Genomic DNA, 57,671 nt, shown 5'->3' with positions numbered 1-57,671 from the left:
CTTCAGCTGCGAGGTGAAGGTGGCCTCGCCACCGGCCTCCAGGCCCTTGACGGCCTCGTCGATGCCGTCGAGGAGCTCGCCGGAACCGATGGTGTACGAGACACCGTCGGCGACACCGTCGGGCAGCACCTCGCCGTCGACCTTGGCCTCGAGGTCGATCGTGACGACGTCGCCGTCCTGGGCGGCGCGCTCGACCGGGGAGGTCGAGGCGAAGCGCTCGCGGAGCTGCTCCACGGACTTCTCGACGTCCTCGTCGGTGACCTCGACCGCGTCGACGGTGACCTCGATGCCGGAGTAGTCCGGGATCTCGATCGTCGGGCGGATGTCGACCTCGGCGGTGAAGGCCAGCAGCTCGCCGTCCTTCAGCTCGGTGATGTCGACCTCGGGCTGGCCCAGCGGGTTGACCTCGGCCTCGTTGACGGCCTCGGTGTAGAACTTCGGGAGCGCGTCGTTGACGGCCTCCTCCAGCACGGCGCCGCGGCCGAACCGCTGGTCGATCACGCGAGCCGGGATCTTGCCCTTGCGGAAGCCCTTGACCGTGACCTGCTGGTTGATCTTCTTGTACGCCGCGTCGAGGCTGTCCTTGAGCTCCTCGAAGGGCACCTCGACAGTGAGCCGAACCCGGGTCGGGTTCAGGGTCTCCACGGCGCTCTTCACGGTTCGGTCTCCTTGTGGCTGATTCCTGGATTCCGCCGGGTCCGCGTGTGGCGGCTCCGGCGGCTCGGCCCGGTCAGAAAGACACACGGGCACGCAGCTTGCATAGTAACCGCAAGCGGGATGACGCCCACAACGTGATCAAGCAGGTGCGAGGTGGGCGCATGATCGTCATGGTCGGGGTGGCGGGATTTGAACCCACGGCCTTCCGCTCCCAAAGCGGACGCGCTACCAAGCTGCGCCACACCCCGTCGGTGCGACACGTAGGGTACATGGACGGAGACTGTGCGGCGCCCCCACTTTTCAGGGTGTGCGGAGAACGGCCTCGACCGGCTACCATGCTCCTCGTGCCGCGGTCCCGTGACCTGCGGCGCGACGCTGTGCGGGTGTAGCTCAATGGTAGAGCACTAGTCTTCCAAACTAGCTACGCGGGTTCGATTCCCGTCACCCGCTCTCTGAGAAGAAAACCCCAGGCCACCTGGGGTTTTCTTCGTTTTCGGGCCTGCGCGCACGCCGGCCGCGCGCACGACGGGCCCCCGCCGGTGGAGGCGGGGGCCCGTCGTCGTCTCGGAAGCCCTCAGAACTTGATGGACGCGACCGTCTGCGTTATCGAGTCCAGGAAGCGCTGGATGTCGTCGGCCATGCCGGTCGAGGCGAGGAAGAAGCCGAAGAGGACGGCGACGACCGCCGGACCGGCCTTGAGGTTCCCCCCGCGGATCAGCACCACCAGGATGATTGCCAACAGCAACACCACAGACAGTGAAATGGCCACAACTGATCACACCCTCGGTCGGTCCCACGTTGCCCACCAGGGAGCCCGTGTCCCGGAACACCCCCCGCTGCCTCCATCGTGCCACCAACCCCCTTGCCCTCGCTGCCGGGTGACGAATCGTCGACGGGGCGGAGATCGGGAAGCGAGAGGATTGCCACACTGGTACAACCAAGGGGCGATTGCACCGTTCCAGGGCTTATGACCCCCACGTCGCCGCCCCGCTTGACGGTGGTTCGACAGCGGACGGGCGCTATGTCCCCCACCCTAGGGGGACGGTGGGCTCGCGGCTAGCGTCACCGCAATGTCGTCCCTCACCCAGCAAGGCGCCGACGCCCCGCCGAGGCGGATCGGTTCGTCCCCGGCCGCGGTCCCCGCGGCCACCACGACCCCCGTGGCGCCGGAGCGCCCCGGAGCCGGGCGCCGGCGGGACCCGTATCTCGACAACGCGAAGTACCTCGCCATCCTGCTCGTGGCCGTCGGGCACGTGCTGCCCGTGGTGGTCGAGGGCAGTCGGGCCACCAGGGCCCTGTACATGCTGGTGTACGCCTTCCACATGCCGACGTTCGTGCTGATCTCCGGCCACCTCTCGCGGAGTTACGTCGGGCGGCCCGACCAGCTGCGGCGGCTGCTGACCGGGGTCGCCCTGCCGTACCTCGTCTTCGAGGTCGCGTACACGCTGCTGATCCGGTGGGGGGCGCAGCCCGAGCGGCCGTACAGCCTGCTCCACCCCTCGTATCTGATGTGGTTCCTGATCGCGCTGTTCGTCTGGCGCACGACCGCCCCGTTCTGGTCGGTCGTGCGGTGGCCGGTGGCGCTGTCGCTCGCGATCGCCGCGGCGGCGGCGGTGACGCCCGACCTGGACGGGGTCGTGGGCATGCAACGGGTGCTGCAGTTCCTGCCGTTCTTCGTGATCGGGCTGCGCATGCGTCCGGAGCACTTCCGGTTACTGCGCCGGCGATCGGTGCGCGCGGTGGCGGTCCTCGTCCTGGCCGGCGCGCTGCCGTTCACCTACTGGGCCACGGCCAGCATCTACATCACCTGGTTCTACCGGACCGTGAGCGCCCAGGAGATGGGGGTGGCGTGGGGGCCGGGACTGGTGCGGGTCGGCGCCCTCTTCGTCTGCGCGACGATCCTCACGGCGGCCTTCCTCGCGCTGGTCCCGGGCCGCCGGGTCTGGTTCACGACCCTGGGTTCGGGGACCCTCTGCGGCTATCTGCTGCACGGGTTCCTCGTCCGGGGCGGGCAGTACTCGGGGTTCTTCGACCGATTTCCGTGGCTGAACACGCCCGGCGGCCGGGTGTTCCTCACCGTGGCGACGATCGCCGTGATGACGCTGCTCTGCACCCCGGTGGTGCGCAGGGTCCTGAGGCCGGTGACGGAGCCGGAGCTGCGGTGGGCGTTCAGGCCGGACGGCAGAGGAGGAGGAGGGCACGGTCGTCGTTGACGTCCTTGGCGACCGCTTCGATGAGGTGCCAGGCGACGCCCTCGAAGCCCTCGGCGACGCAGCGGTCGGCCTCGCCGGTGAGGCGGTCGATGCCCTCGGCGATGTCCCGGTCGGCGGCCTCGACGAGGCCGTCGGTGAAGAGCATGAGGACGTCGCCGGGGCGCAGGGATCCCTTGACGGGGTGGAACTCGGCGCCGTCGTAGACGCCGAGGAGCGGTCCCTCGGCGGCCTTCTCCTCCCAGCGTCCGGTGCCGGCGTGCAGCTGGAGGGCGGGGAGGTGACCGGCGGAGAAGAGCTCGTAGTCGCCGGACTCCAGGTCGAGGACGAGGTGGATGGAGGTGGCGAAGCCCTCGTCCCAGTTCTGCCGGAGCAGGTAGCCGTTGGCGGCGGGGAGGAAGCCGTGCGGCGGGAGGGAGCCGAGGAGACCGCCGAAGGCGCCGGAGAGCAGCAGGGAGCGGGAGGCCGCGTCCATGCCCTTGCCGGAGACGTCGGTGAGGACGACCTCCAGGGTCCGTCCGCCGTGGGTGCGGGCGGCGACGACGAAGTCGCCGGAGAAGGACTGGCCGCCGGCCGGGCGGAGCGCCATCTCGCGGTGCCAGCCCTGCGGGAGCCGCGGCAGGGCGCTCTGGACGCGGATGCGTTCGCGCAGGTCGAAGAGCATGGTGCCGCCGCGCCGCCAGGGCACGCCGACGCGGGCCCTGAACTGGGCGATGAGCAGCCCGAAGAGGCCGCAGGCGGCGACGACCAGGACGGTGCCCGGGGTGACCCTGGCGGGGCCCTGGGTGTAGGGGCCGAGGACGACGGACTCGACGATCAGGGCGCCGGCGGCGGTGGCGTACAGCCCGAGGAGGCTGGCGGGGCGGAGCAGCAGTCCGCCGGCCACGATCGGCAGGACGAGGGCGGCGGGGGCGCACCAGATCGGGTCGAGGACCGTGCCGAAGGCGATGACCGGGATCGTCAGGAGGAGTCCGGCGAGGGCGAGCCGGTCGGAACCGTCCCCGCGGAAGTAGTCGACACCCGTTCTGCGCAGCGCGACGCGGGCCCGGCGGGCGCGCCTGCGCATCCGGGCCGCGTACGTGTTCACTCCGGCGCGGTGTCCCATTGGCCTGGACCCTATCCACACGGTCCGACATCGCGCAGGGGTACCCCGGTGACAAGGTGCGTGAAATCGGGTCGCCCCGGGCGGACGCCGCTGATATCGATGGCATATGACGACTGAACTGCGGGTTCTCGAGCCGGATGAATGGGACAGCTGGTGGGAGGTCCTGGAGCTGGCGTTCGGGGGGGTACCCGAGGCGCCGGAGCAGCGGCGGCTGTGGCGCGACGTCACCGAGTTCGACCGCTTCCTGGGGGTCTGGGACGGCGATCGGTGCGTGGCGACGGCGGGGGCCTTCTCGTTCCGGCTCACGGTGCCGGGCGGGGCGTCGGTGCGCGCCGGCGGGGTGACGATGGTGAGCGTGGCCGGAACGCACCGGCGGCGCGGGATCCTGACCTCGATGATGCGGCGGCAGCTGGACGACCTGCGGGCGGCGGGCGAGCCGCTCGCGGTGCTGACGGCCTCGGAGCCGGAGATCTACGGCCGGTTCGGCTACGGCGTGGGCGCGTACGCGATGCGGGCGACGATCGAGACGACCCGGGTGCGGCTCTCGGTGCCGGAGGGCACCGACGGGGTCACGCTGCGGCTGGCCGGCCTCGAGGAGTCCTCGCCGGCGTGCGAGGCGGTGTACGCGCGTCTCGTGCCGTCGCGGCCGGGGATGATCGCGCGGCTGCCGCACTGGGAGCGGGAACCGCTGCTCGACCCGCCGGGGGACCGGGAGGGCGCCTCGCCCAAGCTGTGCGTGCTCGCGGAGCGGGGCGGCGAGGTCGTGGGGTTCGCCCAGTACGCGATCAAGCCGGACTGGTCCCCCGCGGGGGCCGACGGCACCGTGGTCGTGCACCGGCTGATGGCGCTCGACCCGGCGGCCGAGGCGGCGCTGTGGCGTTACCTCTGCTCGGTGGACCTGACCGCACGGGTCAAGGTCTACGGCAGGCCGGTGGACGACGGCTGGCAGCATCTGGTGAGCGACCTCCGGCGCTGTCAGCCGACGCTGCGGGACGCGCTGCACGTGCGGCTGGTGGAGGTGGGCGCGGCGCTGGAGGCGCGGACGTACCAGGCGCCGGTGGACGTGGTGTTCGAGGTCGAGGACGCGTTCTGTCCGTGGAACGAGGGGCGCTGGCGGCTGACGGGGGACGCCAAGGGCGCGGTGTGCGTCCGGACGTCCGATCCCGCGGATCTCGCGCTCTCGGTACGGGAGCTGGGCGCCGCCTATCTGGGCGGTACGTCCCTGGTGCCGCTGGCCGCGGCCGGCCGGGTGCGGGAGCTGCGCGAGGGGGCCCTGGCCGAGGCGGCGGTGGCCTTCGGGTCACCCGCGGCGCCGTGGCTGCCGCACGGGTTCTAGGTCGTCGGTCCGGGGGGGGTCAGCGCTGCTGGCAGGTGGGGCACCAGAAGAGGTTGCGGGCGGCGAGGTCGGCGGTGCGGATGCCGGTGGCGCAGATGAGGCAGGGTTGGTTCGCGCGGCGGTAGACGTAGACCTCGCCGCCGTGGTCGTCGACGCGGGGCGGGCGGCCCATCGCCTCGGGGGTGTGCTCGGGGCGGACGGTGTCGATGCGGTTGAGCCGGACGCCTTCGCGCATCAGCGCGGCGAGGTCGGTCCAGATCGCGTCCCACTCCCCCGGCGTGAGGTCCCGGCCGGCGCGGTAGGGGTCGATGCCGTGCCGGAAGAGGACCTCGGCCCGGTAGACGTTGCCGACGCCGGCGATGACCTTCTGGTCCATCAGGAGGGCGGCGATGGTCGTCCGGGACGTCGCGACGCGGCGCCAGGCCCGGTCGGGGTCGTCGCCCTCGCGCAGCGGGTCGGGGCCGAGGCGGTCGTGTATCGCCTGCTTCTCGGCGTCCGTGAGGGAGGCGCAGGTGGTGGGGCCGCGCAGGTCGACGTAGGCGTCGGCGTCGGCGAGCCGGAGCCGGACGGTGTCGGCGGGCGGCGGGGCGGGGGCGTCGCCGAAGCCCACCTTGCCGAAGAGGCCGAGGTGGATGTGGATCCAGCCGCGCTCCCCGAAGCCGAGGAAGAGGTGCTTGCCGTGGGCCTCGGCGGTCTCCAGGACGGCGCCGTCGAGCAGGGCCGCGGAGGCGGCGAACCTGCCCTGCGGGCTGGAGACGCGCACGGACCGGCCGCCGAACCGTTCCCGGTGGTCGGCGGCCAGCCGGTGGATGGTGTGCCCTTCGGGCATCAGGCGCTGGGCTCCTGCGGGTGGTGGGCCGGGATCGGGGGGAGCTCGCCGGTGGTCTCGTACGCGGTGAGCATGTCGATCCGGCGGGTGTGACGCTCGTCACCGGAGTACGGGGTGGAGAGGAAGATCTCGACGAACTTGGTCGCCTCTTCCCGCGTGTGCATCCGGCCGCCGACGGAGATCACGTTGGCGTTGTTGTGCTCACGGCCGAGGGCGGCGGTCTGCTCGCTCCAGGCGAGGGCGGCGCGCACCCCCTTCACCTTGTTCGCGGCGATCTGCTCGCCGTTGCCGGAGCCGCCGATGACGATGCCCAGGCTGTCCGCGTCCGCGGCCGTCTTCTCGGCGGCACGCAGGCAGAACGGCGGGTAGTCGTCGAGGGCGTCGTAGATGTGCGGACCGCAGTCGACGGGCTCGTGGCCGTGTGCGGTGAGCCACTCGACGAGGTGGTTCTTTAGTTCAAAGCCGGCGTGGTCGGAACCGATATAGACGCGCATGATGCCGAGTGTGGCACGTCAGGGCCCGGGTAGCAGGCATCGGGGTCGGGACCTTCGCCCGACCTGGTACGGACCTTCGACTCTCGCGAGGTCGCCCGTACAACGATCCGGAATGAGGGGTTCCGATCACCCCCGCCCACGGTGTTCAATGCTCGGGCTCGCGACCCGAGCAGCCCCCACACACAAGGAAGCGTCGATGAACACGCAACCGACCCTGACGCAGGACGGCCCGGAGACCGGTACCACCGGCTCCCCGCAGTCCTCCGACGGCCTCAAGGCCGGACTCAAGAACCGCCACCTGTCGATGATCGCCATCGGCGGGGTCATCGGCGCCGGCCTCTTCGTCGGCTCAGGCTCCGGCATCGCCGCGGCCGGCCCCGCGATCCTGCTGTCGTACGCACTCGTCGGCGCGATGGTCGTCTTCGTCATGCGGATGCTCGGCGAGATGGCTGCCGCCCGGCCGTCCTCCGGCTCCTTCTCCGCCTACGCGGACCAGGCGCTCGGCCGCTGGGCCGGCTTCAGCATCGGCTGGCTGTACTGGTTCTTCTGGGTCGTCGTCCTCGCCGTCGAGGCGACCGCGGGCGCCAAGATCCTGGAGAGCTGGATCCCGGCCGTCCCGCAGTGGGGCTGGGCGCTCATCGTGATGGTGGTCCTCACCGCCACCAACCTCGGCTCGGTCGCCTCCTACGGCGAGTTCGAGTTCTGGTTCGCCGGCATCAAGGTCGTCGCCATCGGCGCCTTCGTCGTCATCGGCATGCTCGCGGTCTTCGGCGTGCTGCCGGGCTCGGACAACCCGGGCGCGGGATTCGCGCACCTCACCGACAGCGGGGGCTTCTTCCCGATGGGCGCGGGCGCGATCCTCACCGGTGTGCTGATGGTCGTCTTCTCCTTCATGGGCAGCGAGATCGTCACGCTGGCCGCCGGTGAGTCCGAGAACCCGCAGAAGGCCGTCACCAAGGCCACCAACAGCGTGATCTGGCGGATCGGCGTCTTCTACCTGGGCTCGATCTTCGTCGTCCTCACCCTGCTGCCGTGGAACGACAAGTCGATCGTCGAGAAGGGCTCGTACGTCGCCGCCCTGGACTCCATCGGCATCGCGCACGCCGGCCAGATCATGAACGTGATCGTCCTGACGGCCGTCCTGTCCTGCCTGAACTCGGGCCTCTACACCGCCTCCCGCATGGCCTTCTCCCTCGGCCGGCGCGGTGACGCGCCGAAGGCTTTCGCCAAGGTCAACAAGCGGGGCGTGCCGACGGCGGCGATCCTCGGCTCGGTCGTCTTCGGCTTCGTCGCGGTCTTCTTCAACTACAAGTGGCCGGACACCGTCTTCGCCTTCCTGCTGAACTCCTCCGGCGCGGTGGCGCTCTTCGTCTGGCTGGTCATCTGCGTGACCCAGCTGCGCATGCGCGGCATCATCCTGCGCGAGTCGCCGGAGAAGCTCGTCGTGCGGATGTGGCTCTTCCCGTACCTGACCTGGGCGACGATCGGCATGATCGTCTTCGTCCTCGGCTACATGATCTACGACGGCGGCAGCGCCCGTGAGCAGGTCGTGCTCTCGCTGCTGGTGGCCGCGCTCGTGATCGCCGTGTCGCTGGTCAAGGAGCGCGTCGCGAAGTCCCGGGCGTCCCTGACCCCGTAGGACCGCGGAGGACCGCGTACGAGGAGGGCCCGCCGTTCCCCGGGGAACGGCGGGCCCTCCTCGTGTGCGCGCGGGGCTCAGCCCTTGCGGCCGACCAGCTTCCAGGCGGCCGGGAGGGCGCCCATGGCGAGCGCGGCCTTGAGGGCGTCGCCGAGGAGGAACGGGGTGAGGCCGGCGGCGACCGCCTGGCCGAGGGTCATGCCGGTGGCGAGGGCCAGGTAGGGCACGCCGACCGCGTAGATGACCGCGGAGCCGAGGACCATGGCGCCGGCCGTGCGGAGCACGGAGCGGTCGGCGCCGCGGCGGGCGAGCGCGCCGACGACGGTCGAGGCGAGGAGCATGCCGAGGATGTAGCCGAAGGACGGCATCCCGTAGCCCGAGGTGGCCTGCGCGAACCACGGCACGCCCGCCATGCCGGCCACGGCGTACAGCGCGAGGGCGAGGAAGCCCCGGCGGGCGCCGAGCGCGGTGCCGACGAGCAGGGCGGCGAAGGTCTGGCCGGAGACCGGGACCGGGGAGCCGGGGACCGGGACGGAGATCTGCGCGGCGAGGCCGGTGAGGGCGGCGCCGCCGACGACCAGGGCGATGTCACGGGCGCGGCTCGCCGGGACGAGGTCGGCGAGGACGATGCCCTGACGCGGGGAACGGGCGGGGGCGGCGGCGGTGCTCATCGGTACTCCGCGGGGTGAGGGTGGGAGGGACAGGTCGACCGTATGCCAGGAGTGAACGCCCGATCACCGTCAGCCGCCGACAAAGGCGGAGCGGACCGCTTCATCGAGTTCCGACAAAGGACGGCTTTCCCCTCGCGTGCCACGTGACCCTCGTCACTGGCGGATCAGGAGGAGACGCCCCTTTTGCGTCAAGGGGACGTCAGCAGAGAGACTGTGGGGTCTCCATAAAGTGTCACCTCTCCGAGAGCGCGAGCCCCCACCATGCGCGACGCCCCGCCGTCCCCCTCCCTCACCGAACCGGAGCCCCTCTCCCACGGTCTGAAGCAGCGTCATCTGACGATGCTGGGGCTGGGCGGGGTGATCGGCGCCGGGCTCTTCGTCGGTTCGGGCGCGGGCATCGCCGTCGCCGGTCCCGGCATCGTGGTCTCGTACCTGATCGCCGGCGCGCTGGCGATGCTCGTCATGCGGATGCTGGGCGAGATGTCCGCGGCGATGCCCGCCTCGGGCGCCTTCTCGGTGCACGCCGAGCGGGCGCTCGGCCGGTGGGCCGGCTTCTCGGTGGGCTGGCTGTACTGGTTCCTGCTCGTGGTGGTGCTCGCCGTGGAGGCGACCGGCGCGGCGCGGATCGCGCACGGCTGGGTGCCAGGGGTCCCGCAGTGGGGCTGGGTGCTGGTCTTCATGGTCGTGTTCACCCTCGCCAACCTGGCGGCGGTGAAGAACTTCGGCGAGTTCGAGTTCTGGTTCGCCGCGCTCAAGGTCGGCGCGATCGTCCTCTTCCTGGTGCTCGGCGTCCTCGCGATCGTCGGCTGGCTTCCCGACACCGACCCGGTCGGACTCGCCAACCTGACCGGCCAGGGCGGCTTCCTGCCGAACGGCTGGGCCGGGGTGGTCTCCGGGGTGCTGGCGGTCGTCTTCGCCTTCGGCGGTCTGGAGGTCGTGACGATCGCGGCGGCCGAGTCCGACGACCCGGCGAGGAACGTGGCGCGCGCGGTGCGCAGCGCGGTCTGGCGGATCCTGCTCTTCTACGTGGGCTCGATGCTGGTCATCGTGACGCTGCTGCCGTGGACCGCGATGAACCCCGGGGAGTCGCCGTACGTGGCGGTCCTGGACGCGATCGGGGTGCCGGGGGCCGGCCAGATCATGAACGTCGTGGTGTTCGTGGCGCTGCTCTCGGCGCTCAACGCGAACCTGTACGGCTCCTCGCGGATGGTGTTCTCGCTCGCGGAGCGCGGGGAGGCGCCGAAGGGGCTGCTGCGGATCTCCGGCGGCGGGGTGCCGCGCCGGGCGGTGCTGGCGTCGGTGGCGTTCGACTTCGTCTCGGTCCTCCTCAATCTGAAGTGGCCGGATTCCGTCTTCCTCTACATGCTGAACGCGGTCGGGGCGGTCCTGCTCTTCGTCTGGGCCCTGATCGCGGTCTCGCAGCTGCGGCTGCGCCGCCGGATCGAGCGGGAGGCGCCCGAGACCCTGACGCTGCGGATGTGGGGCTTCCCGTGGCTGACCTGGGTGGCGCTGGCCGCGATGGCGGCGGTGCTCGTCCTGATGCTGTGCGACGACGGGGCGCGGCCGCAGGTGCTGTGGTCGGCGGCGGCGACCGGCGCGGTCCTGCTGGTCGCGGGGGTGCGGGAGCTGCGCACGAAGCGGGCTTGATCCTTCACTTTGTGTGAAGGTGGTGCCCGTATAGCGGACGCGTGTTCCCTCTGAGCGGTGCACGCGCCCAGACTGTGGCGCGTTCCCCCGTCTCAGCCAGTGAACAGGGCGGCCCATGTCCCGGACCACCGCGCCCGCGTCCGTCGACCGCGAGGACGACGCCGCGACCCCCTCCGAGGGGCTCTCCCACGGCCTCAAGCAGCGCCACCTCTCGATGATCGCCCTCGGCGGCGTCATCGGCGCCGGACTCTTCGTGGGCTCCGGCGCCGGCATCGCCGCCGCCGGTCCGTCGATCGTGATCGCCTATGCCCTCTCCGGCGTCCTCGTGATGCTCGTGATGCGGATGCTCGGCGAGATGTCGGCGGCGAACCCGGCCTCCGGCTCCTTCTCCGTCCACGCCGAGCGCGCCTTCGGCTCGTGGGCCGGCTTCACCTCGGGGTGGGCCTTCTGGTTCCTGCTCTGCGTCGCCGTCGGCCTGGAGGGGATCGGCGCCGCGAAGATCATGACCGGCTGGTTCCCCGGCAGCCCGGAGTGGGCGTGGGTCGCGCTCTTCATGGTGGTGTTCTGCGCGACCAACCTGGCGGCGGTGAAGAACTTCGGCGAGTTCGAGTTCTGGTTCGCCGCACTCAAGGTCGGCGCGATCGTCCTCTTCCTCGGCATCGGCGTCCTGGCGATCGCCGGCGTCCTGCCGGGCACGGACGCCCCCGGCACCGCGAACCTCACCGGCGACGGCGGGTTCTTCCCGCACGGCTCCGAGGGGCTGATCGTCGGCCTGCTCGCGTCGGTCTTCGCCTACGGCGGTCTGGAGACGGTCACCATCGCGGCGGCCGAGTCCGAGCACCCGGTGCAGGGTGTCGCCAAGGCCGTCCGTACGGCGATGTGGCGGATCGCGCTCTTCTACGTCGGCTCGATGGCGGTCATCGTGACGCTCGTCCCGTGGGGCGACGCGGCGGTCGTCGAGAAGGGCCCGTACGTCGCCACCCTGGACCACCTGGGCATCCCGGCGGCCGGCCAGATCATGAACGTCGTCGTGCTGGTCGCCCTGCTCTCGGCGATGAACGCCAACATCTACGGCGCCTCCCGCATGGCCGGCTCGCTCGTCGCGCGGGGTCAGGGCCCGAAGGCGCTGGGCCGCCTGTCCGGCGGCGTGCCGCGCGCGGCCGTGCTGGTCTCCTCGGTCTTCGGCTTCGGCTGCGTGCTGCTCAGCTACTGGCGGCCGGACGACATCTTCATCTGGCTGCTCAACACGATCGGCGCGATCATCCTGGTCGTCTGGTTCTTCATCGCCGCCTCGCAGCTGGTGCTGCGGCGCCGCACCGAGCGCGAGGCCCCGGAGCGGCTGGTCGTGCGGATGTGGGCCTTCCCCGTGCTGACGTGGGTGGCGCTGGCCGGCATGGCGACGATCTTCGTCCTGATGGCCCGCGAGGAGGGCACGCGCGTGCAGCTGTACTGGACGGGCGCGCTGACCCTGCTGCTCGCCGCGGTCGGCCTCGTACGCCAGAAGGCGGCGGCGGGCCGGACGGACTGATTCGCCGCCCCACCTCCCGCACCGCCCGCGAAACCCCCGGACCACCGCTCGGTTCGGGGGTTTCGCCATGCCGGGAATACGGGACCTAGGACGAATGGCTGATCAACTCCGACACCACCTACTGTTAGCCTGCACCTGCATATAGGTTGCAATAAGCCATCGAAGGGCTCGGTCACATGGCGATCTACACGCTCCCGGAGCTGCCGTACGACTACGCGGCGCTGGAGCCGGTGATCAATCCGCAGATCATCGAGCTGCACCACGACAAGCACCACGCCGCTTACGTCAAGGGCGCGAACGACACGCTGGAGCAGCTGGAAGAGGCGCGCGACAAGGACCAGTGGGGTGCGATCAACGGCCTGGAGAAGAACCTCGCGTTCCACCTCTCCGGCCACATCCTCCACTCCATCTACTGGAACAACATGAACAGCCCGAAGGACGGCGGCGGCGGCGAGCCGCTGGCCGCCGACGGTGTCGGCGACCTCGCGGACGCCATCACCGAGTCCTTCGGCTCCTTCGCCAAGTTCAAGGCGCAGCTGACCAAGGCATCCGCGACCACCCAGGGCTCCGGCTGGGGCGTCCTCGCGTACGAGCCGATCAGCGGCCGCCTCATCGTCGAGCAGGTCTACGACCACCAGGGCAACGTCGGCCAGGGCTCGGTCCCGGTCCTGGTCTTCGACGCCTGGGAGCACGCCTTCTACCTGCAGTACAAGAACCAGAAGGTCGACTTCATCGAGGCCATGTGGCAGGTCGTCAACTGGCAGGACGTCAGCAGGCGCTACCACGCCGCCAAGGCGTCCGTGCCGCTGATCTCCTTCTGATCCGGAGCCCGGAAGGGCTCCCCCCGTCGTCCTGCTCGTGATCGTCTTCTCAGCCTTCGCGTGCGGACGGAATGACGGAGAACCCCCGCGATGACGTGAATCGCGGGGGTTCTCCCATGCCCTGCGACGGGCCTACTCGAAGCTGGGCGCCGCCGTCCGGGTGCGCTTGATCTCGTAGAAGCCGGGCGTCGACGCCACGAGCAGGGTGCCGTCCCACAGCCGGGCCGCCGCGTCGCCGCGCGGGGTCGGGGTGACGACCGGGCCGAAGAAGGCGACCTCGTCGCCCGTCGGGCCCGGCACCGCGATGACGGGGGTGCCGACGTCCTGGCCGACCTTGTCGATGCCCTCCTGGTGGGAGGCGCGCAGCTCGGTGTCGTAGGTGTCCTTGTCGGCGTACTCGACCAGGTCCTCGGGCAGGCCGACGTCCTTCAGCGCGCCGGCGATCGCCTCGCGGGTCGGGCCCTCGCCGTCGTTGTGGAAGCGGGTGCCGAGCGCCGTGTAGAGCTTGCCGACGACCTCGTCGCCGTGCAGCTGCTGGGCGGCTATCACGACCCGGACCGGCCCCCACGCCTTCGTCCGGAGCATCTCCTGGTACTCCTCCGGGAGCTCGTCGATGCGGTTCTCGTTGAGCACCGCGAGGCTCATGACCTTCCAGCGCACGTCGACCGGGCGGACCTGCTCGACCTCCAGCATCCAGCGGGAGGTCATCCACGCCCACGGGCACAGCGGGTCGAAGTAGAAGTCGGCGGTGGTCCTGCTCTCGGACATGTCACTCCTCGGTACGGCCACGGTTCGGAAGTAGGCGGTGCGCCGAAAGGAGGGAACCCGCCGAGGTCCGGGCGCATTCCCGTGTCCCGGGTGACAGCTGCACATGGGAGGATCGGTGCTGTTTCGAACGCGCCACGAAGGAGTGACCGTGCCCGGTGAGAATCTGTCCCGCGACGAGGCCCAGGAGCGGGCCGAGCTGCTGTCCGTCGACGGGTACGAGGTCGCGCTCGACCTCCGCTCGGCCGTCGGCGACACCACCGAGGCGGTGCGCACGTTCCGCTCGGAGACGACGATCCGCTTCCGCCGCACGGGAGTGGGCACGAGCACGTTCGTCGACCTGATCGCCCCCTCCGTGACCTCGGTCACCCTCAACGGCCGCTCCCTCGACCCGGCGGTCGTCTTCGACGGCGCGCGGATCGCGCTCGACGGCCTGGAGGACGAGAACACGCTCGTGGTGGACGCGCAGTGCGCCTACAGCCGCACCGGCGAGGGCATGCACCGCTTCGTCGACCCCGAGGACGGCGAGGTCTACCTCTACACGCAGTACGAGCCGGCCGACGCCCGCCGGGTCCACGCCGACTTCGAGCAGCCCGACCTCAAGGCCCCGTACCGCTTCTCGGTGACCGCCCCCGAGGGGTGGACGGTCTGGTCGAACGGCGCCGGGGAGCAGGACGCCGAGGGCATCTGGCGGTTCGCCGAGACCGCGCCGATCTCCACGTACATCACCTGTGTCGTGGCGGGCCCGTACCACTACGTGACCGACACCTACCGGCGCGGCGAGCTGGAGATCCCGCTCGGCGCGATGTGCCGGAAGTCGCTGGCCAGGCACTTCGACGCGGACGACGTCTTCCTGATCACCAAGCAGGGCTTCGACTTCTTCCACGACAACTTCGACTACCCGTACCCCTTCGGCAAGTACGACCAGGCGTTCGTCCCCGAGTACAACCTCGGCGCGATGGAGAACCCGGGCATGGTGACCTTCCGCGAGGAGTACATCTACCGGGGCAAGGTCACCCAGGCCGCGTACGAGAGCCGGGCCAACGTCATCCTGCACGAGATGGCGCACATGTGGTTCGGCGACCTCGTCACCATGGTGTGGTGGGACGACCTGTGGCTGAAGGAGTCCTTCGCCGACTTCATGGGCTCGTTCGTCAACGCCGAGGCCACCCGCTTCACCAACAGCTGGGTGACCTTCGCCAACAACCGCAAGTCCTGGGCGTACCGCGCCGACCAGCTGCCGTCCACGCACCCGATCACGGCCGACATCCGTGACCTGGAGGACGCCAAGCTCAATTTCGACGGCATCACCTACGCCAAGGGCGCGTCGGTGCTCAAGCAGCTCGTCGCGTACGCCGGCCGGGACGCGTTCCTGGAGGGCGCGCGCCGCTACTTCAAGCGCCACGCCTACGGGAACACGCGGCTCGCCGACCTCCTCACGATCCTGGAGGAGACCTCCGGCCGCGACATGAAGACGTGGGCGAAGTCCTGGCTGCAGACCTCCGGCGTCAACGCGCTGACGCCGGCCGTCACCTACGACGCCGAGGGCCGGATCACCGAGCTCGCCGTCCTCCAGGAGGGCGACGAGCTCCGTCCGCACCGGGCGGCCGTCGGCCTCTACCGGCTCTCCGGCGGGCAGCTCACCCGGTACGCGCGGGCCGAGGCCGACATCACCGGCGCGCGGACCGTCGTCTCCGAGCTCGCCGGCGAGGAGAAGCCCGACCTGGTCCTCGTCAACGACGACGACCTGACCTACTGCAAGATCCGCTTCGACGAGGGCTCGCTCGCCACCCTGCGCGCGCACCTCGGCGACATCACCGACCCCCTGGCCCGCGCCCTGTGCTGGTCGGCGCTGTGGAACCTGACCCGGGACGGGCTCATGCCCGCCCGGGACTTCGTCGCCGTCGCGCTCGCCTCCGCGGGCCGCGAGAGCGACATCGGCGTGCTGCAGATGGTGCACGCCTGGACGAAGTCGGCCGTCACCCACTACGCGGCGCCCGACTGGCGCGAGGAGGGCGGGCGGCTGCTCGCCGAGGGCGGGCTGCGCGAGCTGCGGGTGGCCGAGCCGGGCAGCGAGCACCAGCTGACCTGGGCGCGGTTCTTCGCGGCGACGGCCTCGTCCGACGCCGACTTCGGGCTCCTGGAGGGGCTGCTCGACGGCACGGCGAAGATCGACGGGCTCGACGTCGACCAGGAGCTGCGCTGGGCGCTGCTCTCCCCGCTGGCGGCGCACGGCCGCGCCGACGAGGCCCGGATCGGCGAGGAGCTGGCCCGGGACGACACGGCGACGGGCAAGCGCCACCAGGTCCGGCTGCTCGCCTCGCGGCCCTCGGCGGAGGTCAAGGCGCAGGCGTGGGCGCAGGTCGTCGAGTCGGACACCCTGTCGAACGCGCTGGTGGAGGCGACCATCGCGGGCTTCGTCCAGCCCTCGCAGCGCGCGCTGATCGCCCCGTACGCGGAGAAGTACTTCGCCGCGATCGAGCGGCTGTGGGCCGAGCGGTCGATCCAGATCGGCATGGACGTGGTCCGGGGCCTGTTCCCGGGCCTCCAGGACGACGCGTCGACGCTCGCCGCCACGGACGCCTGGCTGGCCGCGCACGCGTCGGCCGCGCCGGCCCTGCGCCGTCTGGTCCTGGAGTCGCGGGACGACCTGGCGCGGGCGTTGCGCGCGCAGGACTGCGACCGTCTGGCCCGGTAGCCGGGAGGTCCCGGGGAGCGGTGTCCGTCATCGGGCGCCGCTCCCCGGGCCCCGCCCTCATCGGCAGTCGAACGCGCGTACTTTAGGGCGGTCTTGTCCCTGATTGTCGACGAGCGTGTAACAGGGGTTAGGGGAGCCTTCGGGGGCGGAAGACCCCCGGCATGAACCACAACACCCCCATCACCCCCCGCCCCCTCCCCCTCTCCTCCCTCACCGGGCGGTCGCAGCGCGTCGCGTCCGCCGACCAGTTGAGGACCCAGGGGGTGCCGGCCGCCGAGGTGGCCGCGCACTGCCGCCCCGGCGGCTGGCAGCAGCTGCTGCCCGGCGTGTTCCTGCTCCACCCCGGCCCGCCCACCAGCGAGGACCGGCTGCACGCCGCGCTGCTCTACGCCCGCAGGACCGCGGCCCTCCCCACGCAGGGGCCGGACGCGATGATCACCGGCATGGCCGCCCTGACCCTGCACCGCTTCGCGGCCGCTCCCCCGCTCACCGCCCTGGACCGGATCGACGTGCTGGTGCCGCGCACCCGGCGGCTGCGCTCCACCGGCTGGGTGAGGGTGGTGCGCGCCCACGAGGCGCCGGCGCCGGTGGAGCTCACCGGCCTGCCGGTCGCGCCGGTCGCCCGGGCCGTCGTCGACGCGGTGTCGGGTCTCTCGGACACGGCGCTCGTGCGCCGGCTGCTCACCGAGGCGGTGCGCGGCGGCCACTGCGAACCGGGTGCGGTCGTCCGGGAGTTGAACCGGGCCCGGCTGCTGACCCGGCCGCACGTGGTGGACGCGGTGGACGCGCTGCTCGCCGAGGGGCGGGCGCTCTCCGAGGAGCGGCTGTACGAGATGGTGCGGGAGTTCGGCCTGCCGGACCCGCTGTGGAACGTGGACCTGCGGCTGCCGGGCGGCCCGCACCTGGGCGGGGTGGACGCCTACTGGCCGGACCAGGCGGTCGCCGTCGAGCTGGACACCCGGGCGCCGCGGCAGGACGACGACGCGCTGTGGTCCGAGTACACCCGCAAGCGGGAACACCTGGAGCGGCTCGGCATCACGGTCGTCCACGTCACCCCGCGCAAGCTGCGCGAGGCGATGGACCAGCAGGCCACCGTGGTCCGTACGGCCCTGATGGCCGCGCCGGACCGGAAGCCCGCCACGTACGTCGTCGTCCTGCCGCGGTGAGGGCTACTTCTTCGGGACGGCGCCGCAGAACTCGGCCTCGACGACCTGCTGGCTGTCCCCCGCCCAGTCGGCGTTGAAGTTGGCGGCCAGGGAGTGCTCGCCGTCGCGGGTCACCTGGGCCTGCGAGGAGGAGCCGTGGATGCCGCCGCCGTGGCCCCAGACCTCCTTGCCGCAGCTGAGTTTCTGCTTCATGAGCCCGAGGCCGTACTCCACGCCGGGGAGCTCGGGAGCGATCGGGACCGTGGTGGTCATCTCCTTCAGGGAGCCCTTCGTGAGGACCCGGCCCGAGAGCAGGGCCCGGTAGAAGGTCTGGAGGTCGCGGGAGTCGGAGATGATCTCGCCCGCCGCTCCGGCGATGCTCGGGTTGAGCGCGGAGACCTCGTGGACGGGGGCGTTCACGTCGGCGGAGAGCTTGGAGTACGCCGGGCTGCTGGGCCGCGGCATGGCCGACCGGGTCCCGGGCACGGTGGTGGCGCGCAGCTTGAGCGGCTTGATGATGCGGTTCTCGACGGCCTTGCCGTACGGGCGGCCGGTGACCTTCTCGATCACCATGCCGGCGAGGACGAAGTTGGTGTTGGAGTAGTTCCAGCCGGCGCCCGGGTCGAAGTCCGGCCGGTGCGCCATGGCGACGGAGACGAGCTGCCGCGGGGTCCACGTGTCGTAGCGGTGCCGCAGGAAGCCGGAGCCGAAGACCTTCTCCTGGAAGCCGGGGTCCTCCGTGTAGCTGTAGATGCCGCTGGTGTGGTTGAGCAGCTGACGGACGGTGATCTTCCGGCCGTCGTGGCCGTGGCCCCGGACGACGCCGGGCAGCCACTTCTCGACCGGGTCGTCGAGGTCGAGACGGCCCTCGGCCTGGAGCTGGAGGAGGACGGTGGCGGTGAAGGTCTTGGTGATGGAGCCGACGCGGTAGCGGTCGTCGCCGCCGCGCACGCCGGCGGTGCCGGTCCAGCGGTCGCGACCGTCGCGGGCCTGCGCGACGACGCCGGGCACGCCGTCGGCGACGGCCGCGTCCAGGGCCTGCTGGGTGGCCGCGTGGTCCTGCCGGTGCGCGGGCGCCGCCAGGGCGGGTGCGGCGAGTGCGGTGGCGGCGAGACCTGCCACGAGGGTGGCGGCGACGACGGTGCGTGCGGCTGACATGCGGGGCTCCCCTGATCGTTGTGCTGTGGTCGGGAGAGGGGACCGCGGCGGGGTGCGGGGGGTTGATCCCGCTCGTGACGGTTGAGTGGTTTTCGGCCGTGTCGCGCGGGGTCAGCCGTTGGTGGGATCGGTGAGGTGCGAGCGGCCCAGGGGCGGGCGGTCGCGCCAGAGCTGGAGGCCGATGTCGACGAGTTCGACGCGGGTGAGGGAGGGCACGGAGGCGAGCGGGTGCCAGGCGGCGAGGTCGGTGGAGCCGCCCTCCTCGTTGCGCAGGGCGCCGCCGGTGATCCGTGTCTCGTAGATGATCCGCAGGCCCTGCCAGTCGCCGGGGCCGGCGAGCCGGCGGAGCCAGGAGCGCCGGATGGAGTCGATGCCGAGGAGGGCGGCGGGCTCGGTCGTGTAGCCGGTCTCCTCCTCGACCTCGCGGACGACCGTGTGGACGGGGTCCTCGCCGTGGTCCATGCCGCCGCCGGGCAGGGTCCACCGCTTGACGCCGTCCTTCGCGACCCAGCGGGCGAGGAGCACCTCGTCGTCCCGCACGCACACGGCGTAGGCCGCCACCCTCAACTCCTGCTGCATGGCACGAGGTTAGAACCAGTACGCGGGATACGTCCGCCCCGTGACGCGGCCGGCCCCGAGCCCGACGGCGACCAGGAGGAGCGAGGCGAGGGCGAGAAGGCCGAGAAACGACCACGGCGAGGGGTCCTGGAGGGCGACGATGACGGCCGTCGCCGCCGCGGGCGAGTGTGGGGTACGGGCGAACATCATCACGCCGAGGGCGAGGCCACCCGCCACGGCGGCGCTCCACAGGCCCGGTCCGGCCACGGCGAGGACCGCGAAGCCGGTGAGGGCGGAGAGCAGCTGGCCGCCGACGACCGAGCGCGGCTGGGAGAGCGGCAGGTCGGGCGCGCCCGCCACCAGCGCCATGCTCGCGGCCAGCGGCGGGACGAGCAGCGGCTGGCGCAGGAGGCTGCCCACGGCCACCAGCAGCAGGAGCGCGGTCACGCTCGCGGCGGTGGAGGCCAGCACGGTCCGTACGCGGGGGCGGGCGGGGGGCCGGCGGCGGACGGGTGGCCGCGGGGAGGCGGGAGCCGGGGCCGCGGGCGGCGCTTCGGCGGCGGGTGCGGGAGCCGGAGTGGTGGTCACGGGCGGTCCTCGGGTGTCGGCGGGGGAACGGGGACGTGGGGACGGGGCCGGCCGTGCGGGGGCCGGGAATCGGGAGCCGTGCGGTCGGGCGCCCGCGGGGCCGGGCCCGCCGGTCAGGGTGTGGCCGGGTTGGCCGGGGAGAACTCCGGGGGCGACCAGCGCAGCGGGCTGCCGGCCGGGTCCTCGGCCACGCGCGCGACGCGGAAGCGGGTGACGCGCCCCTCGGGGCCGTACTCGGTGTGCGCGAGGCCGCTGAGCCGGAGGGTGGATCCCGTCTCCCAGTCGAGGAAGAGCAGGCCGGCCCGGCCGTCCGACTCCAGGTTGCCCAGGGTCAGGAACATCGCGTTGCCGGGGTAGTCGCGCCAGCTCAGCTCCCGTGGACCGGAGACGCGGACGAAGCCGGGGTTGCCGCCCCGGTGGCTGGTGTCGACGCCGTCGGGGGCGGCGGTGGAGACGAGGAAGGTGTCGGCGGCGCGGATCCGGCGCATCTGGCCGGGGGTGAGCGCCTCGCCGTGCCGGACGGCGCCGGCCTCGGGGCGGTGGGCGGGATCGGAGCCGTACAGCTCCCGCTTCTGGAGGTACTTGGGGCAGTTGGAGAAGACCTGCTCGGCCTCGATGGTGAAGCCGCGCGCGCCGACCCTCGCGATGCCGTTGAGGCGCAGCCGGCGGCGGGTGCGGGGGTCGAGGGCGAGGGTGCCGACGGGGGCGCCGTCGGGCGTGCCCTCGGGGAGGGCGGCGGCCACGAGGACGGTGTGCGGGCCGGTCGCCCGGACGAAGCCGGGGGCGCCGGTGAGCAGGGTCGACCAGACGCGGCCGGCGCCGTCCGCCGCGCCGATCGCCAGCATCGGCTGGGCCTCGAGGAACGCGGCGGCGACGGGCCGGATGCCGGGTGCGATGGAGCGGCCCACGTGGTCGGCGAGGTCGCGGACGCCTTCGCGCTCCTGAACGGCGAGGGAACCGGGGTGGTACGCGGTGTTCATGCGGGCCTCCGGACGTGCGGGTCGAACGGATGAGGGAGGGCGAGCCCTGGAGATCTAACCTTTCATCTTGACTTTAAAGGTTACAAAGGAGAGAGTCAACCGCTCACGTACTCTTGAGGGGTTAGTTCACCGAGGAGGGTGCCCGCCCATGACCGCCATCGACCCCCGGCCGCTCACCGGCGAGCCCGTCTCCCTGGACCTGCTCAACACCCGCTGGAACGACGAGGGCGTCCGACGCGACCTGCTCACCGACGTCGAGGGCCTCGCCGTCTGGCTCGGCGCCAACGGCCTGACGGAGCGGTTCACCGCCGACGCCACGACCCTGCGCCACACCCTCGCCGCCCGGGACGCGCTCGCCGCGCTCGTCGACCGCCCCGGCGACCCCGACGCCACGGCGCGGGTCGACGCGGTCCTCGGCCACGGCCGCATCCGGGCCACCCTCACCGCCGACGGCCCCGGCGAGGTGGCCGAGTTCGCCGACCCGGCCCGGGGGCCCGGCTGGACCGCCGCCCGCGACTACCTCGACCTGCTGCGCACCGCCCCGGACCGGATCCGCGCCTGCGCCCACGAGGCGTGCATCCTCCACTTCTTCGACACCTCCCGGAACGGCACCCGCCGCTGGTGCTCGATGGCGATCTGCGGCAACCGCGCCAAGGCGTCCCGGCACTACGCCCGGACGAAGGAGAACTGACGGCCGCGGGGCGCGAACTCGCCCCGCTTGGAGGGGTTTCGTCCGCCGTGGCGCATCGGACCCGCTGGCGGGTTTGCGCCGCGGCGGCAACCCGGCGCGGGGGAACTCTCCACAAACCCCTGTCACTTGCGAAAGGCTGAGCGGTCATCCGGCACCGAAATCCGGACCCTCTCCTTTCACAAACAGGGATGTAGATGACCACCCCCGAAACTCGGAGCTCCATACCCGGCAGCTCGACGCACGGGCGCAGACGTGCGGCGCGCATCGCCGCCGCCGCCGGTCTCGTCGCCGCGCTGGTCGCGACCGGCGCGGCCCCCGTGCTCGCCGCCGACGCCCCGGAGACCACTCCCCCGGTCAAGAGCTCGAACCCCGCCGACAAGCTCGGCGCCATCGACGCGCAGCGCCTCACCGAGGCCGAGGCCACGGGCGAGAAGAACGTCACCGTCCTCGTCGCCACCGCCCCCGGCGCCACCGAGCAGGTCGCCGGCCAGCTCGACGCGGTTCCGGGCGCCTCCGTCGGCAAGCAGCAGGACGCGCTCGGCTACGTCCGCGCCACCCTGCCGACCGCCAAGGCCGCGGCCGCGATCAAGGCCGCCACGGAGCTCTCCTCCGTCCAGTCAATCGACCTCCAGGCCGAGATCCCCCTGGACGACCCGACCCCGGACGCGGGCGCCGCCACGGGAGCCGTCGCCGGCACCACCGTCACCAGGACGTACCCGGCCCCCGGCAGGAACACCCCGGCGAAGAACCCCTACAACCCGTCGCACGAGACGGGCGCGGTCGACTTCGTCAAGGAGCACCCGAAGGCCGACGGCCGCGGGGTGACCATCGGCATCCTGGACTCCGGCGTGGACCTGGCCCACCCGGCCCTCCAGAAGACCACGACCGGCGAGCGCAAGATCGTCGACTGGGTCACCGCCACCGACCCGCTGACCGAGGGCGACGCCACCTGGCGCGCCCAGGTCACCCCGGTCACCGGCCCCGTCTTCACCGCCTCCGCGCAGAGCTGGACGGCCCCGGCGGGCTCGTACCAGTTCAGCCGCTTCACCGAGGCGGTCACCGCGGGCGGCGACCCGAAGGGCGACATCAACCGGGACGGCGACACCACCGACGTCTTCGGCATGCTGTACGACCCGGCCGCCGGCACCGTCCGGGTGGACACCGACCAGAACAACGACTTCACGGACAACGCGCCGATGAAGGCGTACAAGGACGGGTTCCAGGTCGGCTTCTTCGGCACCGACGACCCGGCCACCGAGGTCGTCGAGAAGACCCCGTTCGTCGTGGAGATCCGCAAGGACGTCCCGATGGACCCGCTCGGCGGGACCTGGGTCGGCCAGAAGCGGGACTTCGTCAACATCGGTCTCGTCGAGTCCTCGCACGGCACCCACGTCGCCGGCATCACCGCCGCGCACGGCCTCTTCGGCGGGAAGATGAACGGCGCCGCCCCCGGCGCGAAGATCGTCTCCGCGCGCGCGTGCACCTGGTCCGGCGGCTGCACCAACACCGCCCTCACCGAGGGCATGACGGACCTCGTCGTCAACCGCGGCGTCGACATCGTCAACATGTCGATCGGCGGCCTGCCGCAGCAGAACGACGGCGACAACGTCCGCTCGCGCCTCTACACCCGCCTGATCGACCAGTACGGCGTCCAGCTGGTCATCTCGGCCGGCAACGAGGGCCCCGGCATCAACACGATCGGCGACCCCGGCCTGGCCGACAAGGTCATCTCGGTCGGGGCCGCGGTCTCCAAGGAGACCTGGGCCGCCAACTACGGCTCCGCCGTCGAGAAGAAGTACGCCATGTTCCCCTTCTCCTCGCGCGGCCCGCGTGAGGACGGCGGCTTCACCCCGACCATCACCGCTCCCGGCTCCGCCGTGAACACCATCCCGACCTGGCTGCCGGGCGCCGGCGTCGCCGAGTCGGGCTACACCCTGCCCGCCGGCTACGGGATGCTCAACGGCACCTCGATGTCCTCGCCGCAGGCGGCGGGCGCGAGCGCGCTGCTGATCTCGGCCGCGAAGCAGAAGGGCATCGCGCTCTCCCCGCTCACCCTGCGGACCGCGCTCACCTCGACCGCGAAGCGCATCCCCGGTGTCGCGGCGCACGAGCAGGGCTCGGGCCTCATGGACATCGAGGACGCCTGGGAGTCGATCAAGGACGGCGCGACCGCGCACGACTACAAGGTCGAGGCCCCGGTCGACACCGTGATCTTCCCGGCCCCGCACACCGGCACCGGCGTGTACGACCGCGAGGGCGGCCTCAAGGTCGGCCAGAAGCGGACCTACGACGTCACCATCACGCGCACGAGCGGCCCGAACCGGCCGATCGAGCACGAGCTGGACCTCAAGTACAACGACGGCACCTTCCGCATCCTCGGCGACGACGAGATCGACCTGCCGCTGAACAAGCCGGTCACCGTCAAGCTCCAGGCCCGCGCCGCCACCCCCGGGGCGCACAGCGTCATCCTGGAGGCCGACGACGAGCGCACCGAGGGCGTCGACAAGCAGATCCTCGCCACCTCCATCGTCGCCACCGACCTGGTCGGCCCGGGCTACGGCCTCTCCGCCACCGGCTCGGTGCAGCGCAACAGCAGCACCTCCTACTTCGTCACCGTGCCCGAGGGCGCCAAGACGCTGGAGGTCGCGCTCGGCGGTCTGAAGGAGAAGAGCCAGACCCGCTTCATCTCGGTGCACCCGGTCGGCGTGGCCATCGAGGACAGCGCCACCACGCAGTGCTACCCGCACTACAACCCGGCCAACACCTGCCGCCCGGACCTGCGGTCCTACGCGGACCCGACGCCCGGCGTCTGGGAGGTCGAGGTCGAGGCCCGTCGCACGTCGCCGGACCTGGACAACCCGTACAAGCTGAACGTCACCGCCCTCGGCGTCGACTTCGACCCGGCCGTGCAGACGGTCCCGGAGGCGAAGATCGGCACCCCGGCCGCCGTCCAGTGGCAGGTCACCAACCGCTTCGCGGGCATCGCGGGCACGCTCAAGGGCGGCTCGCTCGGCTCGCAGAAGAGCGAGACGCCGACCATCCAGCACCACGAGCAGCAGACCAGGACCGTCACCATCGGTGAGGGCGTGGAGCGGCTCGACATCGCCATCGGCAACACCTCGGACAAGGCCGCCGACCTCGACCTCACCGTCCTCCTGAACGGCAAGCAGGTCGGCCAGGCCGCGGACGGCGACTCGGAGGAGGCCGTCTCCCTCGTGAACCCGGCCGCCGGCACGTACACCGTCGTCATCGACGGCTACTCGGTCCAGGCCGCGGGCGGCACCACGTACGACTACAAGGACGTGTACTACTCGTCCGCGCTCGGCACCGTGAAGGTGGACGGCTCCAAGCCGGTCACCCTGGCCAACGGCGCCTCCGCCCCGGTCACGGCCGAGGTCGTCGTCGCCGGTGCGGCTCCCGAGGGACGGCAGTTCTTCGGCGAGGTCCAGCTCCTGAACGCCCGCGGCACCGTCGCGGGCACCGGCAGCGTCCTGATCGGCGCGGTCACCCCGTAGCACCGTACGAGTGAGGGGGCGGGCGCCGAAACCGGTGCCCGCCCCCTTCGCGTCCCGGCCCTTGGACAATGGATTGGACAAGGCGCCCCGGGACATACGCATCATGGACCGGCAGCACCCTGCACATACGTACGGAGGAGTCCCCGTGAAGGTCGGAATCGTCGGAGCCACCGGTCAGGTCGGCACAGTCATGCGGAAGATCCTGGCCGAGCGGAACTTCCCGGTGGACGAGCTGCGGCTGTTCGCCTCCGCGCGCTCCGCCGGCTCCGTCGTCGACGGCGTGACCGTCGAGGACGCCTCCACCGCCGACTACACCGGCCTGGACATCGTCCTCTTCTCCGCCGGCGGCGCCACCTCCAAGGCCCTCGCCGAGAAGGTCGCCTCCCAGGGCGCCGTCGTGATCGACAACTCCTCCGCCTGGCGCCGCGACCCCGAGGTCCCGCTGGTGGTCTCCGAGGTCAACCCGCACGCGATCAAGGACCGCCCCAAGGGCATCATCGCGAACCCGAACTGCACCACGATGGCCGCCATGCCGGTCCTCAAGCCCCTCCACCAGGAGGCCGGCCTCACCGCGCTGATCGCCACCACCTACCAGGCCGTCTCCGGCTCGGGCGTGGCCGGCGTCGCCGAGCTGCGCACGCAGGCGTGCGCCGTGGCCGAGAACGCCGACCGGCTGGCGTTCGACGGCGAGGCCGTCGAGTTCCCCGAGCCCGCCGTCTACCAGCGCCCGATCGCCTTCAACGTGGTCCCGCTGGCCGGCTCGATCGTCGACGACGGCTCCTTCGAGACCGACGAGGAGCAGAAGCTCCGCAACGAGTCCCGCAAGATCCTGGAGATCCCGGAGCTCAAGGTCTCCGGCACCTGCGTCCGCGTCCCGGTCTTCTCCGGCCACTCGCTCCAGGTCAACGTCCGCTTCGAGCGCCCCCTCGGCGTCGAGCGCGCCTACGAGCTGCTGAAGGACGCCGAGGGCGTCGTGCTCTCCGAGATCCCGACCCCGCTCCAGGCCGCCGGCAAGGACGCCTCCTACGTGGGCCGCATCCGCGTCGACGAGACCGTCGAGAACGGCCTCGCGCTGTTCCTCTCCAACGACAACCTGCGCAAGGGCGCGGCGCTGAACGCCGTGCAGATCGCGGAGCTCGTCGCCGCCGAGCTCAAGGGCTGATCGCCGGCACCCCTCGGAGGGGCGGATTCCCCTTGCGGGGAGCCGCCCCTCCGTCGTGCCCGGGCGTGCCAGAGTGCCTCCATGACCCAGATACCCAAGGGTGCGCACGTCCCGGTGCCCCCGCAGGCCCTGCACGTCGCGGTGAGCTGGCGGACCGGGTACGGGGTGCCCGACGTGGACGTGTCGGCGCTGCTCCTGGGCGCCGGGGAGCGGGTGCGGGGGGATGCGGACCTGGTCTTCTACAACCACGCGGAACATCCGTCGGGCGCGGTGAGGCACCTGGGGAAGTCGGCCCCCGGCGAGGCGGGCAGCCCGGCGGCGGACTGGCTGTGGCTGGACCTCGCGCGCGTGGAGCCGGACGTCGGGCGGCTGGTGATCGCCGCCTCCGCCGACGGCGGCGCCTTCGGACAGGTGCCCGCGCTCGACGTGCGGGTCACGGACGCGGCCGGGAACCCGGTGGCGTACTGCGCGATCGGGGACGCGACGACGGAGACGGCGTTCGTCTTCGGCGAGTTCTACCGGCGCTCCGACGGCTGGCGGTTCCGCGCCGTCGGCCAGGGGTACGCCTCGGGGCTGGCCGGTCTCGCGACGGACTTCGGCATCGTGGTGGAGTCCCCGCCGCCCCCCATCCCGGGCCCCGGCTACGTACCGCCGCCCGCGCCGCCCGCGCCCGCGGCCCCGCCGGTCCCGGTCGCCGACCCGTACGGGGGCGCCTTCCGGCCGGCCGTGTACCAGGGGCGCGGCAAGGAGACCGTGCACTGCGACCCGGCCCTGCCGGCGGGGCACTGGGTGCTCCTGGAGATCGAGTCGTACCACTCGCTGTCGACCACGATCGAGGCGTGCGACGCGTACGGGCGGGCCGAGGAGTTCCTGCTCATGGCGTACGAGGACGACGTGCGCGCCCGGACGGTCGCGCTGGTGCCGCGCGCCCGCCCGCTGTCGCTGCGCGTGGAGGCCGACGCCCCCTGGACGCTGCGCGTGCTGCCGCTCTCCCACGCCCGCCGTTTCGACAGCCACATCGAGGGGCTCGCCCACGATCTGGTGATCTACGACGGGCCGGCCGGGGTGCTCGACTTCCAGCACCACGGGGAGTCGAACTTCACCGTCCACCAGCACACCCCGCCGCAGGACCCGCTCTACGACGACGAGGAGCAGGACCTGCTGGTGAACGAGATCGGGGAGGTCCGGGTCGGCGCTCCGGTGCCCGGTCCCGGACTGCTGCGGATCAGCGGCGACGGCCCTTGGAAATGCGCGGTGCGCCGCTGAGGCACCCCGTGGAAGGATGGGCCAAACGTCACGAAACCGAGGAGTTGACCGGGTGCCTGGCACGAACCTGACCCGTGAAGAGGCTCAGCAGCGGGCGGCGCTGCTGTCCGTGGACGCGTACGAGGTCGAACTCGACCTCTCCGGTGCGCAGGAGGGCGGCACCTACCGGTCCGTCACCACCGTCCGCTTCGATTCCGCCGAGGCCGGTGCCTCCACCTTCATCGACCTCGTCGCCCCCGCCGTCCACGAGGCCGTGCTGAACGGCCGCTCGCTGGACGTCGCCGCCGTCTTCCGCGACTCCCGGATCGCGCTGGCCCACCTGGTCGAGGGCCGCAACGAGCTCAAGGTCGTCGCCGACTGCGCGTACACCAACACCGGTGAGGGTCTGCACCGCTTCGTCGACCCGGTCGACGACCAGGCTTATCTGTACACCCAGTTCGAGGTGCCGGACGCGCGGCGGGTCTTCGCCTCGTTCGAGCAGCCCGACCTGAAGGCGACCTTCCAGTTCACCGTGAAGGCCCCGGCCGGCTGGAAGGTCATCTCCAACTCGCCGACGCCGGAGCCGAAGGACGACGTCTGGGTCTTCGAGCCGACGCCGCGCATCTCGTCGTACATCACCGCGCTGATCGTGGGCCCGTACCACTCGGTGCACTCGTCGTACGAGAAGGACGGCCAGACCGTCCCGCTGGGCATCTACTGCCGTCCGTCGCTGGCGGAGTTCCTGGACGCGGAGCACATCTTCGACGTGACCCGGCAGGGCTTCGACTGGTTCCAGGAGAAGTTCGCGTACGACTACCCGTTCGCCAAGTACGACCAGCTCTTCGTGCCGGAGTTCAACGCGGGCGCGATGGAGAACGCGGGCGCGGTCACCATCCGCGACCAGTACGTCTTCCGCTCGAAGGTGACGGACGCGGCGTACGAGCGGCGTGCCGAGACGATCCTGCACGAGCTCGCCCACATGTGGTTCGGCGACCTCGTGACCATGGAGTGGTGGAACGACCTCTGGCTGAACGAGTCGTTCGCCACCTACACCTCGGTCGCCTGCCAGGCGTCCGTGGCGGGCACCCGCTGGCCGCACGCCTGGACGACCTTCGCCAACGCGGAGAAGACCTGGGCCTACCGCCAGGACCAGCTGCCCTCCACGCACCCGATCATGGCCGAGATCAACGACCTGGAGGACGTGCTCGTCAACTTCGACGGGATCACGTACGCCAAGGGCGCGAGCGTCCTGAAGCAGCTCGTCGCCTACGTCGGCCAGGACGAGTTCTTCAAGGGCGTGCAGGCGTACTTCCAGGCGCACGCCTTCGGCAACACGCGCCTGTCCGACCTGCTCGGCGCGCTGGAGGAGACCTCCGGCCGTGACCTGAAGACCTGGTCGAAGGCGTGGCTGGAGACGGCCGGCATCAACATCCTGCGCCCCGAGATCGAGACCGACGAGAGCGGCGCCATCACCGCCTTCGCCGTCCGCCAGGAGGCCCCGGCGCTGCCCGCCGGCGCCAAGGGCGAGGCGGTCCTGCGCCCGCACCGCATCGCGATCGGCTTCTACGACCTGGACGCCGCCGGCAAGCTGGTCCGCACCGACCGCCTGGAGCTGGACATCGACGCGGCGGGGCTGACCGCCGTGCCGCAGCTGGTGGGCAAGGCCCGCCCGGCGGTCGTCCTGCTCAACGACGACGACCTGTCGTACGCGAAGGTCCGCCTCGACCCGGTGTCCCTCGCCCACGTCACCGCGCACCTCGGCGACTTCGCCGAGTCCCTGCCGCGCGCCCTGTGCTGGGCCTCGGCCTGGGACATGACCCGCGACGGCGAGATGGCCACCCGCGACTACCTGGACCTGGTGCTCTCGGGCATCACCAAGGAGACCGACATCGGCGTGGTCCAGTCGCTCCAGGGCCAGGTCAAGGCGGCGATCGAGCTGTACGCGGCGCCGGAGTGGCGGACCACGGGCCTGGCGCGCTGGGGCGCCTTCGCCCAGGAGCAGCTGCGTGCCGCCGCCGGCGGCAGCGACCACCAGCTGGCGTGGGCGCGGGCCTTCGCCGCGACCGCCCGCGAGGCCGCGGAGCTCGACGTGCTCGCCGGGCTGCTCGACGGCTCCGTGGTCGTCGAGGGCCTGGCCGTCGACACCGAGCTGCGCTGGGCGTTCGTGCAGCGCCTCGCGGCCACCGGCCGCTTCGACGAGGTGGAGATCGCCGCCGAGCTGGAGCGCGACCGCACCGCGGCGGGCGAGCGGCACGCGGCGACCGCGCGCGCGGCCCGTCCGACGGAGGCGGCGAAGGCGGAGGCGTGGGCCTCGGTCGTCGAGGACGACAAGCTGGCGAACGCCGTGCAGGAGGCCGTCATCGGCGGCTTCGTCCAGGCCGACCAGCGCGAGCTGCTCGCCCCGTACACGGCGCGGTACTTCGCGTCGATCAAGGCCGTCGCGGACTCCCGCAGCCACGAGATGATCCAGCAGATCGTGGTCGGCCTCTACCCGACGTTCCAGGTGTCCCAGGCGACCCTGGACGCCACGGACGCGTGGATCGCGGAGCACGACCCGGTCCCGGCGCTGCGGCGCATGGTGACCGAGTGCCGCGCGGGCGTCGAGCGCGCCCTCAAGGCGCAGGCGGCGGACGCGGCCGCCGCGTAGGGCCGACGACGGCGAAGGGGGCCCCGGACTCGTCCGGGGCCCCCTTTCCCGTACCCGGAGGGGTCAGCCTCCGAGGGCCGCGTACCGCGCGCGCAGGTCGGCCGCGCCCTGCTCCGTGAACGTGCCGTGCAGCCGCATCCGGGCGATGCCGCCGTCGGGGAAGGCGTCGAGGCGGACATGGGTGACGACGGCCCGGGCGGGGAGCGCGAAGCGGTGCAGCGTGTCGGGCTGGAGCCGGGTCCTGGGGATGATCTCCGACCACTCGCCGGTCTCGCCGTTGCGGCCGTGCAGGGCGATCCAGCCGGCCGAGTTGCCCTTGAGGCAGGCGGTGTCGATCTCGACGGCGCGGACGGCGCCCTGGGCGGCGAGTCGGAAGCGGACCCAGTCGTGGGTGTCGCGGACGCGGCGGCGGCGGTTCTCCCAGCCGTCGTCCATCTTGTGGGAGGTGCCGGGCAGGATGATCTGCGTCGGCGAGGAGTAGAAGCGGTCCGACGCGTCCTCGCAGGAGCCTCCGTTGAGCACGGAGACCAGGTCGAGGGTGCCGAGGAGCTCCAGCCACTCGGGGTCGGGCACGACCTCGCCGTGGACGCGGAGGCGGGCGACGCCGCCGTCGGGGTGCTGGCAGAGGCGGACGTGGGTGAAGCGGCGTTCGGCGGCGATCGCGAAGCCGTTGGCGGCGTGGCCCCGGACGGGGGTGGGCGGCACGAGCTCCTCCCACCGCGCGTCGAGCAGCTCGGCGGGGCCGGGCGAGCCTTCCACGGCGGTGGCCTGGAGGCTGATCCGCTGCGGGTAGTTGCCGCGGAAGTGGGCGGTGTCGACGACGATCCCGCGGATGACGCCGGGGGCGCCGAGGCGGACGATCGCCCAGTCGTGGTCGTCGGGGGCGGGGAAGACGTGGTCGGCGTCGGCGCCGCGGCGGCGTCGGGTCTCCCAGCCGTCCATGATCTTGCCCTTGTGGCCGAAGCGCTCCGGGTCGAAGACGGCGGGTTCGCGGACGAGCAGGTTCTCCCGCTCGGCGAAGAACTCGTCGTCGGCGGCCACCACCCCGCCGCCGAGACGGCGGTCGGCGAGGTCGACCAGCTCGGTGAAGGGGAAGTCGCCGGAGCGGTAGTCGGCGTACGGGTCGCCGCCGGTGTAGGGGGCGGCGTCGTTGGCGTGCGGGTCGGTGTGCGCGTCGGGGCTCATGGAACGAGCTTCCCGCTGCCCGGCGAGGCCGGTCCATCGAATGTTTTCGACGGGTCTGTTCAGTTCTTCCGAACGGTCTCGCGGGCCGTCGCCGCCTGCCGGAGCGCGGCGAGGACGCGGGCCACCGCCGGTCCCTCCTCCGCCCCCTGCCGCACGGCGGCGACGACGTGGCGGCGCGGCTGGTCGGCGGAGAGGACGCGCATGACGACCCCGGCGCCGCCGCGGCGGTCGGCCGAGGCCATCCGCGGCACGAGGGCGATCCCGAGACCGGCCTCGACCATGGCGAGGATCGCGGTCCAGCCGGAGGCGCTGTGCGCCTGCTCGGGGACGAAGCCGGCGGCCTCGCAGGCGGCGGTGGTGATCTCGGACCAGGGTCCGGAGCCGCCGAAGATCCACGGTTCGGCGGCGAGGTCGGCGAGCCGCAGGCCGGGCGCGTCGGCGAGCGGATGGCCGGCGGGCAGGGCGACGTCGAGCGGGTCGGCGAGGAGCGGCACCCGGCTGAACTTGGGGTCCCGCACGGAGGGCGCGTGGGCGGCGAGGGAGAGCGCCAGGTCGACCTGGCCGGCCGCGAGCAGCTCGTACGCCTCCGCCGCCTCGGCCTCCCGGACGCGGACGTCGAGCCCGGGGTGGTCGGTGCGCAGCCGGCGCACGGCGGGGACGACGAGGGCGGGCACCGAGGTGGAGAAGGCGGCCACCCGTACCTGGCCCGCCTCGCCGCGCAGATAGCCGTCGAGTTCGGCGTCGGCGCGTTCCAGCTGGGCGAAGACGACCTCCGCGTGCCGCAGCACGAGGTGGGCGGCGTCGGTGAGCCGGACCCGGCGGCCCTGGGCCTCCAGGAGCCGCACGCCGAGCTGCCGGGCGAGGTTGGTGAGTTGCTGTGAGACCGCCGAGGGGGTCATGAGCAGGGCCTCGGCGGTCGCGGTGACGGTGCCGCGGTCGCGCAGGGTACGGAGGATCTGCAGCTTCTTGATGTCCCACTCGGTCATGGGGCGCAACCTACCCGGGGTCCCGCTCGGGCGACGCCCGGCGATCGGGGGAGGAGCTCAGCGCCACTCCGCCGAGGACGAGCGCCATGCACACGATCCCGAGGGCGCCGAGGCGTTCGCCGAGGAGCGCGTGGGACAGGAGGGCGACGCAGACGGGCTGGAGGTAGTAGACGACTCCGGCTCGGGCGGCGCCGATCAGGGCGATCGCCTTGTTCCAGGCGAAGAAGGCGACGGCGGAGGAGAGGACCCCGACGTACAGCAGGGGGCCGACCGAGCGGACGCCGACGGTGAAGCCGCCCTGGACGGCGAGCGAGACGGCGTAGGCGGGCGCGAGCAGGAGCGCGCCGAGCAGGAAGGTGGCGAGGAGGAAGGCGAGTCCGTCGATCTCGGCGGGCTTGCGCTTGAGCAGCGCGCTGTAGGAGGCGAAGGAGAGGGCGGCGGCGAACATCCAGAGGTCCCCGGCGGAGAGGTCCACGGCGAGCGAGCCCCTGCCGACGAGCAGGAGGACCCCCAGGGCGGCGGTCAGCATCCCGAGGACGCGGCGGGCGCCGAGGCGTTCGCCGCCGAGCCGGGCGTAGACCGCCATGATCACCGGGGACGCGGCCATGATCATGCCCATGTTGGCGGCGGAGGTGGTCAGTCCGGCCTGGTGCACGAGGGTGTTGTAGAGGGCGACGCCGAAGAGCGAGGCCAGGGCGACGAAGCCGAGGTGGCGGCGGAGCGTCCGCCACTGCCGCAGGAGGGGGCGGGCGGCGAACGGCGCGACGGCGGCCAGCGCGATGACCCATCGCCAGAAGACGGCCTGGACGGGCGGCACGGTGTCGGCCATGTCCCGGGTGGCGACGAAGCTGCCGGACCAGACGACGGTGGCGAGCAGGGCGAGGAGCACGCCGAGGCCGGCGCCCGGTGCGAGCTTCCTCGCGGGCGCCGGCCTCTCGGTGGCGGTGGTGCGGGTGACGGCTGTGGTGGCGCGGGGGTCTGCTGTGGTCGGGGCGGTGGTCGGACGGCGGGCGGTGGTCGGGGTCATGCCGCCTACCGTCGCACCGCCAAAACCTCCAGGTCCATCGAAACTTCCTGACCTGTCTTTTCAGCAGAACTGAACGTTTTTGCCGTCGGGACCTTCGGCGCCCGGGGGCTCAGCTGGCCCGCCACGGTGGCCGCGACCGCGATCGCCATGCCGGCGACCTGCACCGGACCCAGCGCCTGGCCGAGCGCGATCCAGCCGATGATCGCCGCGGTGACCGGGGAGAGCGGGCCGAGGAGGGTGGCCGAGGAGGCGCTCAGCCGCTCGATGCCGCGGAACCAGAGGAAGTAGGAGATCGCGGTGTTGCCGAAGGCGAGGTAGGCGTAGCCGGCCAGGTGGGTGCCGGTCAGGGCCGGCGGGGCGCCCTCGATCAGGAAGGCGAGGGGCAGGATGACCAGGCCGCCCGCGGTGAGCTGCCAGCCGGTGAGCGCGAGGGCGCCGACGCCCTCGGGGCGGCCCCAGCGCTTGGTGAAGACGATGCCGGCCGACATGGACAGCGACGAGAGCAGTCCGGCGAGGACCCCGATCACATCGAGGGCGGCGCCGGCCTTGAGCACCACGAGGCTGACGCCGAAGGCGGCGGCGACGGCGGTGACCAGCGCCTTGACGGTGGGCTTGTCCCCCAGGAAGAGGGCGGCGAGGCCGACGACGAAGAGCGGGCCGACGGAGCCGACGACGGCGGCGACCCCGCCGGGAAGTCGGTAGGCGGCCAGGAAGAGCAGCGGGAAGAAGGCGCCGATGTTCAGGGCTCCGAGGACCGCCGCCTTCCCCCACCAGGCACCCCGCGGGAGCGTGCGGGTGAGGGCGAGGAGCAGGAGCCCGGCGGGCAGGGCGCGCATCAGGCCGGTGAAGAGCGGCCGGTCGGGCGGCAGGAACTCCGTGGTCACGAAGTAGGTGGAGCCCCAGGAGATGGGGGCGAGTGCGGTGAGAGCGACGACGGCGGCCTTGCGGGACATGACGGTTCCCCCTTGCAGCGACGTCCGGACCGGGCGGACCGGACTGGCTTGGCGGTAATTAACTTAGCACTAAGCTACTTACTTGCAAGTGGCTTTCTTGCCATCGACCGGAGAGCGAGAGGAGACTGGGGACATGAAGACGCAGCCCCCCGCCCATGACGCCGTCGACGCCATCGCCGACCAGTGGGCCGTCGTACGCCCCGACCTGGACACCGTCCCGATGGCCGTCTTCGGCCGCGTCTACCGGCTGGCCAACGCCATGCGCGGCCGCGTGGACAAGGCGTACGCGCCGTACGGCATGGCGCTCGGGGAGTTCGACGTGCTCGCCACGCTGCGCAGGTCCGGAGAGCCGTACACGCTCTCGCCGCGCGAGCTGACCGCCACGCTGATGATCACCACGGGCGGTATGACGGGCCGCCTGGACAAGCTGGAGAAGGCCGGGCTGCTCACTCGCAGCCCCGACCCGAACGACCGGCGCGGGCTGCGGGTCACCCTCAGCGAGCGCGGCCGGGAGCTGGTGGACCAGGCAGTCGAGGCCGGGCTCGGGGAGCAGCGGGCCGCCCTGGAGGCCGCGCTCAGCGCCGAGGAGGCGGACCAGCTGGCCGGGCTGCTGCGCAAGCTGCTCGCCACGACCGCCTGAGGGGTCCGCACGCACGCGAGGGCGCCGCACGGTACGTCGTACCGTGCGGCGCCCTCGGTGTCAGACCGTGGAGGCGGTTACGCCTTCTTGGACTTGTCGAGCACCATCACCAGGCCGATGATGACCAGGAACAGCACCAGCGGGGTGGCCACGAACAGGCCGAGCGTCTCGACGACACTCAGCTTGGGGGCCGGGTCGTCACCGTCGTCGCGGGTCAGCGCGAGCGCGGGGGACGACATGAGCAGCATCATCAGCGTCGTACCGGCCGCGATGGAGCCGGCGCGCAGTGCGTTCTTCTTGTCCACGGTGCAAACGTAGCGAACACCTAAACGGACCGCGCGCCCGGGGGTGCCGTACGGGCACGCGGCCGTGCGGCGGCCGGTTCGCCGGACGCCGTACGGGTGTGCAGCTCGCGCAGCAGGGCGTGCGCCCGGGGCGAGGCGGCGAGCTGTTCGAGGGTCAGCGGCTGGCCGTCCGGGCCCGCGATCGGCAACCGCCAGTTGGGGTACTGGTCCCAGGTGCCCGGCAGGTTCTGCGGTCTGCGGTCCCCCACCGCGTCCGGCAGCCACACCCCCACCATCCGGGCCGGGGTGCCCAGCAGGAACCGGTGGACGGCCAGGATCGCGGCCTGCTCGTCCCCCGGCCCCTCCGGCAGCAGCCCGAGCCGCTGGAACAGGCCCAGCCACTCGGCGGTCTCGACCGCGTCCGCGGCCCGGTCGCGCTCCGGGTCGCCGTCCAGGAGCCCGAGGCGGTGGCGCAGGGCGACGTGGTCGCCGGAGAGCCGGGCGGCGGTGGAGGGCAGGTCGTGGGTGGTGGCCGTGGCGACGCACTCCGCGCGCCACTCCTCCGCCGGCAGCGGGCGGCCGGAGCCGGCCCAGTCCCGCTCGAACCAGAGCACCGAGGTGCCGAACACCCCGCTGCGGGCCAGCCGCTCCCGCACCCCCGGCTCGACCGTGCCGAGGTCCTCGCCGATGACGAGGGCGCCGGCCCGGTGCGCCTCCAGGACGAGGACGGCCAGCATCGCCTCGGCGTCGTAGCGGACGTAGGTCCCCTCGGTGGGTGCGAGCCCCTCGGGGACCCACCAGAGCCGGAACAGGCCCATGACGTGGTCGATGCGCAGCGCGCCCGCGTGGCGCAGGAGTTCGCGCAGGAGCCCGCGGTACGGGGCGTAGCCGGCGGCGGCGAGGGCGTCGGGCCGCCACGGCGGCAGGCCCCAGTCCTGACCCCGGGCGTTGAAGGCGTCCGGCGGGGCGCCGACCGACATGCCGGCCGCGAACGCGTCCTGCTGCGCCCAGGCGTCGGAGCCCTCCGGATGGACGCCGACGGCCAGGTCGTGGACGATCCCGATCTCCATCCCGGCCTCGCGGGCCGCCCCGGCCGCGTCGGCCAGCTGCCGGTCCGTCAGCCAGGCGAGTCTGCAGTGGAAGTCGACCCGGGCGGCGAGCGCCGGGTCGGCGCGCACGGCCGCCTCCGCCGTGCGGGGCCGGCGCAGCGCCTCGGGCCATTCCCGCCAGTGGGGGCCGTGCCGTTCGGCGAGGGCCTGGTAGGTGGCGTGGTCCTCCAGGGCGGCGCCCCGGTCGGCGAGGAAGTCGTGGAAGTCGGCGCGCCGGCCCGGACCGAGCTCCACGCCGCCGACGACGAGCTCCAGAGCCCGGCGCTTGACGTCCCACACGGCGTCCCGGTCGATCAGCGCGCCCTTGCCGAGGACCCGTTCGCGCAGCTCGGCCGCGTCGGCGAGGATCCGGTCGAGTTCCTCCCGGCGCTCGGGACCCACCAGGGCGTACTCGGGGATCTCCTCGATCCGCAGGTGGACGGGGTCGGGGAAGCGGCGCGAGGAGGGGCGGTACGGGGAGGGGTCGGTGGGCGCCCCGGGCACACCCGCGTGGAGCGGGTTGACCTGGACGAAGCCCGCGCCGTGGGTACGGCCCGCCCAGCTCGCGAGTTCGCGCAGGTCGCCGAGGTCGCCCATGCCCCAGGAGCGGCCGGAGAGCAGGGAGTACAGCTGGACGAGCAGGCCGTACGCCCGCCGCTCGGGGGCGGGCACGCGCGCGGGGCTCACGATCAGGGTGGCGGTGGCGCTGCGGCCGTCGGGGGCCTGCGCCTCGACCGTGTGGACGCCGAGGGGCAGCCGCTCCCAGTCCCGGCCGGCGAAGGCTGCCCCCTCCTCGGTGGTGACCCGCAGGCGGGTGCCGACCGGCAGGTCCGCCGGTGGCCGGAGCGGCTCGCCTCCCCTGCGGTGGACGAGCGTGGTGGGCAACAGGCGCTCCGACTCGGCCCGTTCCGCCGCGCCGAGGGCGGTGGCGACCGCCTCCGGCGTGGTCGCGTCGACCCCCAGCGCGCCGAGGACGGCGACGACGGTGGCGTCGGGCACGGGCACGGTGACGCCCTCGGAGGGGCTGTACGCGGTGGCGACGCCGTGACGGGCGGCGAGACGGGCCAGGGTCACTTCACACTCCGGGGGACTCCGTGCCACCCGCGCTGCCGGGGGCGGTGGGCTCGCTGGTGAGGGGTGCCGCCTCGGTCAGCGGCGGTTCACTGGTGAGGGGGGCCGCGTCGGGCAGCGGCGGTTCGCTGGTCAGCGGCGCGGTGGTGTCCGGCGCCTGCTGCGGAATCCGTATCCGTCCGAGATGGTGGGCGGTCGTGGTCACGGGGGTCTCCCGGTTCGTCTCGACTGGTGGGACCTGGGGCATGTCCTCGGGTGCGAATGAGCCCTACCCACCGCACCTCGTTTTACCGGCGGAAAGTGACGAAGTGACGTCACCTCGCCGACGGCTCGCCGGGCAAAGCCGACACATCGCCCGCGCGCATTGACACTTCCGTGGGGCGGGTGGTGGGCTCGTGACCCGATCGTGACCAAACCGGCGGAGCGGCCGGGCCTGTCCGAAGGGAGACCCCGTGCACCTGGGGCGCAGGAAGGGCACCGCGACGGCCGTCGCCGCCGCCGTCATCGGCGGGCTCCTGGGCGGAGCCGCCCCGGGCGCGGTGTACGCGGCCCCGGCGACCCCCGCCTCCCCGGCGGCCCCGGCCCCGACGACGGGCCCGAAGGCCCCCGCGGCGACGGCCCCCTCGGATCCCGTCCGGTCGTCGACGGGCGCCGTCGTGGCACCGCTGCCCGAGGTGTGGCCGCGGCCGCAGTCCCTGGCCGCCGCCGGTCCCTCCGTGCGCCTGGGCGACGAGGTGACGCTGCTCGCGGACGCCGACGCCGATCCGTACGCCCTCGCCGAGCTGCACGGGCTGCTCCGGGCCGCCGGGGTCCGGACCGTGCACACCGAACTCCCCGGCCGGGGACCGGTGCTGCGCGCGGCGGGCCCCGCCGGCGAGGGCGCGGAGGCCGTGCTGACCTCCCTGGGCGTGCCCGAGCGGCTCGACCTGCCGCGCGGCGGCTACCGGCTCGCGACCGGCCGCCACCAGGGGCGGGAGACCGTGGTCCTGGACGGGGTCGGCGGGGACGGGCTGTTCCACGCCGTGCAGACGCTGCGCCAACTCCTCGGCGGCGGCGGGGAGGTGCCCGGCGTCGTGGTCCGCGACTGGCCGGGCACGGCCGAGCGGGGCGTCACCGAGGGCTTCTACGGCCGCCCCTGGACCCTGGAACAGCGCCTCGCGCAGCTGGACTTCCTGGGCCGGACCAAGCAGAACCGCTATCTGTACGCGCCCGGGGACGACCCGTACCGGCAGGCGCAGTGGCGCGAGCCCTACCCCGCCGCGCAGCAGCGGGAGTTCCGGGCGCTCGCCGAGCGGGCCCGGGCCCGGCACGTGACGCTGGGCTGGGCCGTCGCGCCCGCCCAGTCCATGTGCCTGTCCTCGACGGGGGACGTGGCGGCGCTGACCCGGAAGCTCGACTCCCTGTGGGCGCTCGGGGTGCGCGCCTTCCAGCTCCAGTTCCAGGACGCCTCGTACGACGAGTGGCACTGCGAGAAGGACGCCGACGTCTTCGGGCGGGGCCCGGAGGCCGCGGCCGCCGCCCACGCGCGCGTGGCGAACACCGTCGCCCGTCACCTGGCCGACCGGTACCCGGGCTCCGAGCCGCTGACGGTGATGCCGACGGAGTTCTACCAGGAGGGCGCGACGGCCTACCGCACCCGTCTCGCCGACACGCTCGACGCGGACGTGCGGGTGGCGTGGACCGGCGTCGGCGTCGTCCCGCGCACGATCACCGGCGGCGAACTGGCAGGGGCGCGCGGCGCCCTGCGGCATCCGCTGGTCACGATGGACAACTACCCGGTCAACGACTACGCGCAGGACCGCCTCTTCCTCGGCCCCGCGCTGGGCCGGGAGCCGGCCGTGGCCGCCGGTTCCGCCGCGTTCCTCGCGCACGCCATGGAGCAGGCCACGGCCTCCCGCATCCCGCTCTTCACCGCCGCCGACTACGCCTGGAACCCGCGGGGCTACCGGCCGCGGGAGTCCTGGCGGGCCGCCGTCGACGACCTCGCGGGCCCGGACCCGGCGGCCCGTGAGGCGCTGCGGGCGCTCGCCGGGAACGCCGCCTCCTCGATCCTCGACCCGAAGGGCGAGTCGGCGTATCTCACGCCGCTGCTCGCCGCGTTCCGTGCCTCGCTCACGGCCCCGGACACGCCGGCCGGCCGGGTCGCGCGGGAGAAGGCGGCGCGCGAGCTGCGGGCCGCGTTCACCGTGATGCGCCGGGCGCCCGAACGGCTCGCGTCGACCGCCGGTTCGGCCCTCGGCGCGGAGACCGGCCCCTGGCTCGAACAGCTCGCGCGGTACGGCGAGGCCGGCGAGACGGCCGTGGACATGCTGCTGGCGCAGGAGCGCGGCGACGGCGCCGCGGCCTGGCGGGCCCGACTGGACCTCGAACGGCTGCGGGAGGCCCTGGGGACGAGCCGGGTGACGGTCGGCGCGGGCGTGCTCGACCCCTTCCTCACGCGCGCGGTGGCGGAGTCGGCGGCCTGGACCGGCGCCGACCGGACCGTCGCGGCCCCGGCCGAACGCGCCCCGGGTTCGTACACCGTCCGGCTCGACCGGACGCGGCCCGTGGAGGCGCTGACCGTGCTGGCAGGGCCCGACCGGGGCCGCGGCGCGGACGCGCGCGTGGAGGCGTACGTCCCCGGGGAGGGGTGGCGGGCGCTCGGCGCGCTGTCGGCGTCCGGCTGGACCCAGACCGATCTGAAGGGGCTGCGGGCCGACGCGCTGCGGGTGGTGTGGAGCGACGCGGGACCGGCCCCCGATGTGCGCTCGCTGGTGCCGTGGTTCGCGGACGGGCCCCGCGCGGGGCTCGAACTGGCCCGTACGGAGACCGACGCGGAGATCGGCGGGCCGGCGCGGCGGGTGGACGTGGAGCTGTCGGGCACGCGCGCGGGCGAGGTCCGCGGCCCGCTGACGGCGAGGGCGCCGAAGGGCATCGCCGTCCTCCTCCCCGCGGAGGCGGCGGTGCGGCGCGGGACGCGGACGACCCTTCCGCTGGAGGTGTCGGTGGCGGCGGACGTGCCGGCCGGCTCGTACCGGGTGCCGGTCTCCTTCGCGGGCGAGGAGCGGGTGCTGACCGTCCGGGCCTTCCCCCGGACGGCCGGCCCGGATCTGGCGCGGACGGCGAAGGCGTCCTCCTCGGGCGACGAGACCCCGGACTTCCCGGCCGCCTCGGCGGTCGACGGCGACGCGGCCACCCGCTGGTCCTCGCCCGCCGAGGACGGCGCCTGGTGGCAGCTGGAGCTGGCCGAGCCCGCGCGGATAGGGCAGGTGGTGCTGCACTGGCAGGACGCGTACGCCTCCCGCTACCGCGTCCAGGTCTCGGCCGACGGCCGGGTGTGGCGCACGGCGGCGACGGTCGCGGACGGGCGCGGCGGCCGGGAGTCGGTCCGGATGGACGCGGCGGACACGCGCTTCCTGCGGGTGCAGGGGGAGACCCGGGCGACCCGGTTCGGGTACTCGCTGTGGTCCGTGGAGACCTATGCCGTGGACGCGCCGGAGCCGACGGGGCCCGAGCAGCCCGCGGCGCCGACGGGGCCTGGGGAGGCGGCGGGGCCGGGTCGGCCGGTGCCGCCCGCGGAGGAGGACGCGACCGGGGAGCGGAGCACCCCCTGAGGGTGCGCCGCTCCCGTGCCGGAGGCCCCGCGTACGAGGCCGGAGGCCCCGCGTACGCGAAAGGCCCGGGTCAACCCGTCGTCAGCGCCCTCACGGGGGCGTCGGCGACGGAGTCGATCCGGGCCATCACGTCCTCGGCTCCGTACGGCTGGAGGTACGGCAGCCACCGGGGGTCCCGGTGGCCGGTGCCGATGATCCGCCAGGCGAGGCCGGAGGGCGGGGCCGGTTGATGGCGCAGGCGCCAGCCGATCTCGCGCAGGTGCCGGTCCGCCTTGACGTGGTTGCAGCGGCGGCAGGCCGCCACCACGTTGTCCCAGGCGTGGGTGCCGCCCCGGCTGCGCGGGATGACGTGGTCGACGCTGGTGGCGACGCCCCCGCAGTACACGCAGCGCCCGCCGTCGCGGGCGAAGAGGGCCCGGCGGGTCAAGGGAACGGGCCCCCGGTAGGGGACCCGCACGAAGCGCTTCAGTCGCACCACGCTGGGCGCGGGGAGGACTTGGGTCTCGCTGTGCAGGAAGGCGCCGGATTCCTCGAGGCAGAGTGCCTTGTTCTCCAGGACGAGGACGAGTGCGCGGCGGAGCGGTACGACGCCGAGCGGCTCGTACGACGCGTTGAGGACCAGGACGTGCGGCACGGATGCCTCCTATGACGCCGGCGGCGCGTGGCTCGCGCCGGGACGAACTGCTCTCAGTCTCTCCTCATGGCCCGGCGATGCGCCACCACGTGCGGGAATCGGGGTGACGGGCCCGGAGTGTTCTCGACCACATCGGCGGCCCCTTCCGCCGCCCGCTGCTTACCTGCCTCTTACTTGCCCAGGTGAGGTCCGTCTCTCCCTCGAACACGGCAACAGGACCATGTCCGACGCCCCGTTAGTGTGGAAGACCTGCGTCCGCGATCCCTGGAGGTTGCCCCGTGTCCTGGTCCGCCCTTGCGGCTGCCACCGATCCCGAACCCATTCCGGTGACCCTGGACGAGGCGGCGGAGAAGGCCACGAACGCGGCGAGCTGGGTGGAGGAGAACTGGTCCACCTGGCTGAACACCGGACTGCGCATCCTGCTGATCCTGATCGTCGCGCTGCTGCTGCGGATGGCCGTCCGCCGTGCCCTGACGAAGCTGATCGAGCGGATGAACCGTTCGGCGCAGGCGGTGGAGGGGACGGCCCTGGGCGGTCTCCTCGTCAACACCGAGCGGCGCCGGCAGCGCTCGGAGGCGATCGGCTCGGTCCTGCGCTCGGTCGCGTCGTTCCTGATCCTGGGCACGGCGGGGCTGATGATCCTCGGCGCCTTCAAGATCGACCTCGCGCCGCTGCTGGCCTCGGCCGGTGTGGCGGGCGTCGCGATCGGTTTCGGCGCGCGGAACCTGGTGACGGACTTCCTCTCGGGCGTCTTCATGATCCTGGAGGACCAGTACGGCGTCGGCGACTCGGTCGACGCGGGCGTGGCCTCCGGCGAGGTCGTCGAGGTGGGCCTGCGGGTGACCAAGCTGCGCGGCGTGGACGGCGAGATCTGGTACGTCCGCAACGGCGAGATCAAGCGGATAGGAAACCTCAGCCAGGGCTGGGCGACGGCGGGCGTGGACGTGACCGTCCGGCCGACGGAGGACCTGGAGCGGGTGCGGTCGGTGATCACCGAGGCGGCGGACTCCATGACGAAGGACGAGCCGTGGAACGAGCGGCTGTGGGGTCCGGTCGAGGTGCTCGGTCTGAGTGAGGTGCTGCTCGACTCGATGACCGTCCGGGTCTCGGCGAAGACGATGCCGGGCAAGGCCCTGGGCGTGGAGCGCGAGCTGCGCTGGCGCATCAAGCGGGGTCTGGACGAGGCCGGCATCCGGATCGTCGGCGGGGTTCCCGTGCAGGCCGAGGAGTCGGCGGCCGACCCGACGGCTGGCATGGCGGCACCGTCCGTGTTCGCCTCGACGACCTCGCCCCAGTCGGCGGCGACCACCCCGCTGCCGAAGGACCTGTCGAAGTAGCCCCCGGACCTCCTCCCTTCTCCTCGACCCCTTCGCTTCCCCTCGCTTCCCTCCCCTCCCCTCGCTCCTCTCCCGGACCGGACGTTCGCGGTCCCGACGCCTCCGCGGGTAACGCTTTGGTTGCCTTCGGGGGCGTCTCGCGTCCCCGGGTATTGACGCCTCCGTGACGGCCGCCTTACCTTCCTCCCACCGAATAGGAAACTTTCCTAACAGAGCAGTGGGAGATCGGGCCGGCCGACAGGCAGCACAATGGCCCGACCAGCGTCGAAGGGCAGGTGCGACCTCATGGCCGGTACGACCCCGGGAACCCCCGGAACACCGCGTGTCCTGCGGGCCATGAACGACCGCGCGGCCCTGGACCTCCTCCTGGAGCACGGCACCCTCTCGCGCACCCGGATCGGCAAGCTCACCGGCCTGTCCAAGCCGACCGCCTCCCAGCTCCTCGCCCGCCTCGAAGCGGCCGGGCTCGTCGTCGCCACCGGCACCACCGAAGGCCGGCCCGGACCGAACGCCCAGCTCTACGCGGTGAACGCGCGCGCCGCGTACGCCGCCGGACTCGACGTCAACCAGTTCCGCATCCGCGCCGCCGTCGCCGACATCACCGGCGAGATCGTCGGCGAGTACGAGCTCCGCACCCCCGGCCGCTCCGCCTCCGGTGTCGTCCGCCAGGTCGCCGACGCCCTCGACGGGGCCGTCAAGGCGGCCGGGATCACCGCCGAGGACGTCCGTCGCCTGGTCATAGGCACCCCCGGCGCCTTCGACCCGGCCACCGGGCGCCTGCGCTACGCCTCCCACCTCCCCGGCTGGCACTCCCCCACCCTCCTGGAGGAGCTGGCCGCCGTCCTGCCCATGCCGTTCGAGTACGAGAACGACGTCAACCTCGTCGCCGTCGCCGAACAGCGCGTCGGCGCCGCCCGCGGCCACACGGACTTCTTCCTGCTGTGGAACGAGGAGGGCATGGGCGCCGCCGTCGTCCTCGGCGGCCGGCTGCACCGGGGCTTCACCGGCGGCGCCGGCGAGGTCGGCTTCCTGCCCGTGCCCGGCACCCCGCTCGTCCGGCAGGTCACCAAGGCCAACTCCGGCGGCTTCCAGGAACTCGCGGGCGTCCAGTCGGTCCCCCGGATCGCCCGCGCCGCCGGCATCGAGACGCCGGAGCAGCCGTACGTCACGGTCGCGGCCCGGCTGCTCACCCACGCCGCCGGGGCGCACGGCGAGGACGCGCGGTACGCGGAACTGCTCGACCGCTACGCCGAGCGGCTCGCCATCGGGCTCTCCTCGATCGTCGCCGTGCTCGACCCCGAACTGATCGTGCTGTCGGGCGACGCCCTCGTCGCCGGCGGCGAACCGCTGCGCGCCCGCGTGCAGTCCGCACTCGCCGACCTCGCCGCCTCCCGGCCCCGGCTCGTCCTCTCCGCCGTCCCCCGGCGCCCCGTGCTGCGCGGCGCCCTCGAAAGCGCCCTGGCCACCACCCGCGACGAGGTCTTCGACACCTCGCGCTGACCTCGACCCCACCGCCCCACCGTTCCCCCTCCACCCCTCGCCACAGGGAGACTCCGCCATGCCCGCACGTCCGCGCAGAGCCGCAGCCGCGCTCGCCGCCACCGCCTCGATCGCCCTCTTCGCCTCGGCCTGTACGGGCTCGGCGACCAACGGCGCGAACGACGACCCCAACGCGCAGACCACCATCACGTTCTGGCACGGCTGGTCGGCGCCCGCCGAGGTCAAGGCCATCGAGGAGAACGTCGCCCGCTTCGAGAAGGCCCACCCGAACATCAAGGTGAAGGTCGTCGGCAACATCAACGACGACAAGCTGGGCCAGGCGCTGCGCGCGGGCGGCTCGAACGGCCCGGACGTCGTCTCCTCCTTCACGACGGCCAACGTCGGCAAGTTCTGCTCGTCGGGCGCCCTCGCCGACCTCAAGCCCTTCATAGAGAAGTCGAAGCTGGACCTCGACAAGACCTTCCCGAAGGTCCTCCAGGACTACACCCAGTTCGAGGGCAAGCGCTGCACGCTGCCGCTGCTCTCCGACGCGTACGGGCTCTACTACAACAAGGACGCGTTCAAGGCGGCCGGACTCGACCCCGAGGCGCCGCCGAAGACCTGGTCGCAGTTCACCGAGGTCGCGAAGAAGCTGACCAAGGCCAAGGGCGACTCCTACGAGCGGCTCGGTGTCATGCCGACCTACCTCGGCTACGAGACCGTGGTCTCGCACTACATGTCGCAGTGGAAGCACGGCGGATACTTCGCGGCGGACGGCACGTCGAACATCGCCAAGGACCCGGCGTTCGCCGAGATGATGACCTACCAGAAGTCCCTGGTCGAGGCCCTGGGCGGGTTCCAGCGGCTCGACAAGTACCGCACGGGCTTCGGCGACGAGTGGGGCGCCAAGCACCCCTTCCAGACCGGTCAGGTCGCCATGCAGCTGGACGGCGAGTGGCGGCTGAACTTCGTCAAGGAGGCCAAGGTCCCGTTCGAGGTCGGCGTCGCGCCACTGCCCGTCGCCGACGACGAGCTGGCCGAGTACGGCAAGGGCTACCTCTCCGGCACGATCATGGGCATCGCCCCGCAGAGCACCAAGCAGAACGCGGCCTGGGAGCTGGTCAAGTACATGACCACGGACACCGACGCCGTGGTGAGCTTCGCCAACGCCATCGGCAACGTGCCCTCCACCCTGGACGCGCTGAAGTCCCCGAAGCTCGCCTTCGACCCCCGCTTCAAGACGTTCCTGGACATCGCCCGCCACCCGGCGTCCACCACCTCGGACGGCGCGGTCAACGGCTCGGCCTACCAGGACACCCTGCAGAAGTTCGCCCAGCAGTACGAGAAGGGCCAGGTCACGGACCTGAAGAAGGGCCTCGCGGACACCGCGGCCCAGATCGACCGCGACATCGCCGCGGCGAAGTGACGGCCGGGACCCACCCATGAGCACGGACACCCTGCCCGCGAAGGAGGCGGCCGCCCCGGCCGCCGCCTCCCCCGGGGGACGGAACACGCTGCGGGCCAAGCGCCGGCGCAACGCGCTCCGCACCCTGGCCTTCATGTCCCCCTGGCTGATCGGCTTCGGCGTCTTCTTCGCCTACCCGCTGATCTCCACCGTGTACTTCTCCTTCATGCGCTACGACGGCCTCAACCCGCCCTCCTGGCGCGGCCTGGAGAACTGGACGTACGTCTTCGGCGACTTCCCCCAGTTCTGGCCCGCCCTGCGCAACACCCTGTGGCTCGCCGTCGTGATGGTCGCCTGCCGGGTCCTCTTCGGCCTCGGCGTCGGCATGCTGATCACCAAGATCAAGACCGGGGCCGGCGTCTTCCGCACGCTGTTCTACCTGCCCTACCTGGCCCCGCCGGTGGCCGCCACGCTCGCCTTCGTCTTCCTGCTCAACCCCGGCACCGGACCGGTCAACTCGCTCCTGGAGGCGGTCGGGCTGCCCGCCCCCTCCTGGTTCAACGACGCCTCCTGGTCCAAGCCCGCGCTGACCGTCCTCGCGGTCTGGGGCGTCGGCGACCTCATGGTCATCTTCATGGCCGCCCTCCTCGACGTGCCGAAGGAGCAGTACGAGGCCGCCGAGCTCGACGGCGCGTCCGCCTGGCAGCGGTTCCGCTACGTCACCCTGCCCAACATCTCGCCGATCGTCCTCTTCGCGGTCGTCACCGGGATCATCGGCGCGATGCAGTACTACACGCAGCCGATCGTGGCCGCGAAGGTCGCCTCGGGGAAGATGGGCGGTTCCGGCGAGGTCTTCGTCCCCGGCTACCCGGACGACTCCACGCTGACCCTTCCGCAGCTGGTCTACAACCTCGGCTTCAGCCAGTTCAACTACGGCGCCGCCTGCGTCGTGGCACTGGTGCTCTTCGCCTTCTCCATGGCCTTCACCGCGCTCCTGATGCGCCGGCGCGGCGGCCTGATCGGCTCGGGTGACTGACACATGACGACCGCAACCGCTCCCGCCCCCGACCGCCTCGCGGCGAGCCCCGCCGAGAAGAAGGCCCGCCGCAGGTCGCTGCTGCACTGGATCGCCGTGCACTCGCTCGGCATCGCGGCGGCCCTGTTCTTCGTCCTCCCGTTCGTCTTCGTCCTCCTGACCTCCCTGATGAGCGACCAGCAGGCGCTCACCCGGGACCTGACGCCGAACTCCTGGCACTGGGACAACTACGTCAAGGTCTTCGAGACGCCGGGCTTCCTCACCTGGTGGAAGAACTCCCTGCTGTACGCGGGCCTCGGCACCGTCCTCGTGGTGGTGTCCTCGATCCCCGTGGCGTACGCGCTCGCCAAGTTCCGCTTCCGGGGCCGCCACCTGTCGCTGCTGCTCGTCATCTCGATGATGATGCTGCCGCCGCAGGTCGTGATCATCCCGATGTACCTGTTCTGGGCCAAGCAGATGGACCTCTCCGGCTCCCTGTGGCCGCTGATCATCCCGATGGCCTTCGGCGACGCCTTCGCCATCTTCCTGCTGCGCCAGTTCCTGCTGACCATCCCGAACGAGTACGTCGAGGCCGCGCGGATCGACGGGTGCGGCGAGTTCCGCACCCTCGTCCGGGTCGTGCTGCCGATGGCGAAGCCCGGCATCGCCGCCGTGGCCCTGTTCCAGTTCTTCTACTGCTGGAACGACTACTTCGGGCCGCAGATCTACGCCTCCGAGAACCCGGCCGCCTGGACGCTCAGTTACGGCCTGGAGTCCTTCAAGGGCGCGCACCACACCGACTGGAATCTGACCATGGCCGCGACCGTGCTGGTCATGGCCCCCGTGATCCTCGTGTTCTTCTTCGCCCAGAAGGCGTTCGTCGAGGGAGTCACACTGACCGGAGTGAAGGGCTGACCATGAAGCTCACAGTCGTGGGGGGCGGTTCCACCTACACCCCCGAACTCATCGACGGATTCGCGCGGCTGCGCGACACCCTGCCCATCACCGAACTCGTCCTGGTCGACCCTGCCGCCGAGCGGCTCGAACTGGTCGGCGGCCTCGCCCGGCGCATCTTCGCCAAGCAGGACCACGCCGGCAAGGTCACCACCACCACCGACCTCGACGCCGGGGTCGAGGGCGCGGACGCCGTCCTGCTCCAGCTGCGGGTCGGCGGGCAGGCCGCCCGCCTCCAGGACGAGACGTGGCCGCTGGAGTGCGGCTGCGTCGGCCAGGAGACCACCGGCGCCGGCGGTCTCGCCAAGGCGCTGCGCACCGTCCCGGTGGTCCTGGACATCGCCGAGCGGGTCCGGCGCACCAACCCGGACGCCTGGATCATCGACTTCACCAACCCCGTCGGCATCGTCACGCGCGCGCTGCTCCAGGCCGGGCACAAGGCCGTCGGCCTGTGCAACGTCGCCATCGGCTTCCAGCGGAAGTTCGCCGCGCTCCTCGGCGTGACCCCGGCCGAGGTCCACCTCGACCACGTCGGGCTCAACCACCTGACCTGGGAGCGGGCCGTCCGGATCGGCGGCCCCGAGGGCGAGAACGTGCTGCCCCGGCTGCTCGCCGAGCACGGCGACACGGTCGCCGACGACCTGCGCCTGCCGCGCCCGGTCCTGGACAGGCTCGGCGTCGTCCCCTCGTACTACCTGAGGTACTTCTACGCGCACGACGAGGTGGTCCGGGAGCTCGGCACCAAGCCGTCCCGGGCCGCCGAGGTCGCGGCGATGGAGAAGGAGCTCCTGGAGCTGTACGGCGACCCGACGCTCGACGAGAAGCCGGCCCTGCTCGCCAAGCGCGGCGGCGCCTTCTACTCGGAGGCGGCCGTGGACCTGGCGGCGTCCCTGCTGGGCGGCGGCGGCTCGCCGTACCAGGTGGTGAACACGTACAACAACGGCACCCTGCCGTTCCTGCCGGACGACGCCGTCATCGAGACGCAGGCCGCGGTCGGCGCGCACGGCGCCACGCCGCTGCCGGTCGCGCCGGTGGACCCGCTGTACGCCGGCCTGATCGCCAACGTCACTGCCTACGAGGACCTGGCCCTGGAGGCGGCGCTGCGCGGCGGCCGCGACCGGGTCTTCAAGGCCCTCCTCGCGCACCCGCTGGTGGGCCAGTACGCCTACGCCGAGGGGCTGACCGACCGGCTGATCGCGCACAACCGGGAGCACCTCGCGTGGGCGTGAACCTGGACGGCGTCCTCCTCGCGGTCGACGCGGGGAACAGCAAGACCGACGTCGCGGTGGTCTCCCGGGACGGCAGCGTCCTCGGGACGGCCCGCGGCGGCGGGTTCCAGCCCCCCGTGGTGGGGGTGGACACGGCCCTCGACGGGCTCGCCGAGATCGTCGGACGCGCGTGGCAGGAGGCCGGCGGCGCCGGCCGCTCCCCCGCGTTCGCGCACGTCACGGCCTGTCTCGCCAATGCCGACCTGCCCGTCGAGGAGGTCGCGCTCCAGGCCGGGCTGCTCGGCCGGGGCTGGACCGGCGACGTGCGGGTGCACAACGACACCTTCGCCATACTGCGCGCCGGGCTCGACGAGCCGCGCGGTGTCGCGGTGGTGTGCGGGGCGGGGATCAACTGCGTGGGGATGACGCCGGACGGGCGTACCGCGCGCTTCCCGGCGATCGGGAAGATCTCCGGCGACTGGGGCGGGGGCGGCGGACTGGCCGAGGAGGCGCTGTGGTTCGCGGCGCGGGCCGAGGACGGCCGGGGCCTGCCCACCGCGCTCGCCGACGCGCTGCCCGCGTACTTCGGCCTGGCGTCGATGTACGCGCTGATCGAGGCGCTGCACCTGGGCGGGGTGCCGTTCGAGCGGCGTCACGAGCTGACGCCGGTGCTCTTCGCGGTCGCTGCCGCGGGCGACCCGGTGGCCCTGTCGCTCGTGCACCGGCTCGCCGACGAGGTCGTCGCCATGGCGGCGGTCGCGCTGCGCCGGCTCGGGCTCCACCACGAGGAGGCGCCGGTGATGCTGGGCGGCAGCGTGCTCGCCGCCCGCCATCCGCAGCTGGAGGAGCGGATCCGCGCACTCCTCGCGGAGCGGGCGCCGAAGGCCGTCGTCGGGTTCGTGACCGCGCCGCCGGTCCTCGGGGCGGGGCTGCTCGCGCTGGACGCCGTGGAGGCCGCGCCGGAGGCCAAGACCAGGCTGCGGGGGCACTACGGGGTGTGCTGACGCGCGCCGTCGCGGGGCGTTCCGTCGTCACGACGGGGCGCCCCGCACGCATGTTCACTCGTTCGAGGGGTGTCCGAAAGGGAACCGATCTTGGCCGGGAGGCGTATTCAAGGTGAGGGGGTTCGCCCGCGGATGTGCCGGGGGCATGGGGCACGATAGGAACAAGATCCAGTCAATCCCGGTGTGCGGACGGGCCTCTGAGGCCATACTGCTGGCCGGGTGGTCGTCCACCGGTACCGGTCGCCGCCGGACCACCGGAGGCGCCGGCCGACGTCAGAGACCCAGGGGGAGGTCACGTGACACACCCGCCGAACGCGCCCGCCGCCCCGGCGGCGCAGGGCACGGCGCAGGCGCCCGCGCGCCCGGGAACCGTACCCGCGCAGGCGTCGCCGGTGCCCGCCGCGACCCCGCCCGCGGGACGCGGTGCCTGGGCCGTGGGCCGCGAGCGGCTGCGGGTGGCCGCGACGACCGAGCCCGGCCGGCTGCAGATCCTGGGCGCCGTCCTGGCACTGCTCGTCGTGGCGTTCGGTGGGGTCAGCGCCCTGGAGGTGTCCGACCGGGCCTCCGCCGCCGACGACGTCGTCAGCCGCAGCCAGCCCCTGAGCGCCGACGCCGCCGCGATCTACCGCTCCCTGGCCGACGCCGACTCCACCGCCGCCGGCGGTTTCCTGGCCGGCACGCTGGAGCCCGCCGCGTCCCGCGCGCGGTACGACCGGGACATCACCACCGCCTCCCGGCTCCTGGTCAAGGCCGCGGCGAACACGGACGGTTCGTCCGAGTCCGCCCACGAGATCGCCGCCCTCAACGAACAGCTGCCCCGCTACACGGGCCTGATCGAGCGCGCCCGGGCCGCCAACCGGCAGGGCCTGCCGCTCGGCGGCGCCTATCTGAGGTACGCCAACCAGCAGATGTCCACCGCGCTGCTGCCCGCCGCCGAGCGGCTCTACGCGGCGGAGTCCGAGCGGCTGCACCGCGACGACGACGCGGCCCGCACCTGGCCGTTCCTGTCGCTCGCCCTCGGTCTGCTCGCCCTGGCCGCCCTGGCGTGGGCCCAGCGCCGCAACTACGCCCGGACGAACCGGGTCTTCAACCACGGGCTGCTGGCCGCCACCGCCGCCACGGTCGTCGTCCTGCTCTGGCTCGCCGCCGCGCACACCCTCGCGCGGTCCGGTCTCGACACCGCCCGCGCGCACGGCCAGGAGTCCCTCCAGGTCCTCAACACCGCCCGGATCAGCTCGCTGACCGCCCGCGCCAACGAGAACCTGACCCTGGTCGCCCGGGGCGCCGTCCTCACCGAGGACGGCAAGAACGACAAGTACGAGGCGGACTACGCGGCGAGCATGACCGCCCTGACGAAGGCGCTCGCCACGGCGCGGGAACTCGCCGACGACGACGCCGGACGCGGCCCGGTCGACGAGTCCGCCACCCGCACCGGCGAATGGCAGGAGCGCCACAAGGACGCCCGCGCCAAGGACGAGGCCGGCGACTACGAGGGCGCCCTCGGCCGGATCGTCGGCTCCGACCGCTCCACCGGCCAGTCCTTCGACCAGGTCGACGCCGCCCTGGAGCGCGCCCTCGCCCACGAGCAGAGCGAGTTCACCCGCTCCGCCGGCGACGCGAGGGACGCGCTGACGGCGCTGCCGCTCGGCGCGGCGGCGCTCGGCATCCTCGGCGCCGCCGGCGCCGTGCTCGGCATCAACCGCAGACTGTCGGAGTACCGGTGAGAGGGGGCGGGATGTCGAACGGCCTCGACCCGCTGGTGCGGCGGACGGCGCGGCGGCTGCGCGGCTGGGGCGGGGTGGCGGCCATGGCCGTGGCCTGCGGGCTCACCGCCTCGCTCACCCTGCTCCCGCTCGCCCACGACGGCGCCGGCGCGGCGGCCGCCCCGTGGACCCCCGGCCCCGGCGTGGGCACCGGCGTCCTGGTCAAGGCGGACACCTGCGACCACCCCGAGGCGTCCCTGACGCCCTCGTCGGCCGACGGGCCCTCCATCCGGGCGATCAAGGACCGCGGGAAGCTGATCGTCGGCGTCGACCAGTCCAGCTACCGCTGGGGGTACCGCAACCCGGAGAAGGGCGTCCTGGAGGGCTTCGACATCACGCTCGCCCGGGCCGTCGCCAAGGACGTCCTCGGCGACGAGAACGCGATCATCTTCCGCGCGATCCCCACCAACCAGCGGATCGCCGCCCTGGACAGCGGCAAGGTCGACCTCGTCGTGCGCACCATGACGATCAACTGCAAGCGGATCGAGCAGGTCGCCTTCTCCACCGCGTACTTCCAGGCCGGGCAGCAGGTCCTCGCGCCCAAGCTCGCGAAGGACATCACCGGCTACGACTCCTCGCTGCGCGGCAAGCGGATCTGCACCGCCGAGGGCTCCACGGCCTACGACGCCCTGGTGGAGAACTCCTTCGGCGCGGTCTTCAAGGACGAGGGCGACGGGACCAAGGACGACCGGGACCTGCTGACCGTGCCCAACCAGCTGGACTGCCTGGCCCGGCTCCAGATGGGCGAGGTCGACGCCGTCGTCACGGACAACGCCCTCGCGGCCGGCCAGGCCGCCCAGGACCCGGCGGTCGAGCTCAAGGGCCGGCCGTTCACCCGGGAGTACTACGGCATCGCGGCCAAGCTGGGCAACGACGACCTGGTGCGCCGGGTCAACCAGGTCCTGGTGGGCTACCGGCAGGGCCCCTGGCAGGCCGCGTACAAGGAGTGGCTGGAGAAGGACCTGCCGGGGATAACCGGCCCTCCCGCCCCCAGGTACAAGTGACGTGGCCGAGCAGCCCTGCACACGCCCCGTACGAGTAGTCCTGCACACGAAGCGGAAGAGGTGACCGATGGGCGTCACGGGACCCCCCGGGCCGGTGATGGACCGGGACGAGGTGGACCGTGCGCTGGCGCGGCTCGGCGCCGAGCACAAGGCCGTCGAGGACTCGCTCCTCGCGCTCCAGGACCACGCGGGCCGCAGACTGCTCGAAGGCGCCGAGCTGACCGGCACCACCCGGGACCGCTGGGCGGCCGCGGAGCGGACCATCACCCTGCTCTGGACCTGCTTCGACGTGTACACCGGCGCCCTGCGGGAGGCCCGTGAGGTGCGCGCCCGGCGCCGCTGGCCGGCCCGCGAGGAACTGGTGGAGCTGACCGACCGGCTGCGCGGCGACAGCGTGCTCGTCTCCGGCGGCGCCGGAGAACAGGCGTTGCTGACCGAGCGCTTCAGCCTGGAGCGGCTGGTCCGCCGGATGAACGAGCTGTACGCCTCCTCGCTCGACCTGGTCGTCACGGCCGACGCGGTGTGGTCCGCGCTGCCCGCCCGGATAGACCTGCTCGCCGCCGAGCTGGGCCGGACGCGCTCGCTCGCGCACTCGGTGGGCGTGCGGCCGGGCGAGCACCCGGCGGGCGACGAGCTGGAGGCGATCACGGCCGAGCTGACCGCGCTGCGGTCCCAGGTGGTGACCGACCCGCTGGCCTTCTGGCGCCCGGCGGCGGGGAGTTCGGCGCCCGGCGGCGGCCGTCCCGACACCGCGCGGTACGACCGGGCCGCGCTGGCCCTGGAGGAAGTCCGGCGCGAGATCGAGGCCGTCCTCGCGGTCCGGCAGGACTCCGAGGACCGGCTGCTGCGGCTGCGCGACGTGCTCTCGCGGGCCGACCGGACGCTCGCCGAGGCGCGGTCCGCGCGCGGCGAGGTCCTCGCGAAGATCGCCGCCTCGGAGGTGCCTGCGGTCAGCGGGCCGCCGACGGCGCTCCAGGAGCGCCTGGCGACCGCCGCCGAGTACCGCCGGCACGCCCGGTGGCACCGGCTCTCGCCGCTCCTGGACTCCCTGGAGCGGGAGGCGGAGGACGAACTGCTGCGGGCGCGCGAGTCGCTGACCGCGGTCACGGCGCCGCTCGCGGTCCGCGCCGAGCTGCGCGGCCGGCTCGACGCGTACAAGGCGAAGGTGGCCCGGCTCGGCGCGGCGGAGGACCCGCTGCTGGTCGAGCGGTACGACGCGGCCCGAAGGATGCTGTGGAGCGCGCCCTGCGATCTGCGGGTCGCGGAACAGGCCGTCCTGCGCTACCAGCAGGCGGTGGCGGACGTACTGTCCGGCCCGAGAGACGCGGGAGGACGACAGTGGTGAGCGGGGAGACGGGCGTGGGGAGCTGTCAGCGTCCTTCGTGCGAGGGTTCGTACGAGGACATGGGGGGCGGCGAGCTGTACTGCGACACCTGCGGGCTCGCGCCGGTCGTGGCGCCCGGCGGGATGATCGCGTCGACGCCGACCGGGATGGCCGTGCCCGGCCGGGGTGCGGGCGGTGTCGGGGGGCCGGACTCCGGCTCCTCGCGCAGCGGTTCGCGGGCCTCCTCGCGGGCCTCGTCGCGCTCCTCGACCTCCCGCCGGTCGGTCTCCGGCCGGCTGTCGCGCGCCCTGTCCGGGGGGTCCACGGCCCGTTCGGTGTCGGTGCGCAGCTCCGGTGCGTCGACCGGGCAGTCCGCGCGCAACCGGCTGGGCGCGGGGCTGGTGGCGATACCGGAGGTGCCGCGGCCCGATCCGCGGGGCGCGGTGATGGAGAACGCCGAGGTCCCCGAGCGGAAGCGTTTCTGCTCCCGTTCCGACTGCGGCGCCCCGGTGGGCCGCTCGCGGGGCGAGCGGCCGGGACGCACCGAGGGCTTCTGCACCAAGTGCGGGCACCCCTACTCCTTCGTGCCGAAGCTGCGGGCGGGGGACATCGTCCACGGCCAGTACGAGGTGGCGGGCTGCCTCGCGCACGGCGGGCTCGGCTGGATCTACCTCGCGGTCGACCGTGCCGTCTCCGACCGGTGGGTGGTCCTCAAGGGCCTGCTCGACACCGGCGACCAGGACGCGATGGCCGCGGCGATCTCCGAGCGCCGCTTCCTCGCCGAGATCGAACACTCCAACATCGTCCGCATCTACAACTTCGTCGAGCACCTCGACCAGCGCACCGGCTCCCTGGACGGCTACATCGTCATGGAGTACGTGGGCGGCAAGTCCCTCAAGGAGATCGCCAACGACCGGCGCACCCCGGACGGCCGGCGGGATCCGCTGCCGGTCGAGCAGGCGTGCGCCTACGGGATCGAGGCGCTGGAGGCGCTCGGCCACCTGCACAGCCGGAACCTGCTCTACTGCGACTTCAAGGTCGACAACGCCATCCAGTCCGAGGACCAGCTGAAGCTCATCGACATGGGCGCGGTCCGGCGGATGGACGACGACGAGTCCGCCATCTACGGCACGGTCGGCTACCAGGCGCCGGAGGTGGCCGAGGTCGGCCCGTCGGTGGCGAGCGACCTGTACACGGTGGCGCGCACGCTCGCGGTGATGACCTTCGACTTCCAGGGCTACACGAACGTGTTCGTGGACTCGCTGCCCGACCCGGAGCACATCTCGGTCTTCCGGACCTACGAGTCCTTCTACCGCTTCCTCGTCCGCGCGACCGACCCCGACCCGGCCCGCCGGTTCTCCTCCGCGCAGGAGATGGCCGAGCAGCTGACCGGCGTCCTGCGCGAGGTGGTGGCCCTGCAGTCGGGCCGCCCGCGGCCGGCCCTGTCGACGCTGTTCGGCACGGAGGTGCGGGTCACGGACACCACGCTCTTCGCCGAGCTCACCGAGGACGTCTCGCTGCTCGGCGCCCGCAAGGGGGCCGGACGGCTCCGCGGGGCGGGGCGCGCGCCGGCGCCCGCGCCGTCCGCGCCGCGCGCGGAACTCGCAGGGCTCCTGGCGCCGGTCGACACGCCCGCCACGGCGCTCGCGCTGCCCGTTCCGCGCGTCGACGCGTCCGACCCCCACGCCGGCTTCCTCGCCGGTCTCGCGACCGCCGCGCCCGTCGAACTGCTGGCGGCCCTCCAGGCCGTCCCCGCCTCCTCGGCCGAGCTGCGCCTGCGCACCCTGCGGGCCCAGCTGGAGCTCGGCGACCTGTCCTCCGCCGGCCGGACCCTGGCGGGCCTGGAGGAGCGGGACCCGGACGACTGGCGGGTCGTCTGGTACCGGGGCGTCACCTCCCTGGTGACCGGCGACCCCGAGCAGGCGGCGCCGGCCTTCGACGCGGTGTACGACGCCTTTCCCGGCGAGCCCGCGCCCAAGCTGGCCCTGGGGCTCTGCGCCGAGGTGCTCGGCCAGCTGGACAACGCCGCCGAGTACTACCACCTGGTGTGGACCACCGACCCCGGCTTCGTCAGCGCGGCCTTCGGGCTGGCGCGGGTGCGGCTCGCGGCGGGCGACAGGGCCGGCGCCGTCGACGCACTGGAATCCGTCCCGGAGGCGTCGATCCACTACACGGCCGCCCGGGTCGCGGCGGTGCGGGCGCGGCTGCGGCGGCGCCCGGCGCACGACCCGATCGGCGGCGACCTGACGGCCGCCGCGGCGCAGGTCTCCGCGCTCCAGGGCTTCGGTCTGGACGCGGTGCGCCGCGAGCAGTTGTCGACGGAGGTCCTCGGAACGGCCCTCGACTGGGTACTCTCCGGGAGTCCCGGTGCGGCACCGGGCGGCGGCGCGCTGCTGCTCGGGAGCGAAGTGGACGAGCGCGGACTGCGCTTCGGCCTCGAACGCTCGTACCGGGTGCTGGCCCGGCTCGCCCAGCAGGGCGACGAGAGGATCGAACTGGTGGAGCGGGCCAACCGCTTCCGTCCCCGGACGTGGGTGTGAGGATGTCCCAGAAGCCGAAGCCGTCACACGGACTCGCCGACTGCCCGGGCTGCGCGGAGCCGCTGGATTCGGGTGACCGGTTCTGCGGGGCGTGCGGCTACGACCTGTCGGCCGTGCCCGCCGCCGAGACCGGGCCCGACCGCCCGACCATCGCGATCGGCACCCCCGTCGCCTGGCCGGACGCGCCGCCCCGCGACCCCGGTTCCCTCTCGACCGCGACCCAGCACCCCGGCGATCTGCCCGGCACCGACTCCGGCGGCCGTGACCTGCCCACGATGGAGGTCCGCACGGACGGCCCGGTGCCGCCGCCGGGCGCGCCCGTTTCCCCGCCCGCGGCGCCCGTCCCCCCGCCCGCGCCTTCCGGTGCGCCCGGTGGCGACTTCGAGCTGGCCGCCCCCGACCCCCGTGCGGCCGTCCGGGCGGACCCGGCTCCGGCCGCCACCCCGGCGGCGCCCGCCGCCGCGACCCCGCCGGACGCCGCGCCCACCGCCGCGCAGGCGGCGCTCTGCGTGGCCTGCCGGGCCGGACGGGTGGACACCGACGGCTACTGCGAGAACTGCGGGCACGCGCAGCCGCGCGAGCGCGACCACATGGAGCGGGAGGCCGGCCCGGTCGCCGCCGTCAGCGACCGGGGCCTGCGCCACCACCGCAACGAGGACGCCTTCGCGGTCTCGGCGGCGACCCTCCCCGACGGCTCCCCCGCCGCCGTCGCGATCGTCTGCGACGGGGTCTCCTCGGCGACCCGCCCCGACGAGGCGTCGGCCGCCGCCGCGGCCGCGGCCGAGGCGTCGCTGTGCGCCGCGCTGCCCCGCGGCACCCACCCGCAGCAGGCCATGCACGAGGCCATCGTGGCCGCCGCCGAGGCCGTCAACTCCCTGGCCGCCGAGCCGGACGGCCCGGACCACGACCCGCACCGCCACCGGAACGCCCCGGCCTGCACCATCGTCGGCTCCGTCGTCACCGACGGCCTGCTCGTCGTGGGCTGGGTCGGCGACAGCCGCGCCTACTGGGTGCCGGACGACCGCGGCACCCAGTCCGTGCGGCTGACCGAGGACGACTCGTGGGCCGCCCAGATGGTCGCGGCGGGC

The 57,671-nt window shown here is 72.9% G+C and carries 46 protein-coding genes and 2 tRNA genes (2 of these 48 cut by a window edge); 28 read left to right on the top strand and 20 right to left on the bottom strand.

Annotated elements, in window-relative coordinates; genetic code table 11:
• Together tig and AB0424_RS16565 are read right to left on the bottom strand one after the other, a co-directional pair.
• Positions 1-657: the start of a trigger factor gene (gene tig / locus AB0424_RS16570; RefSeq protein WP_366305950.1), read on the bottom strand. It extends 729 nt beyond the left edge of the window; only the first 657 of its 1,386 coding nucleotides appear in the window; it begins with the start codon at positions 655-657; its stop codon lies beyond the left edge, outside the window.
• A 171-nt stretch (positions 658-828) separates the two neighbouring features.
• Positions 829-905, bottom strand: a tRNA-Pro gene (locus AB0424_RS16565).
• 131 nt (positions 906-1,036) lie between these two features.
• Between AB0424_RS16565 and AB0424_RS16560 the strand changes: the two genes are divergently transcribed.
• Positions 1,037-1,107: transfer RNA gene (locus AB0424_RS16560), tRNA-Gly, on the top strand.
• Between the two features lie 124 nt (positions 1,108-1,231).
• Here AB0424_RS16560 and AB0424_RS16555 read toward each other — a convergent pair.
• Positions 1,232-1,426: a hypothetical protein gene (locus AB0424_RS16555; RefSeq protein WP_056558898.1), complete on the bottom strand. Its 195-nt coding sequence runs from the start codon at positions 1,424-1,426 to the stop codon at positions 1,232-1,234.
• 301 nt (positions 1,427-1,727) lie between these two features.
• Here AB0424_RS16555 and AB0424_RS16550 point away from each other — a divergent pair, with 301 nt between their 5' ends.
• On the top strand, positions 1,728-2,870 hold the full coding sequence (locus tag AB0424_RS16550; RefSeq protein WP_366305948.1) for an acyltransferase family protein: 1,143 nt from the start codon (positions 1,728-1,730) through the stop codon (positions 2,868-2,870).
• On the opposite strand, the gene AB0424_RS16545 is transcribed toward AB0424_RS16550, so the two are convergent.
• Positions 2,827-3,972 carry a PP2C family protein-serine/threonine phosphatase gene (locus AB0424_RS16545; protein ID WP_366305945.1) on the bottom strand — a complete coding sequence of 382 codons (1,146 nt, stop codon included), beginning with the start codon at positions 3,970-3,972 and terminating at the stop codon, positions 2,827-2,829. The genes AB0424_RS16550 and AB0424_RS16545 overlap by 44 nt on opposite strands.
• A gap of 106 nt (positions 3,973-4,078) precedes the next feature.
• Between AB0424_RS16545 and AB0424_RS16540 the strand changes: the two genes are divergently transcribed.
• The gene (locus AB0424_RS16540; RefSeq protein ID WP_366305943.1) at positions 4,079-5,308 is read left to right on the top strand and encodes a GNAT family N-acetyltransferase; all 1,230 of its coding nucleotides are present in this window, start codon (positions 4,079-4,081) and stop codon (positions 5,306-5,308) included.
• A gap of 19 nt (positions 5,309-5,327) precedes the next feature.
• On the opposite strand, the gene AB0424_RS16535 is transcribed toward AB0424_RS16540, so the two are convergent.
• Positions 5,328-6,137 (bottom strand): DNA-formamidopyrimidine glycosylase family protein, encoded by an 810-nt coding sequence (locus AB0424_RS16535; protein ID WP_366305941.1) that lies wholly within the window; start codon positions 6,135-6,137, stop codon positions 5,328-5,330.
• Entirely contained in the window at positions 6,137-6,631 is a 495-nt protein-coding gene (locus AB0424_RS16530) for a ribose-5-phosphate isomerase (RefSeq protein WP_366305939.1), read from the bottom strand. The genes AB0424_RS16535 and AB0424_RS16530 overlap by 1 nt, the downstream gene beginning before the upstream one ends.
• A 196-nt stretch (positions 6,632-6,827) precedes the next feature.
• On the opposite strand from AB0424_RS16530, the gene AB0424_RS16525 reads away from it, so the two are divergent.
• The gene (locus AB0424_RS16525) at positions 6,828-8,270 is read left to right on the top strand and encodes an amino acid permease (protein WP_366305937.1); all 1,443 of its coding nucleotides are present in this window, start codon (positions 6,828-6,830) and stop codon (positions 8,268-8,270) included.
• Positions 8,271-8,347: 77 nt separating this feature from the next.
• Here AB0424_RS16525 and AB0424_RS16520 read toward each other — a convergent pair whose 3' ends face one another.
• A complete protein-coding gene (locus AB0424_RS16520; protein WP_366305935.1) occupies positions 8,348-8,941 on the bottom strand; it encodes a biotin transporter BioY in 594 nt (197 codons plus the stop codon).
• A gap of 261 nt (positions 8,942-9,202) precedes the next feature.
• On the opposite strand from AB0424_RS16520, the gene AB0424_RS16515 reads away from it, so the two are divergent.
• The 3 genes from AB0424_RS16515 (at position 9,203) to AB0424_RS16505 (ending at position 12,937) form a co-directional block, all read left to right on the top strand.
• Positions 9,203-10,588 (top strand): amino acid permease, encoded by a 1,386-nt coding sequence (locus AB0424_RS16515; RefSeq protein ID WP_366305933.1) that lies wholly within the window; start codon positions 9,203-9,205, stop codon positions 10,586-10,588.
• 115 nt (positions 10,589-10,703) lie between these two features.
• The gene (locus tag AB0424_RS16510; protein WP_366305931.1) at positions 10,704-12,116 is read left to right on the top strand and encodes an amino acid permease; all 1,413 of its coding nucleotides are present in this window, start codon (positions 10,704-10,706) and stop codon (positions 12,114-12,116) included.
• Positions 12,117-12,292: 176 nt separating this feature from the next.
• Positions 12,293-12,937, top strand: coding sequence for a superoxide dismutase (locus AB0424_RS16505; protein ID WP_189829635.1), 645 nt, complete (start codon positions 12,293-12,295; stop codon positions 12,935-12,937).
• Positions 12,938-13,069: 132 nt separating this feature from the next.
• On the opposite strand, the gene AB0424_RS16500 is transcribed toward AB0424_RS16505, so the two are convergent.
• The gene (locus AB0424_RS16500) at positions 13,070-13,705 is read right to left on the bottom strand and encodes a DsbA family protein (RefSeq protein ID WP_366305929.1); all 636 of its coding nucleotides are present in this window, start codon (positions 13,703-13,705) and stop codon (positions 13,070-13,072) included.
• Positions 13,706-13,853: 148 nt separating this feature from the next.
• Between AB0424_RS16500 and pepN (AB0424_RS16495) the strand changes: the two genes are divergently transcribed.
• Positions 13,854-16,400, top strand: coding sequence for an aminopeptidase N (gene pepN / locus AB0424_RS16495; protein ID WP_366305927.1), 2,547 nt, complete (start codon positions 13,854-13,856; stop codon positions 16,398-16,400).
• Between the two features lie 161 nt (positions 16,401-16,561).
• The gene (locus tag AB0424_RS16490) at positions 16,562-17,566 is read left to right on the top strand and encodes a hypothetical protein (RefSeq protein ID WP_366305925.1); all 1,005 of its coding nucleotides are present in this window, start codon (positions 16,562-16,564) and stop codon (positions 17,564-17,566) included.
• Between the two features lie 3 nt (positions 17,567-17,569).
• On the opposite strand, the gene AB0424_RS16485 is transcribed toward AB0424_RS16490, so the two are convergent.
• The 4 genes from AB0424_RS16485 to AB0424_RS16470 form a co-directional block, all read right to left on the bottom strand.
• Positions 17,570-18,703, bottom strand: a complete 1,134-nt coding sequence (locus AB0424_RS16485) for a serine hydrolase domain-containing protein (RefSeq protein ID WP_366305923.1) — start codon at positions 18,701-18,703, stop codon at positions 17,570-17,572.
• Between the two features lie 111 nt (positions 18,704-18,814).
• Positions 18,815-19,282: an NUDIX hydrolase gene (locus AB0424_RS16480; RefSeq protein WP_366305922.1), complete on the bottom strand. Its 468-nt coding sequence runs from the start codon at positions 19,280-19,282 to the stop codon at positions 18,815-18,817.
• 9 nt (positions 19,283-19,291) lie between these two features.
• The gene (locus tag AB0424_RS16475) at positions 19,292-19,849 is read right to left on the bottom strand and encodes an HPP family protein (protein ID WP_366305920.1); all 558 of its coding nucleotides are present in this window, start codon (positions 19,847-19,849) and stop codon (positions 19,292-19,294) included.
• A 113-nt stretch (positions 19,850-19,962) separates the two neighbouring features.
• The gene (locus AB0424_RS16470; RefSeq protein WP_366305918.1) at positions 19,963-20,829 is read right to left on the bottom strand and encodes a pyridoxamine 5'-phosphate oxidase family protein; all 867 of its coding nucleotides are present in this window, start codon (positions 20,827-20,829) and stop codon (positions 19,963-19,965) included.
• A 148-nt stretch (positions 20,830-20,977) separates the two neighbouring features.
• Between AB0424_RS16470 and AB0424_RS16465 the strand changes: the two genes are divergently transcribed.
• The 5 genes from AB0424_RS16465 to pepN (AB0424_RS16445) all read left to right on the top strand — a co-directional run bounded on the left by AB0424_RS16465 (position 20,978) and on the right by pepN (AB0424_RS16445) (position 30,089).
• Positions 20,978-21,520, top strand: a complete 543-nt coding sequence (locus AB0424_RS16465; RefSeq protein WP_366305916.1) for a CGNR zinc finger domain-containing protein — start codon at positions 20,978-20,980, stop codon at positions 21,518-21,520.
• 194 nt (positions 21,521-21,714) lie between these two features.
• Positions 21,715-25,035, top strand: coding sequence for a S8 family serine peptidase (locus AB0424_RS16460; protein ID WP_366305914.1), 3,321 nt, complete (start codon positions 21,715-21,717; stop codon positions 25,033-25,035).
• Positions 25,036-25,180: 145 nt separating this feature from the next.
• Complete coding sequence (locus AB0424_RS16455) at positions 25,181-26,197, top strand: aspartate-semialdehyde dehydrogenase (RefSeq protein ID WP_366305912.1); 1,017 nt, start codon at positions 25,181-25,183, stop codon at positions 26,195-26,197.
• Between the two features lie 81 nt (positions 26,198-26,278).
• Positions 26,279-27,463 (top strand): TerD family protein, encoded by a 1,185-nt coding sequence (locus AB0424_RS16450; RefSeq protein WP_366305910.1) that lies wholly within the window; start codon positions 26,279-26,281, stop codon positions 27,461-27,463.
• A gap of 52 nt (positions 27,464-27,515) precedes the next feature.
• The gene (gene pepN / locus AB0424_RS16445) at positions 27,516-30,089 is read left to right on the top strand and encodes an aminopeptidase N (RefSeq protein ID WP_366305908.1); all 2,574 of its coding nucleotides are present in this window, start codon (positions 27,516-27,518) and stop codon (positions 30,087-30,089) included.
• A gap of 63 nt (positions 30,090-30,152) precedes the next feature.
• Here pepN (AB0424_RS16445) and alc read toward each other — a convergent pair whose 3' ends face one another.
• The 4 genes from alc to AB0424_RS16425 are packed head-to-tail and all read right to left on the bottom strand — an operon-like array spanning position 30,153 to position 34,240.
• Positions 30,153-31,274 (bottom strand): allantoicase, encoded by a 1,122-nt coding sequence (gene alc / locus AB0424_RS16440; RefSeq protein ID WP_366305906.1) that lies wholly within the window; start codon positions 31,272-31,274, stop codon positions 30,153-30,155.
• 59 nt (positions 31,275-31,333) lie between these two features.
• The gene (locus tag AB0424_RS16435; protein WP_366305904.1) at positions 31,334-32,260 is read right to left on the bottom strand and encodes a LysR family transcriptional regulator; all 927 of its coding nucleotides are present in this window, start codon (positions 32,258-32,260) and stop codon (positions 31,334-31,336) included.
• Between the two features lie 10 nt (positions 32,261-32,270).
• Positions 32,271-33,287 carry a DMT family transporter gene (locus tag AB0424_RS16430; protein WP_366305902.1) on the bottom strand — a complete coding sequence of 339 codons (1,017 nt, stop codon included), beginning with the start codon at positions 33,285-33,287 and terminating at the stop codon, positions 32,271-32,273.
• A gap of 5 nt (positions 33,288-33,292) precedes the next feature.
• Positions 33,293-34,240, bottom strand: a complete 948-nt coding sequence (locus AB0424_RS16425) for an EamA family transporter (RefSeq protein ID WP_366305900.1) — start codon at positions 34,238-34,240, stop codon at positions 33,293-33,295.
• A 133-nt stretch (positions 34,241-34,373) separates the two neighbouring features.
• On the opposite strand from AB0424_RS16425, the gene AB0424_RS16420 reads away from it, so the two are divergent.
• Complete coding sequence (locus AB0424_RS16420) at positions 34,374-34,880, top strand: MarR family transcriptional regulator (RefSeq protein WP_366305898.1); 507 nt, start codon at positions 34,374-34,376, stop codon at positions 34,878-34,880.
• A gap of 77 nt (positions 34,881-34,957) precedes the next feature.
• Here AB0424_RS16420 and AB0424_RS16415 read toward each other — a convergent pair whose 3' ends face one another.
• Genes AB0424_RS16415 through AB0424_RS16405 form a run of 3 tightly spaced genes read right to left on the bottom strand, consistent with a single transcriptional unit; the run spans position 34,958 to position 37,528 of the window.
• Entirely contained in the window at positions 34,958-35,185 is a 228-nt protein-coding gene (locus tag AB0424_RS16415; protein WP_366305896.1) for a hypothetical protein, read from the bottom strand.
• 20 nt (positions 35,186-35,205) lie between these two features.
• Positions 35,206-37,326, bottom strand: a complete 2,121-nt coding sequence (malQ, locus tag AB0424_RS16410) for a 4-alpha-glucanotransferase (RefSeq protein WP_366305894.1) — start codon at positions 37,324-37,326, stop codon at positions 35,206-35,208.
• Position 37,327: 1 nt separating this feature from the next.
• Positions 37,328-37,528, bottom strand: a complete 201-nt coding sequence (locus tag AB0424_RS16405) for a hypothetical protein (RefSeq protein ID WP_366305892.1) — start codon at positions 37,526-37,528, stop codon at positions 37,328-37,330.
• A 247-nt stretch (positions 37,529-37,775) separates the two neighbouring features.
• Between AB0424_RS16405 and AB0424_RS16400 the strand changes: the two genes are divergently transcribed.
• A complete protein-coding gene (locus AB0424_RS16400) occupies positions 37,776-40,916 on the top strand; it encodes a beta-N-acetylglucosaminidase domain-containing protein (protein ID WP_366305890.1) in 3,141 nt (1,046 codons plus the stop codon).
• Positions 40,917-40,986: 70 nt separating this feature from the next.
• Here AB0424_RS16400 and AB0424_RS16395 read toward each other — a convergent pair whose 3' ends face one another.
• Positions 40,987-41,550, bottom strand: coding sequence for an HNH endonuclease (locus tag AB0424_RS16395; protein WP_366305888.1), 564 nt, complete (start codon positions 41,548-41,550; stop codon positions 40,987-40,989).
• A gap of 278 nt (positions 41,551-41,828) precedes the next feature.
• Between AB0424_RS16395 and AB0424_RS16390 the strand changes: the two genes are divergently transcribed.
• From AB0424_RS16390 to AB0424_RS16335, 12 genes are all read left to right on the top strand, one after another.
• A complete protein-coding gene (locus tag AB0424_RS16390) occupies positions 41,829-42,887 on the top strand; it encodes a mechanosensitive ion channel family protein (protein WP_366305886.1) in 1,059 nt (352 codons plus the stop codon).
• A 285-nt stretch (positions 42,888-43,172) separates the two neighbouring features.
• Positions 43,173-44,387 carry an ROK family transcriptional regulator gene (locus AB0424_RS16385; RefSeq protein WP_366305885.1) on the top strand — a complete coding sequence of 405 codons (1,215 nt, stop codon included), beginning with the start codon at positions 43,173-43,175 and terminating at the stop codon, positions 44,385-44,387.
• Between the two features lie 58 nt (positions 44,388-44,445).
• Complete coding sequence (locus AB0424_RS16380) at positions 44,446-45,792, top strand: ABC transporter substrate-binding protein (protein ID WP_366305883.1); 1,347 nt, start codon at positions 44,446-44,448, stop codon at positions 45,790-45,792.
• 133 nt (positions 45,793-45,925) lie between these two features.
• Entirely contained in the window at positions 45,926-46,807 is an 882-nt protein-coding gene (locus AB0424_RS16375; protein WP_366306233.1) for a sugar ABC transporter permease, read from the top strand.
• Positions 46,808-46,810: 3 nt separating this feature from the next.
• Positions 46,811-47,701, top strand: a complete 891-nt coding sequence (locus tag AB0424_RS16370) for a carbohydrate ABC transporter permease (protein WP_366305881.1) — start codon at positions 46,811-46,813, stop codon at positions 47,699-47,701.
• 2 nt (positions 47,702-47,703) lie between these two features.
• Positions 47,704-48,969 (top strand): 6-phospho-beta-glucosidase, encoded by a 1,266-nt coding sequence (locus tag AB0424_RS16365; protein ID WP_366305879.1) that lies wholly within the window; start codon positions 47,704-47,706, stop codon positions 48,967-48,969.
• Positions 48,960-49,952 carry a BadF/BadG/BcrA/BcrD ATPase family protein gene (locus tag AB0424_RS16360; protein WP_366305877.1) on the top strand — a complete coding sequence of 331 codons (993 nt, stop codon included), beginning with the start codon at positions 48,960-48,962 and terminating at the stop codon, positions 49,950-49,952. Before AB0424_RS16365 ends, AB0424_RS16360 begins: the two co-directional genes overlap by 10 nt.
• 296 nt (positions 49,953-50,248) lie before the next feature.
• Positions 50,249-51,676, top strand: a complete 1,428-nt coding sequence (locus AB0424_RS16355) for a hypothetical protein (RefSeq protein WP_366305875.1) — start codon at positions 50,249-50,251, stop codon at positions 51,674-51,676.
• Between the two features lie 11 nt (positions 51,677-51,687).
• Positions 51,688-52,719: a glutamate ABC transporter substrate-binding protein gene (locus AB0424_RS16350; RefSeq protein ID WP_366305873.1), complete on the top strand. Its 1,032-nt coding sequence runs from the start codon at positions 51,688-51,690 to the stop codon at positions 52,717-52,719.
• Positions 52,720-52,786: 67 nt separating this feature from the next.
• Positions 52,787-54,064, top strand: coding sequence for a hypothetical protein (locus AB0424_RS16345; RefSeq protein WP_366305871.1), 1,278 nt, complete (start codon positions 52,787-52,789; stop codon positions 54,062-54,064).
• A gap of 59 nt (positions 54,065-54,123) precedes the next feature.
• Positions 54,124-56,583 (top strand): tetratricopeptide repeat protein, encoded by a 2,460-nt coding sequence (locus tag AB0424_RS16340; protein ID WP_366306231.1) that lies wholly within the window; start codon positions 54,124-54,126, stop codon positions 56,581-56,583.
• 2 nt (positions 56,584-56,585) lie between these two features.
• A protein-coding gene (locus tag AB0424_RS16335; RefSeq protein WP_366305869.1) for a PP2C family serine/threonine-protein phosphatase crosses the window boundary here: on the top strand, positions 56,586-57,671 show its 5' portion. 327 nt of this gene lie beyond the right edge of the window; the window shows 1,086 of its 1,413 coding nt (coding positions 1-1,086); it begins with the start codon at positions 56,586-56,588; the stop codon falls past the right edge of the window.

Source organism: Streptomyces sp. NPDC051180 (genome assembly GCF_040689545.1).
Taxonomy (GTDB): Bacteria; Actinomycetota; Actinomycetes; order Streptomycetales; family Streptomycetaceae; genus Streptomyces.
Note: the sequence above shows the minus strand (reverse complement) of the source record. Positions and strands in the feature narration are given on the sequence as shown.

What these genes read in the sequence shown, in the direction of transcription:
- AB0424_RS16550 (WP_366305948.1), top strand. Translation starts at nt 1,728, where the DNA reads ATGTCGTCCCTCACCCAGCAAGGCGCCGACGCCCCGCCGAGGCGGATC.
- AB0424_RS16545 (WP_366305945.1), bottom strand. Translation starts at nt 3,972, where the DNA reads ATGGGACACCGCGCCGGAGTGAACACGTACGCGGCCCGGATGCGCAGG.
- AB0424_RS16540 (WP_366305943.1), top strand. Translation starts at nt 4,079, where the DNA reads ATGACGACTGAACTGCGGGTTCTCGAGCCGGATGAATGGGACAGCTGG.
- AB0424_RS16535 (WP_366305941.1), bottom strand. Translation starts at nt 6,137, where the DNA reads ATGCCCGAAGGGCACACCATCCACCGGCTGGCCGCCGACCACCGGGAA.
- AB0424_RS16530 (WP_366305939.1), bottom strand. Translation starts at nt 6,631, where the DNA reads ATGCGCGTCTATATCGGTTCCGACCACGCCGGCTTTGAACTAAAGAAC.
- AB0424_RS16525 (WP_366305937.1), top strand. Translation starts at nt 6,828, where the DNA reads ATGAACACGCAACCGACCCTGACGCAGGACGGCCCGGAGACCGGTACC.
- AB0424_RS16520 (WP_366305935.1), bottom strand. Translation starts at nt 8,941, where the DNA reads ATGAGCACCGCCGCCGCCCCCGCCCGTTCCCCGCGTCAGGGCATCGTC.
- AB0424_RS16515 (WP_366305933.1), top strand. Translation starts at nt 9,203, where the DNA reads ATGCGCGACGCCCCGCCGTCCCCCTCCCTCACCGAACCGGAGCCCCTC.
- AB0424_RS16510 (WP_366305931.1), top strand. Translation starts at nt 10,704, where the DNA reads ATGTCCCGGACCACCGCGCCCGCGTCCGTCGACCGCGAGGACGACGCC.
- AB0424_RS16505 (WP_189829635.1), top strand. Translation starts at nt 12,293, where the DNA reads ATGGCGATCTACACGCTCCCGGAGCTGCCGTACGACTACGCGGCGCTG.
- AB0424_RS16500 (WP_366305929.1), bottom strand. Translation starts at nt 13,705, where the DNA reads ATGTCCGAGAGCAGGACCACCGCCGACTTCTACTTCGACCCGCTGTGC.
- AB0424_RS16490 (WP_366305925.1), top strand. Translation starts at nt 16,562, where the DNA reads ATGAACCACAACACCCCCATCACCCCCCGCCCCCTCCCCCTCTCCTCC.
- AB0424_RS16485 (WP_366305923.1), bottom strand. Translation starts at nt 18,703, where the DNA reads ATGTCAGCCGCACGCACCGTCGTCGCCGCCACCCTCGTGGCAGGTCTC.
- AB0424_RS16480 (WP_366305922.1), bottom strand. Translation starts at nt 19,282, where the DNA reads ATGCAGCAGGAGTTGAGGGTGGCGGCCTACGCCGTGTGCGTGCGGGAC.
- AB0424_RS16470 (WP_366305918.1), bottom strand. Translation starts at nt 20,829, where the DNA reads ATGAACACCGCGTACCACCCCGGTTCCCTCGCCGTTCAGGAGCGCGAA.
- AB0424_RS16465 (WP_366305916.1), top strand. Translation starts at nt 20,978, where the DNA reads ATGACCGCCATCGACCCCCGGCCGCTCACCGGCGAGCCCGTCTCCCTG.
- AB0424_RS16460 (WP_366305914.1), top strand. Translation starts at nt 21,715, where the DNA reads ATGACCACCCCCGAAACTCGGAGCTCCATACCCGGCAGCTCGACGCAC.
- AB0424_RS16450 (WP_366305910.1), top strand. Translation starts at nt 26,279, where the DNA reads ATGACCCAGATACCCAAGGGTGCGCACGTCCCGGTGCCCCCGCAGGCC.
- alc (WP_366305906.1), bottom strand. Translation starts at nt 31,274, where the DNA reads ATGAGCCCCGACGCGCACACCGACCCGCACGCCAACGACGCCGCCCCC.
- AB0424_RS16435 (WP_366305904.1), bottom strand. Translation starts at nt 32,260, where the DNA reads ATGACCGAGTGGGACATCAAGAAGCTGCAGATCCTCCGTACCCTGCGC.
- AB0424_RS16430 (WP_366305902.1), bottom strand. Translation starts at nt 33,287, where the DNA reads ATGACCCCGACCACCGCCCGCCGTCCGACCACCGCCCCGACCACAGCA.
- AB0424_RS16425 (WP_366305900.1), bottom strand. Translation starts at nt 34,240, where the DNA reads ATGTCCCGCAAGGCCGCCGTCGTCGCTCTCACCGCACTCGCCCCCATC.
- AB0424_RS16420 (WP_366305898.1), top strand. Translation starts at nt 34,374, where the DNA reads ATGAAGACGCAGCCCCCCGCCCATGACGCCGTCGACGCCATCGCCGAC.
- AB0424_RS16385 (WP_366305885.1), top strand. Translation starts at nt 43,173, where the DNA reads ATGGCCGGTACGACCCCGGGAACCCCCGGAACACCGCGTGTCCTGCGG.
- AB0424_RS16380 (WP_366305883.1), top strand. Translation starts at nt 44,446, where the DNA reads ATGCCCGCACGTCCGCGCAGAGCCGCAGCCGCGCTCGCCGCCACCGCC.
- AB0424_RS16375 (WP_366306233.1), top strand. Translation starts at nt 45,926, where the DNA reads ATGTCCCCCTGGCTGATCGGCTTCGGCGTCTTCTTCGCCTACCCGCTG.
- AB0424_RS16370 (WP_366305881.1), top strand. Translation starts at nt 46,811, where the DNA reads ATGACGACCGCAACCGCTCCCGCCCCCGACCGCCTCGCGGCGAGCCCC.
- AB0424_RS16365 (WP_366305879.1), top strand. Translation starts at nt 47,704, where the DNA reads ATGAAGCTCACAGTCGTGGGGGGCGGTTCCACCTACACCCCCGAACTC.
- AB0424_RS16350 (WP_366305873.1), top strand. Translation starts at nt 51,688, where the DNA reads ATGTCGAACGGCCTCGACCCGCTGGTGCGGCGGACGGCGCGGCGGCTG.
- AB0424_RS16345 (WP_366305871.1), top strand. Translation starts at nt 52,787, where the DNA reads ATGGGCGTCACGGGACCCCCCGGGCCGGTGATGGACCGGGACGAGGTG.
- AB0424_RS16340 (WP_366306231.1), top strand. Translation starts at nt 54,124, where the DNA reads ATGGGGGGCGGCGAGCTGTACTGCGACACCTGCGGGCTCGCGCCGGTC.